Annotated in this window: 53 protein-coding genes and 1 pseudogene (1 of these 54 running past the window's edge); 26 read left to right on the top strand and 28 right to left on the bottom strand. The window is 32.9% G+C overall.

The window, feature by feature from the left end; all coding sequences use genetic code 11:
- On the bottom strand, nt 1-151 hold the start of the coding sequence (locus KHA90_RS08365; RefSeq protein ID WP_213297741.1) for a hypothetical protein. Its footprint begins 266 nt before the window's first position; only the first 151 of its 417 coding nucleotides appear in the window; the start codon lies at nt 149-151; the stop codon falls past the left edge of the window.
- A gap of 238 nt (nt 152-389) precedes the next feature.
- Between KHA90_RS08365 and KHA90_RS08360 the strand changes: the two genes are divergently transcribed.
- From KHA90_RS08360 to KHA90_RS08290, 15 genes are all read left to right on the top strand, one after another.
- Nucleotides 390-1307 (top strand): DnaJ C-terminal domain-containing protein, encoded by a 918-nt coding sequence (locus tag KHA90_RS08360; RefSeq protein ID WP_213297737.1) that lies wholly within the window; start codon nt 390-392, stop codon nt 1305-1307.
- Entirely contained in the window at nt 1300-1605 is a 306-nt protein-coding gene (locus KHA90_RS08355) for a chaperone modulator CbpM (protein ID WP_213297734.1), read from the top strand. Before KHA90_RS08360 ends, KHA90_RS08355 begins: the two co-directional genes overlap by 8 nt.
- 387 nt (nt 1606-1992) lie before the next feature.
- The gene (locus tag KHA90_RS08350; protein WP_213297731.1) at nt 1993-2376 is read left to right on the top strand and encodes a RidA family protein; all 384 of its coding nucleotides are present in this window, start codon (nt 1993-1995) and stop codon (nt 2374-2376) included.
- A 238-nt stretch (nt 2377-2614) separates the two neighbouring features.
- Nucleotides 2615-3889: a voltage-gated chloride channel family protein gene (locus KHA90_RS08345; RefSeq protein WP_213297728.1), complete on the top strand. Its 1275-nt coding sequence runs from the start codon at nt 2615-2617 to the stop codon at nt 3887-3889.
- A 583-nt stretch (nt 3890-4472) separates the two neighbouring features.
- Nucleotides 4473-5477 (top strand): DHH family phosphoesterase, encoded by a 1005-nt coding sequence (locus KHA90_RS08340; protein WP_213297725.1) that lies wholly within the window; start codon nt 4473-4475, stop codon nt 5475-5477.
- Nucleotides 5478-5483: 6 nt separating this feature from the next.
- Nucleotides 5484-6143 carry a gliding motility-associated peptidyl-prolyl isomerase GldI gene (gene gldI, locus KHA90_RS08335; protein ID WP_213297722.1) on the top strand — a complete coding sequence of 220 codons (660 nt, stop codon included), beginning with the start codon at nt 5484-5486 and terminating at the stop codon, nt 6141-6143.
- 14 nt (nt 6144-6157) lie between these two features.
- The gene (locus tag KHA90_RS08330) at nt 6158-7237 is read left to right on the top strand and encodes a peptidylprolyl isomerase (RefSeq protein WP_213297719.1); all 1080 of its coding nucleotides are present in this window, start codon (nt 6158-6160) and stop codon (nt 7235-7237) included.
- Nucleotides 7238-7276: 39 nt separating this feature from the next.
- The gene (locus KHA90_RS08325) at nt 7277-8419 is read left to right on the top strand and encodes a peptidylprolyl isomerase (protein ID WP_213297711.1); all 1143 of its coding nucleotides are present in this window, start codon (nt 7277-7279) and stop codon (nt 8417-8419) included.
- A gap of 205 nt (nt 8420-8624) precedes the next feature.
- Entirely contained in the window at nt 8625-9521 is an 897-nt protein-coding gene (locus KHA90_RS08320; RefSeq protein ID WP_213297709.1) for an EamA family transporter, read from the top strand.
- A gap of 90 nt (nt 9522-9611) precedes the next feature.
- Nucleotides 9612-9968 carry a DoxX family protein gene (locus KHA90_RS08315; RefSeq protein WP_213297707.1) on the top strand — a complete coding sequence of 119 codons (357 nt, stop codon included), beginning with the start codon at nt 9612-9614 and terminating at the stop codon, nt 9966-9968.
- A gap of 29 nt (nt 9969-9997) precedes the next feature.
- Nucleotides 9998-10720, top strand: a complete 723-nt coding sequence (gene aqpZ, locus KHA90_RS08310; protein ID WP_213297705.1) for an aquaporin Z — start codon at nt 9998-10000, stop codon at nt 10718-10720.
- Nucleotides 10721-10731: 11 nt separating this feature from the next.
- Nucleotides 10732-10971, top strand: coding sequence for a GlsB/YeaQ/YmgE family stress response membrane protein (locus KHA90_RS08305; protein WP_213297703.1), 240 nt, complete (start codon nt 10732-10734; stop codon nt 10969-10971).
- 145 nt (nt 10972-11116) lie between these two features.
- Nucleotides 11117-11944 carry a sterol desaturase family protein gene (locus KHA90_RS08300; protein WP_213297688.1) on the top strand — a complete coding sequence of 276 codons (828 nt, stop codon included), beginning with the start codon at nt 11117-11119 and terminating at the stop codon, nt 11942-11944.
- Nucleotides 11945-12064: 120 nt separating this feature from the next.
- The gene (locus tag KHA90_RS08295; RefSeq protein WP_213297686.1) at nt 12065-12343 is read left to right on the top strand and encodes a DUF2805 domain-containing protein; all 279 of its coding nucleotides are present in this window, start codon (nt 12065-12067) and stop codon (nt 12341-12343) included.
- A 101-nt stretch (nt 12344-12444) separates the two neighbouring features.
- Nucleotides 12445-14304, top strand: coding sequence for a M61 family metallopeptidase (locus KHA90_RS08290; RefSeq protein WP_213297684.1), 1860 nt, complete (start codon nt 12445-12447; stop codon nt 14302-14304).
- Between the two features lie 118 nt (nt 14305-14422).
- Here the strand turns inward: KHA90_RS08290 and KHA90_RS08285 are convergent, their stop codons facing one another.
- Together KHA90_RS08285 and KHA90_RS08280 are read right to left on the bottom strand one after the other, a co-directional pair.
- The gene (locus KHA90_RS08285) at nt 14423-14866 is read right to left on the bottom strand and encodes a hypothetical protein (protein WP_213297681.1); all 444 of its coding nucleotides are present in this window, start codon (nt 14864-14866) and stop codon (nt 14423-14425) included.
- A 270-nt stretch (nt 14867-15136) separates the two neighbouring features.
- The gene (locus KHA90_RS08280; protein ID WP_213297673.1) at nt 15137-17470 is read right to left on the bottom strand and encodes a GH92 family glycosyl hydrolase; all 2334 of its coding nucleotides are present in this window, start codon (nt 17468-17470) and stop codon (nt 15137-15139) included.
- A 180-nt stretch (nt 17471-17650) separates the two neighbouring features.
- On the opposite strand from KHA90_RS08280, the gene KHA90_RS08275 reads away from it, so the two are divergent.
- A complete protein-coding gene (locus KHA90_RS08275) occupies nt 17651-18274 on the top strand; it encodes a M949_RS01915 family surface polysaccharide biosynthesis protein (protein WP_213297670.1) in 624 nt (207 codons plus the stop codon).
- Between the two features lie 217 nt (nt 18275-18491).
- Here the strand turns inward: KHA90_RS08275 and KHA90_RS08270 are convergent, their stop codons facing one another.
- The gene (locus KHA90_RS08270; protein ID WP_213297667.1) at nt 18492-19100 is read right to left on the bottom strand and encodes a GNAT family N-acetyltransferase; all 609 of its coding nucleotides are present in this window, start codon (nt 19098-19100) and stop codon (nt 18492-18494) included.
- 193 nt (nt 19101-19293) lie between these two features.
- On the opposite strand from KHA90_RS08270, the gene KHA90_RS08265 reads away from it, so the two are divergent.
- The gene (locus KHA90_RS08265; protein ID WP_213297664.1) at nt 19294-19875 is read left to right on the top strand and encodes a hypothetical protein; all 582 of its coding nucleotides are present in this window, start codon (nt 19294-19296) and stop codon (nt 19873-19875) included.
- A gap of 153 nt (nt 19876-20028) precedes the next feature.
- Here KHA90_RS08265 and KHA90_RS08260 read toward each other — a convergent pair whose 3' ends face one another.
- The 10 genes from KHA90_RS08260 to KHA90_RS08215 all read right to left on the bottom strand — a co-directional run bounded on the left by KHA90_RS08260 (nt 20029) and on the right by KHA90_RS08215 (nt 30013).
- Nucleotides 20029-20385, bottom strand: coding sequence for a hypothetical protein (locus tag KHA90_RS08260; protein WP_213297662.1), 357 nt, complete (start codon nt 20383-20385; stop codon nt 20029-20031).
- 190 nt (nt 20386-20575) lie between these two features.
- Nucleotides 20576-21754, bottom strand: coding sequence for an AIR synthase related protein (locus KHA90_RS08255; protein ID WP_213297660.1), 1179 nt, complete (start codon nt 21752-21754; stop codon nt 20576-20578).
- A gap of 165 nt (nt 21755-21919) precedes the next feature.
- Nucleotides 21920-23404, bottom strand: coding sequence for a carboxypeptidase regulatory-like domain-containing protein (locus KHA90_RS08250; RefSeq protein ID WP_213297658.1), 1485 nt, complete (start codon nt 23402-23404; stop codon nt 21920-21922).
- 65 nt (nt 23405-23469) lie between these two features.
- Complete coding sequence (locus KHA90_RS08245; RefSeq protein ID WP_213297656.1) at nt 23470-24831, bottom strand: CsgG/HfaB family protein; 1362 nt, start codon at nt 24829-24831, stop codon at nt 23470-23472.
- A gap of 1 nt (nt 24832) precedes the next feature.
- A complete protein-coding gene (locus tag KHA90_RS08240; RefSeq protein ID WP_379784529.1) occupies nt 24833-25210 on the bottom strand; it encodes a curli production assembly/transport component CsgF in 378 nt (125 codons plus the stop codon).
- 43 nt (nt 25211-25253) lie between these two features.
- Nucleotides 25254-25541 carry a CsgE family curli-type amyloid fiber assembly protein gene (locus KHA90_RS08235; RefSeq protein WP_317197386.1) on the bottom strand — a complete coding sequence of 96 codons (288 nt, stop codon included), beginning with the start codon at nt 25539-25541 and terminating at the stop codon, nt 25254-25256.
- Between the two features lie 38 nt (nt 25542-25579).
- A complete protein-coding gene (locus KHA90_RS08230; protein ID WP_213297652.1) occupies nt 25580-25981 on the bottom strand; it encodes a hypothetical protein in 402 nt (133 codons plus the stop codon).
- Nucleotides 25982-25990: 9 nt separating this feature from the next.
- Nucleotides 25991-26512, bottom strand: a complete 522-nt coding sequence (locus tag KHA90_RS08225) for a hypothetical protein (protein ID WP_213297649.1) — start codon at nt 26510-26512, stop codon at nt 25991-25993.
- A 68-nt stretch (nt 26513-26580) separates the two neighbouring features.
- Nucleotides 26581-27429, bottom strand: coding sequence for a hypothetical protein (locus KHA90_RS08220; RefSeq protein WP_213297646.1), 849 nt, complete (start codon nt 27427-27429; stop codon nt 26581-26583).
- 394 nt (nt 27430-27823) lie between these two features.
- Nucleotides 27824-30013, bottom strand: a complete 2190-nt coding sequence (locus KHA90_RS08215; RefSeq protein ID WP_213297644.1) for a glutamine synthetase III family protein — start codon at nt 30011-30013, stop codon at nt 27824-27826.
- Nucleotides 30014-30440: 427 nt separating this feature from the next.
- Between KHA90_RS08215 and KHA90_RS08210 the strand changes: the two genes are divergently transcribed.
- Both KHA90_RS08210 and KHA90_RS08205 read left to right on the top strand, forming a co-directional pair.
- Complete coding sequence (locus KHA90_RS08210) at nt 30441-31457, top strand: glutamine synthetase beta-grasp domain-containing protein (RefSeq protein WP_213297634.1); 1017 nt, start codon at nt 30441-30443, stop codon at nt 31455-31457.
- Nucleotides 31458-31616: 159 nt separating this feature from the next.
- Complete coding sequence (locus KHA90_RS08205) at nt 31617-32585, top strand: TerC family protein (RefSeq protein ID WP_213297632.1); 969 nt, start codon at nt 31617-31619, stop codon at nt 32583-32585.
- Between the two features lie 708 nt (nt 32586-33293).
- Here the strand turns inward: KHA90_RS08205 and KHA90_RS08200 are convergent.
- The 4 genes from KHA90_RS08200 to KHA90_RS08185 all read right to left on the bottom strand — a co-directional run bounded on the left by KHA90_RS08200 (nt 33294) and on the right by KHA90_RS08185 (nt 38535).
- A complete protein-coding gene (locus KHA90_RS08200; protein ID WP_213297630.1) occupies nt 33294-33803 on the bottom strand; it encodes a hypothetical protein in 510 nt (169 codons plus the stop codon).
- Nucleotides 33804-33895: 92 nt separating this feature from the next.
- Nucleotides 33896-34765 (bottom strand): alpha/beta hydrolase, encoded by an 870-nt coding sequence (locus tag KHA90_RS08195; RefSeq protein WP_213297628.1) that lies wholly within the window; start codon nt 34763-34765, stop codon nt 33896-33898.
- A 531-nt stretch (nt 34766-35296) separates the two neighbouring features.
- Entirely contained in the window at nt 35297-37330 is a 2034-nt protein-coding gene (locus KHA90_RS08190; protein ID WP_213297620.1) for a M13 family metallopeptidase, read from the bottom strand.
- A 332-nt stretch (nt 37331-37662) separates the two neighbouring features.
- On the bottom strand, nt 37663-38535 hold the full coding sequence (locus tag KHA90_RS08185) for an AraC family transcriptional regulator (RefSeq protein ID WP_213297618.1): 873 nt from the start codon (nt 38533-38535) through the stop codon (nt 37663-37665).
- A gap of 449 nt (nt 38536-38984) precedes the next feature.
- On the opposite strand from KHA90_RS08185, the gene KHA90_RS08180 reads away from it, so the two are divergent.
- The 3 genes from KHA90_RS08180 to KHA90_RS08170 all read left to right on the top strand — a co-directional run bounded on the left by KHA90_RS08180 (nt 38985) and on the right by KHA90_RS08170 (nt 41280).
- Nucleotides 38985-39404, top strand: a complete 420-nt coding sequence (locus tag KHA90_RS08180) for a T9SS type A sorting domain-containing protein (RefSeq protein WP_213297615.1) — start codon at nt 38985-38987, stop codon at nt 39402-39404.
- A gap of 706 nt (nt 39405-40110) precedes the next feature.
- Nucleotides 40111-40518 (top strand): secretion protein, encoded by a 408-nt coding sequence (locus KHA90_RS08175; protein ID WP_213297611.1) that lies wholly within the window; start codon nt 40111-40113, stop codon nt 40516-40518.
- Nucleotides 40519-40893: 375 nt separating this feature from the next.
- Nucleotides 40894-41280 carry a secretion protein gene (locus KHA90_RS08170; protein WP_213297607.1) on the top strand — a complete coding sequence of 129 codons (387 nt, stop codon included), beginning with the start codon at nt 40894-40896 and terminating at the stop codon, nt 41278-41280.
- 62 nt (nt 41281-41342) lie between these two features.
- Here KHA90_RS08170 and KHA90_RS08165 read toward each other — a convergent pair whose 3' ends face one another.
- Together KHA90_RS08165 and KHA90_RS08160 are read right to left on the bottom strand one after the other, a co-directional pair.
- Nucleotides 41343-41945, bottom strand: a complete 603-nt coding sequence (locus KHA90_RS08165) for a hypothetical protein (RefSeq protein ID WP_213297605.1) — start codon at nt 41943-41945, stop codon at nt 41343-41345.
- A gap of 118 nt (nt 41946-42063) precedes the next feature.
- A complete protein-coding gene (locus KHA90_RS08160) occupies nt 42064-42474 on the bottom strand; it encodes a helix-turn-helix domain-containing protein (protein WP_213297596.1) in 411 nt (136 codons plus the stop codon).
- Nucleotides 42475-42669: 195 nt separating this feature from the next.
- Between KHA90_RS08160 and KHA90_RS08155 the strand changes: the two genes are divergently transcribed.
- Complete coding sequence (locus KHA90_RS08155; protein WP_213297585.1) at nt 42670-42993, top strand: hypothetical protein; 324 nt, start codon at nt 42670-42672, stop codon at nt 42991-42993.
- A gap of 209 nt (nt 42994-43202) precedes the next feature.
- Here KHA90_RS08155 and KHA90_RS08150 read toward each other — a convergent pair whose 3' ends face one another.
- From KHA90_RS08150 to KHA90_RS08120, 7 genes are all read right to left on the bottom strand, one after another.
- On the bottom strand, nt 43203-43958 hold the full coding sequence (locus tag KHA90_RS08150) for a hypothetical protein (RefSeq protein WP_213297574.1): 756 nt from the start codon (nt 43956-43958) through the stop codon (nt 43203-43205).
- A 28-nt stretch (nt 43959-43986) separates the two neighbouring features.
- The gene (locus tag KHA90_RS08145) at nt 43987-44970 is read right to left on the bottom strand and encodes a DUF2931 family protein (RefSeq protein ID WP_244860273.1); all 984 of its coding nucleotides are present in this window, start codon (nt 44968-44970) and stop codon (nt 43987-43989) included.
- 110 nt (nt 44971-45080) lie between these two features.
- A complete protein-coding gene (locus KHA90_RS08140) occupies nt 45081-46064 on the bottom strand; it encodes a DUF2931 family protein (protein ID WP_244860272.1) in 984 nt (327 codons plus the stop codon).
- 67 nt (nt 46065-46131) lie between these two features.
- Nucleotides 46132-47778, bottom strand: coding sequence for a T6SS phospholipase effector Tle1-like catalytic domain-containing protein (locus KHA90_RS08135; RefSeq protein ID WP_213297561.1), 1647 nt, complete (start codon nt 47776-47778; stop codon nt 46132-46134).
- Between the two features lie 2 nt (nt 47779-47780).
- Complete coding sequence (locus tag KHA90_RS08130; RefSeq protein ID WP_213297553.1) at nt 47781-49634, bottom strand: phage baseplate assembly protein V; 1854 nt, start codon at nt 49632-49634, stop codon at nt 47781-47783.
- 48 nt (nt 49635-49682) lie between these two features.
- Nucleotides 49683-50075, bottom strand: a complete 393-nt coding sequence (gene tssD, locus KHA90_RS08125) for a type VI secretion system tube protein TssD (protein ID WP_213297550.1) — start codon at nt 50073-50075, stop codon at nt 49683-49685.
- Between the two features lie 444 nt (nt 50076-50519).
- Nucleotides 50520-53960 carry a methylmalonyl-CoA mutase family protein gene (locus KHA90_RS08120; RefSeq protein ID WP_213297547.1) on the bottom strand — a complete coding sequence of 1147 codons (3441 nt, stop codon included), beginning with the start codon at nt 53958-53960 and terminating at the stop codon, nt 50520-50522.
- A gap of 294 nt (nt 53961-54254) precedes the next feature.
- Between KHA90_RS08120 and KHA90_RS08115 the strand changes: the two genes are divergently transcribed.
- The 3 genes from KHA90_RS08115 (at nt 54255) to KHA90_RS08105 (ending at nt 57494) form a co-directional block, all read left to right on the top strand.
- A complete protein-coding gene (locus KHA90_RS08115; RefSeq protein WP_213297538.1) occupies nt 54255-55817 on the top strand; it encodes a L,D-transpeptidase family protein in 1563 nt (520 codons plus the stop codon).
- Nucleotides 55818-56018: 201 nt separating this feature from the next.
- Complete coding sequence (locus tag KHA90_RS08110; RefSeq protein ID WP_213297535.1) at nt 56019-56360, top strand: hypothetical protein; 342 nt, start codon at nt 56019-56021, stop codon at nt 56358-56360.
- Nucleotides 56361-56843: 483 nt separating this feature from the next.
- Complete coding sequence (locus KHA90_RS08105; RefSeq protein ID WP_213297532.1) at nt 56844-57494, top strand: hypothetical protein; 651 nt, start codon at nt 56844-56846, stop codon at nt 57492-57494.
- A 65-nt stretch (nt 57495-57559) separates the two neighbouring features.
- Here the strand turns inward: KHA90_RS08105 and KHA90_RS08100 are convergent.
- Nucleotides 57560-57671, bottom strand: a pseudogene (locus KHA90_RS08100) (IS982 family transposase); the annotation flags it as partial.

Raw genomic sequence — 57671 nt, 5'->3', positions numbered from 1 at the left:
CTGTTAAGGCAAAATCAGCAACATTAAATTCAGTATTACTTGTTGGAGCCTGATCATTATCGCTGCTGGAACTGCAATTTACAAATAACAATGACATTGCTACAAAAAGCACCATACTAAAGGTCGATTTTAAAATAGATAATTTTCTCATAATTTAGATATTTAAAAAGATTAGTTATTACAATTATTTGTAAGTTTATTTTTGCAATTATATAACCAATATCGATACAAAACAATACAATTATAAGATTTAACTTAAATAATAAGATTAATTACTAATATTTCTTAAAAAAAGAATATTACATAGAAAATATCCTATTTACTTTGACTTTTAATAAGTTATCATTAACTTCAAGCTTTTAATTTACCTTTATTAAAAACGCAATCAAATGGACTACATTGACTATTATAAAGTATTAGGAATCACGAAATCAGCTACAGAAGCCGAGATAAAAAAAGCATATCGAAAATTAGCCCGAAAACATCATCCTGATTTGAACCCGAATGACAAAGAAGCCGAGAAAAAATTCAAGGAAATCAATGAAGCAAATGAGGTTTTGAGCAATCCTGAGAATCGTAAAAAATATGATAAGTACGGAAAAGACTGGAAACATGCTGATGAATTCGAAAAAGCCGGTTACGATCCCAACCAACAGCAATCTTCAAGCCAACAAGGAAATCAAAGTTATTCTGATTTTAGCGGAGGAGATTTTGGAGGAAGTGATTTTTCTGATTTCTTTAATTCGATGTATGGTTCTGGCGGAAGAGGTTCCAGAAGTCAGGCGAAATACCGAGGTCAGGATTTAAATGCAGAATTACAACTGGATTTATCAGCAGCATACACTAGTCAAAAACAAAACCTGACGGTAAATGGTAAAAATATCCGCATCACAATTCCTGCCGGAGTCGAAAACGGACAGATTATAAAAATTCCAAATCATGGTTCTCCAGGTGCAAACGGCGGACCAAATGGCGATCTATACATTACTTTTTTAATCGATAATAATTCAGATTTTAAACGAGAAGGCAATAATTTATATTCAGATGTTGACCTTGATTTATACACCGCAATTTTAGGCGGAGAAATTAACGTGAATACTTTTGACGGAAAAGTAAAAATTAAAGTTCCTGCTGAAACTCAACCCGGAACTAAAGTCAAGCTGAAAGGAAAAGGATTTCCTATCTATAAAAAAGAGAATCAGTTTGGTGATTTATACATTACTTATACTTTAAAAATTCCGACAAAATTATCGGAAAAAGAAAAAGAATTATTTGAAGAATTAGCAAAATTAAGAAATCATGAATAGCAAAGACTTGATCCTGATAAAACAGTTTTGTGTATACCACGAAATTGAAAATACGTTTATAACTGAATTACATAATTATGGTTTGGTAGAGATTATTATTCTTGAAGAAGATGAATATTTGCAGCCGGAACAATTACCAACTGTCGAAAAAATGATTCGTTTGCATTATGATCTTAAAATTAATCTGGAAGGAATTGATGCAATTGCAAACCTGCTAAACAAAATCGAAGCTTTACAGCAGAATTTAACTGCTACTCAAAACAAACTTCGGCTTTATCAGCAGCATCAAATTGAATAATGAAGTGTTTTTTTGCCACAGATTTCACTGATTAAAATGATTTATATACAGTTATTTTTGGCCACAAATTTCACGAATTTCCGCTAATTTTTATTGTCACAGATTAAAATGATTATTGTTTGTGCCAAGTTACTCTCACCAACTACACGGATTAATTTGTGAAAATTTGTAAAATTTGGGGCTAAAAAAAATCTTTTTAATTTTTAAAATCTGTGGCAAAAAACAAAATCAACTACTCTAAAAATATCACAAAAAAGAATAATTGCCGTCGTGATTTTAATTGAATATTACTCTTTATCATTTGCATATTTTATAAATTGCAGCAAAATTTAACGAACCTGAATTTGATTTTAAATTGACAAAACAAATTCACATAAAACAGAAGAAATGAAAAGAGAAAACATCTTGACCGGATCACCTTGGGAAGACAAAATGGGATATTGTCGCGCAGTACGAATTGGCAATATTATCGAAGTTTCAGGAACTGTGGCTATTGTTGACGGCGAAAAAGTAAAAGCCGACGATGCTTATGCTCAAACTTTTAATATTCTGGAACGTGTTGAAAAAGTGCTGGAAGATTTGAATGTTGGAATGAAAGATGTAATAAGAACCAGAATTTTTACAACTGATATTAATAGTTTTGAAGAAGTAGCAAGAGCACATTCTTCCTTTTTTAAAGATGTAAAACCTACAACGGGTTTCTATGAAATCAGTAAACTTGTTGCTCCTGAATATTTAGTTGAAATTGAATTTACAGCTGTAGTACAATAAATGTTTCCTAACCTCAAATTACACAAATTTTCGCAAATTATTTTTCGCTACAATTAAAGAAGATTTCTTTATTTATCCTCAATCAAAAACTATTAATTTGTGAAAATTTGTGCAATTTGTGGTTAAAACTTTTCATTATTTTTTAAAAAGATTAAAAGATTTTTTTGTTTTTTTTAATTAAGCAAGGTATTAATTCGTGAAAATTCGTGAAATTCGTGGCAAAAACTTTTTACAATTAATGACCTTTTCAAAACTAAAAGAAATATTTCTGACAACTCTCAAATGGATTTTGATCTGTTTTTTGATTGGTATTTTATCGGGATCTGCATCGGCGTTTTTTCTTGCTGCTTTAGAATGGGTTACACAATTTAGAATTCACCACGACTGGATTATCTGGCTTTTGCCTTTTGGCGGATTACTGGTTGGTTTAAGTTATCATTATTGGGGAGAATCTGTTGCGAAAGGCAATAATTTATTGCTCGAAGAATATGAAAATCCTACCAAAGTGATTCCCATTAAAATGGCTCCTTTAGTACTTTTAGGAACTTTATTAACGCATTTATTTGGCGGTTCCGCCGGTCGTGAAGGCACCGCGGTACAAATGGGCGGAGCAATTTCAGATCAATTCACAAGGCTTTTTAATTTAGATAATTCAGAAAGAAAAATTTTAATCATTCTGGGAATCAGCGCCGGTTTTGCATCGGTTTTTGGAACTCCATTGGCAGGCGCTATTTTTGCTTTAGAAGTTTTACATTTTAGCAAAATCAATCTCAAAAGCATTGTCTTATCTTTTTTAGTGGCGTATGCAGCTTATTTTACTGTAGAATTTTGGAACGTAAAACATACACATTATACTATTCCTGTTGTTCCTGAGATCACTATTCCCAACTTATTTTATGTTATCATACTTGGAATCCTGTCTGGTTTTGCTGCTTTATTATTTTCGAGAAGTACACATTTTTGGGGTTCTCTTTTTTCAAAAAATATCAAATACCCTCCTTTCCGACCTTTTATTGGCGGAATCTTTCTTGCGATTGCATTTGCAGGTTTCGGACTCACTAAATTTTCGGGATTAGGTGTTCCGGTAATTGTAGATTCATTTTCGAATGCAAATCCGTGGTATGATTTTTTGCTTAAAATTCTCTTTACCGGATTTACTTTAGGAGCTGGTTTTAAAGGTGGAGAAGTTACGCCGTTATTCTTTGTTGGCGCCGCTTTAGGAAATGCTTTATCTTTAATAATCCCTTTACCAATTGCGCTTTTGGCAGGTTTAGGATTTGTCGCCGTATTTTCGGGTGCGACCCACACTCCTATCGCCTGCACCATTATGGGTATGGAACTTTTTGGAATTCAACCCGGAATTTTCATCGCAATTGCATGTATAATTGCCTACTTTTCATCAGGTTCCGTTGGTATTTATAAATCGCAAATTGTGCCAAAGAATAAATTTCAATTTTTTAAATTCCAAAATCCAATGGGAAATATAAATACAAATATAAATTCCAAAAAATAAATTCCAAATTCCAATAAAGAGTAAATCAATCTCTATAATTACTTCTGTGAATCTCTGTGAAATAAAAAATCCGTTTAAATCCGCGTTTTCGCTTTAGCGAATCAGTTTTATCTGCGTACAAATACAAATTCCAAAAAATAAATCCCAAATTCCAATAGAGAGTAAATCAATCTCTATAATTCCTTCTGTGAATCTCTGTGACTTCTCTGAGAATCTCTGTGAAATAAAAAATCTGTTTAAATCACGTTTTCGCTTTAGCGAATCAGTTTTATCTGCGTATAAATACAAAATTCCAAAAAGCAAATTCCAAATTCTAATAAAGAGTAAATCAATCTCTATAATTACTTCTGTGAATCTCTGTGACTTCTCTGTGAATCTCTGTGAAATAAAAAACCCGTTTAAATCCGCGTTTTCGCTTTAGCGAATCAGTTTTATCTGCGTACAAATACAAATTCCAAAAAGCAAATCCCAAATTCCAAACCTTCCATCCACATTTTATAATTCATAACTCATAATTTATAAAAGTGTGTTAATCTATAAAATGATTTCAACATTACATTAAAAAAATGTAAATTCGCACACTATGAAAATACAAGATATTCAAGCGATACAATTGTTACTCGCAACCCCAAAGAAAATCGCTATAATTCCGCATAGAGGTCCTGACGGCGATGCTATGGGTTCAACCTTAGCTTTATACCATTTTTTATTAAAAAATAATCACCATCCAACGGTGATTGCACCAAATGATTTTCCTGATTTCCTTGCTTGGCTGCCAGGTTCTGAAACAGTAAAAATATTTGAAAAAGATACTCAAAACTGCACCAAAATATTAGATGAAGCTGAACTAATCTTTACACTTGACTTTAATGCTTTTCATCGTACCGGCGAAATGGAACATACTTTAGCAAAGCTCACGGCTCCATTTATCATGATCGATCATCATCAAAAACCGGATGATTATGCAGCTTTTATGTATTCTGACACTACGTTTGGATCAACTTGTGAAATGATTTATAACTTTATTTCTTTCTTAGGAAAAAAAGAAGATATCGATAAAACAATCGCTACTTGTATTTATACTGGAATTTTAACTGATTCAGGTTCTTTTCGTTTTCCGGGAACAACAGGAAACACGCACCGAATTATTGCAGAACTAATTGATCTGGGAGTTGAAAATACGCAGATTCCTGTTTTATTATTTGATAATAGTTCTTACAGCCGTTTGCAATTATTGGGTCGTGCTTTACAAAACATGAAAGTACTTACGGCGCACAAAACCTCATATACTTCGCTTACTCAGGCTGAACTCGATGCATTTGATTATGTAAAAGGTGATACTGAAGGAATTGTAAATTACGGACTAAGTATAAAAGGTATTGTTTTTACTGCTATTTTTATCGAAAATAAAGACGAGAAAATTATCAAGATTTCTTTCCGTTCTCAAGGTGGTTTTGACGTGAACCAATTTGCACGCGATCACTTTAACGGTGGCGGACATAGCAATGCGGCAGGAGGAAGATCTGAAGTTTCAATGGAAGAAACTTTGAATAAGTTTGAAGATTTAGTAAATAAACTAAAAATATAACCCAATATGAACTACTTAAAACTAAGCATTTACACCCTACTTTTTGCTGTTTTATTTGTGAGCTGTAAACAACATGAAGATGCGAGAAGACCTATCTCTCAAACATCAGGAACCTTCATGAAAAAATCTGTTGACAGAAATAAAAAATTAGTAGCTAATGAGGAAGATGTTATTAAAAAAATAATCAAAAGCAACCCCAAAATAAAATATTACGCAACAAGAAAAGGATATTGGCTGTATTATGATGAACAAAATACTACGGATCTTGCAACACCTAAAAAAGGAGATATTGCCTATTTTAATCTTGAAGTAAAAGATATCGAAGGTAAAATCATTTATTCTGAAGCTGATCTTGGTCCGCAGACGTATTATGTAGACAAACAGGATATTATGATGGGATTGCGTGATGGTATTAAAATGATGCATAAAAATGAGATCGTTACCTTCTTGTTTCCATCTCATATAGCATACGGATATCATGGTGATAATAAAAAAATTGGAACTAATCAGTCCTTAATTTGTACTGTTACGCTTCGTAATTTTGTACCGGATCCAGCCGCTAAACCTGCTGCAATAGTGGGACAAGCTCAGACAACATCAGTTCCTAAACCCATAACTCCAACTAAACCAGTCACTCCAACTAAAAAAGACACAATAAACCCATAAACAACATTTAAGAAATGAAAAAGAGTATTTTATTACTATTAGCTGTTACCGTAAGCTCATTATATTCTTGTAAAGATGAACACAGCAACTTGCCTGATGGTTTATATGCCGATATTGAAACCAATAAAGGGCACATTATTGTTGAATTAGATTATCAAAAAGCACCTGTTACAGTAGCGAATTTTGTAACCTTGGCAGAAGGTAAAAGTGAGTTTGTTACTAAAGATTATTTGAAAAACAAACCTTTTTATAACGGTTTAAAATTTCACAGAGTTATTGAAGATTTCATGATTCAGACCGGAGATCCTGAAGGAACTGGTTCTGGAGATACAGGATATAAATTTAAGGATGAAATCACAGATCTAAAATTTGATAAAGGAGGCGTTTTAGCAATGGCTAATAATGGTCCGGGAACAAATAGCAGTCAGTTTTTTATCACCCATGTTGAAACTCCATGGTTAGAGGGAAAACATACAATTTTTGGTCATGTTGTTGAAAAAGGACAAGAAGTAGTAAATCAGGTAAAACAAGGCGATACTGTTGTTGCTGTAACTATTATCAGAAATGGTGAAGCAGCTAAAAAGTTTGATGCTGTAAAAGTATTCCACGATTATTTTTCTGAAATTGCTAAAGAAAAAAGTAAATTCGCAGGAGTTCAAAAAGAAAAAGTAGATTATTTTGCTTCTGTGAGACCTAAAGCAACTAAAACAAATACTGGTTTAGAATATTTAATTACAGAAAAAGGAACGGGTAAAAAACCGGCAGCCGGAACGCAATTATACATTCATTATTCAGGTTTCTTAGAAGATGGAACTTTATTTGATTCAAGCGTTGAAGAAGTGAATAAAGCTTTTGGAAAATTTGACTCAGCAAGAGCAGAACAAAAAGGATATCAGCCAATTCCGTTTCAGGCAGGTCGTAAAGATGGTATGATCCCGGGATTTATAGAAGGAATCGAACAACTTTCATTTGGAGATAAAGCAATTCTGTTTATTCCGTCACATTTAGCATACGGAGCGACAGGAGCCGGAGGAGTAATTCCACCAAACGCTAACATTATTTTTGAAATCCAATTATTAGAAAAGCCACAATAATTATATAAAAACATTCACATAGACTTAAATTCTAACATTATGAAATTTAAATTTCTATTTTTATTTTGTCTCGCTGTAGTAAATATCCAGGCTCAGACAAAAAAGCCAGTTTCTAAAGCAAAAGCTCCGGCAGCTAAAACAACAACAAAAGCAGTTGCTAAAACAGATCCTAATGATGGTATTTTTGCTACTATCTCCACTACAAAAGGTGATATTGTAGTTTCGTTAGAATATGTAAAAACACCTGTAACTGTAGCTAACTTTATTTCTCTTGCAGAAGGAAATAATCCTAATGTAAAAGTGGAAAGACTGAAAGGAAAACCTTTTTATAACGGATTAAAATTTCACAGAGTTATCAATGATTTCATGATTCAGGGTGGAGATCCGGACGGAAACGGTTCTGGTGGTCCGGGATATGCATTTAAAGATGAATTTGTAGATGAATTGAAATTTACCAAAGGTGGAGTTCTTGCTATGGCGAATTCTGGTCCTGCTACAAACGGAAGCCAGTTTTTTATCACGCATAAAGAAACTCCGTGGTTAAACGGAAAGCATACTATTTTTGGTCATGTAGTTTCAGGAATGGACAATGTAAATAAAATTGTTCAGGATGATATTATGACAAAAATCACCATTACACGTAAAGGTGCTGCAGCTAAAAAGTTTGATGCTGTAAAAGTTTTAGCCGATGATGTAAAAAAACAAGACGCTAAAAAATCAGAATCTCAAAAAGTAGTAAAGGAAAAAGCGGCTTATTTTGCTGCAACAAAAGCAAAAGCTACAACAACTGCATCAGGACTAAAATATGTAATTACTAAAAAAGGAACTGGTGTAAAAGGAGCCGAAGGATCTCCAATTTTCTTTCATTATGCAGGATATTTTGAAGACGGAAATCTTTTTGACAGCAGTATGGCAAGCGTGGCAAAAGCTTATGGCAAATACGATGCAAACCGCGATGCTCAAAAAGGATATCAGGCTTTTCCTTTTACAGTTGGAAAAAAGGACGGAATGATTCCTGGTTTTATCGAAGCTCTGGATATGCTGACTGATGGAGATAAGGCAATTTTCTTTCTTCCTGCAAATTTAGCTTATGGAGAAAAAGGTGCCGGAGGTGTAATCCCGCCAAACTCTACATTAGTTTTTGAAATTGAAACTTACAAAACACAGCCTGTTGTAAAATAAAGGTTGATTTTTATACTTTAAAACCCGTCAAAATTTAGATTTTGACGGGTTTTTTATTTTTATCTAATACTGTCAAATTCATAATTTTAGAACATAAATCGACCTTAAAACCAAACCGATAATAGTATTTTTGGTCATTTACTATTAATTCCTAAACAAATAGCGTACCTTTGCCGGCTTTAATTTTTTAAAATAAACAGATAAAATGTCACAAAATAACGTATTAAAAGGAGTGTTTTTAGTAGCAATAGGAGCTACAACTTACGGAATGTTAGCCACTTTTGTAAAAATGGCTTACACCGAAGGATACACCACTGCCGAAGTAACAACATCTCAATTTATATTAGGAATTATTGGAATTTTACTAATCAATGCATTCCAAAAAATCAAACATAAAGACAAGGTTGTAAAAGCCAGCAAAAAAAATATTTTCAGCCTGATGATTGCCGGAACTTCTTTAGGAATGACAAGCTTGTTTTATTACTTAGCTGTAAAATACATTCCAGTTTCTATTGGGATCGTTTTATTAATGCAAACCGTCTGGATGGGTGTTTTACTTGAAATGATTTTAGAAAAAAAACTGCCTTCAAAACAAAAAGTAATCGCTGTAATAATTGTACTCGTTGGTACTGTTCTGGCGACAAATATACTTCATAACGAAATAAACCTGGACTGGAGAGGTCTTGTTTGGGGAATTTTAGCTGCTGCATCTTTCACTACAACGATGTTTACTGCAAATAGTGTAGCGACAGAAATTTCATCTGCTCAACGTAGTTTATATATGCTTCTGGGCGGATCTATTATTGTATTTTCATTTGCAATTGCTACTCAGGTTGCTCCTTTTAATTTTGAAATTTTCATGAAATGGGGAATTATACTAGCTCTTTTTGGAACTATTATTCCGCCAATGCTTATGACAGCAGGTTTCCCATTAACCGGAATTGGATTAGGAAGTATTGTTTCGGCACTGGAACTTCCTGTTTCGGTAATGATGGCGTATGTATTATTGAATGAAGAAGTAGTTTTTACACAATGGGTTGGAATTGTTTTAATTATTCTTGCTATAATTATTATGAATGTAAATTTCAAACGTAAAAATTAACTTATTTACCTGTATCTAAAAAAATGCCTTTTATAATGTGTTATTTGTTAATTTTTCCATAAATTCGTCAGAAACAAATTACATATTATTATGAACTTACCGTGGCATTTATATTTAATGGCTGTACTTTTTATTATTGCCGGATTAAATCATTTTAGAAATCCGAGAATGTATATCAAAATCATTCCGCCATTTTTCACGAATCCCAAATTAATAAATATTTTAAGCGGAGTTGCCGAAGTCACTTTAGGCGCTCTGCTAATGGTTGGTTACACGTCAAATTTTGCAGCTTGGGGAATAATAGCATTACTAATTGCCGTGTTTCCTGCAAATTTTTACATGTATCAAAATAAAAAAGCAAGTTTTGGTTTACCAAATTGGATTTTATTTGTACGTTTGCCCTTACAATTGGTTTTGATTTTTTGGGCATACCAATATACCCTTTAACAATCAACTATTAATTAAAATTATTTATTATGAAAAAATTATTTGCTGAGTTCTTCGGAACTTTTTGGCTTGTTTTTGGAGGTTGTGGAAGCGCACTTTTTGCTGCCGGATATCCTGAACTGGGAATTGGCTTTGCAGGTGTTGCATTGGCTTTTGGTTTAACGGTTTTAACAATGGCGTATGCTGTTGGACACATTTCAGGCGGACATTTTAATCCCGCGGTTTCAATAGGTTTATGGGCTGGTGGAAGATTTCCTGCAAAAGAACTTCTACCTTACATTATTTCGCAATGTGTAGGCGCAATTGCCGCAGCAGGAACATTATTTATTATCTGGACGGGAAAAGCCGGAAATGCAATAAACAATATGCAAGCCGGAGCATTTGCATCAAATGGTTACGGAGCGTTCTCACCTGATGGTTATTCACTGCAATCTGCTTTTTTAGCTGAATTTGTACTGACTTTCTTCTTCCTGCTAATAATTCTGGGAGCTACAGATAAGTATGCCAATACAAGTTTTTGCGGTATCGTTATTGGTTTAGCACTAACTTTGATTCACTTAATCAGCATTCCAATCACAAATACTTCTGTAAATCCTGCAAGATCATTATCTCAGGCAATTTTTACAGGTGGTGAACCCCTGACTCAGGTTTGGTTATTTTGGGCAGCGCCAATTTTAGGAGCTTTATTAGCCGGATTTATATACAAAACCCTATTACAAAAAAACGATAACGAAGATACATCAAACAACTAAAAACTTAAATTATGGCATTTTTATATTTCTTACTTATAGGAGCAATTTCTGGTTGGCTCGCAGGACAAATATGGAAAGGAGCCGGTTTTGGACTTCTTGGTAATATCATCGTTGGAATCATTGGTGGATTTATTGGAGGTTGGCTCGCAGGCAAACTTGGTATTGGCGGTGGCGGACTTCTTTGGCAAATACTGATAGCCGTTGGAGGAGCATGGGTTTTGTTGTTTATAATAAGCCTTATCAAAAAATAATAAAATATTTACCTTATAACTTACTTATAAAGAGAAAATCAGATATATTTATATTCGGTTTTCTCTTTTTTTTATATGCCGTACTCTAAGATTAACTTCTTCAAGTAAAACAGATTAAACTTTATCAATCTAACTATTTAGTTTTATGAATGATATTATAGCCTACTTCAGTTCCATTCCCTCTTCACATCGAAGTTTAATTCTTATAGGAGGAATTACAATCTTTTGGCTAATAGAAAACACTTTCCCGCTGTTTCAAATGCAATACCGAAAATGGCAACACGCAGGAATCAATTTCTTTTTGACTTTTACTACAATCCTTGTCAATTTTGTTCTGGCTTTTATCTTAATTAAAACAGCAAATTGGACAACCGAAAATCATTTTGGACTATTACATTGGTTACCCAAAATACCAATTTGGCTTTACACCATCACAGGATTACTTCTACTGGATTTAATTGGTGCGTATCTCGCCCATTTTGTTCAGCATAAAATAAAATTTTTATGGCGTTTTCATATCGTTCACCATACAGATACCTGGATTGATACCACAACGGCAAACAGACATCATCCGGGTGAAAGTGTAATTCGGTTTATTTTCACAACTCTGGGTGTTTTAATTCTTGGAAGCCCAATGTGGATGGTTTTCTTGTATCAGAGTTTATCTGTTATTTTTTCACAATTTAATCACGCAAATATTTCGCTTCCTAATAAACTTGATACGCTTTTGAGCTATTTTATTATTTCCCCAAATATGCATAAAGTACATCATCATTATGTTTTGCCTTATACAGATAGTAATTATGGAAATATTTTTTCAGTTTGGGATCGGCTTTTTGGCACTTTTACCACTTTGCCAAAAGAAGAATTAATTTACGGAGTAGATACACATATGGCATCTGAAGAAAATAATAAATTGAAAAATTTACTGCAAATTCCGTTTCAAAAATCAAGATCTGCAAAAAACAATTAAAAACATTAAAAAAAACCTCTCACATCGAACCAAGTAATTATTTTTTTTATTAATATTGATACTTAAATTGAAAATCAATCTATTAATCATTAACCCCTATTTTGAATTAATTTTCACGTGATGAAAAAGAGTAACCGCAAAGAATTGAATTGGGAGCAAACCGAGAAACTTGTTTCGCTAGCCTTAGAAGAAAAAAATCCATTTGAGATCATAAAAAAGGAATTTGGATTGGCAGAAAAAGAAGTTCTGGAAATCATGAAGAAGAAAATGCCACTTGAAAAATTTGAGATGTGGAAAAAGAAGGCAGTTGCAAATAAACCAAAACCGAAACCCGTTAAAATAGATGATTTTGATGAAGATCTGGATGGTAAATATTATATAAAAAATAAGCTAGACTAACACCGAACTCCTGAAATTCAGGAGTTTTTTTTTATATTTATAGTACGACTGTAACTTTTTTACATTTTACAAGTCCAATACAAATAATTAAATACAAACAAATGAAAAAAATACTTTATACCGTAGCTCTCGCAGTAACACTTTGGAGCTGTAAAGCAGGAAGCTCAACTGGTGCTGCAAAAAGCAATGTTGTAGATGTTGCTATTAATCTTATCGATGTAAAAGACGATAAAGTTTTAGTAACGGTTACTCCTCCACAAATAAAAACCGACGAAGTAATTTATAGTATTCCTAAAACAGTTCCCGGAACTTATTCTACAGACAACTACGGTAAATATTCTGATGATTTTAAAGCTTTTGATGCAAAAGGAAATGCTTTAACAGTAAAAAGAATTGACGATAATTCTTGGTCAATTTCAAATGCAAAAACATTAAAAAAAGTTACTTACTTAGTGGGAGATACTTTTGATACTGAAAAAGGAACAGGATTTGGTAATGACGACATTTTTTCACCTGCTGGAACCAACATAAATGCAGGAATCAATTTCATGGTTAACACGCATGGTTTTGTAGGCTATTTTCAGGATAAACTAAATGTTCCTTACAAAGTTACTATTACACATCCAGAAAACCTCTGGGGAGCGACTTCAATGAATGACGAAGATGCAAGCAAAACAAGTGATGTTTTTACTACACCTCGTTACGCCGTTTTAGTCGAAAATCCTATTATGTATTCTAAACCGGATTACACAACTTTCAACGTAAACGGAATGGATATTTTGATTGCCGTTTATTCTCCAACGGGAAAATTTACTGCTGAAAGCATTACTCCGGAAATGAAAACAATGATGACAGCGCAAAAAAACTTTTTAGGAAAAGTAAATGCGACTAAAAAATATACTGTTTTATTGTACTTGTCAAGTATGGCGAAAGATGATGCTCACGGTTTTGGAGCGCTAGAACATCCTACAGCAACAACAGTTGTTTTGCCTGAATCTATGCCAAAAGAAAAACTGGTAGAATCAATGAAAGATGTCGTTTCACATGAGTTTTTTCACATTGTAACTCCATTAACAGTTCACTCAAAAGAAATTCAGTATTTTGATTATAATGCTCCTAAAATGTCTGAGCATTTATGGATGTACGAAGGTGTAACCGAATATTTTGCAAATTTATTCCAAATCAATCAGGGTTTAATTAACGAAAGTGAATTTTACACTCGTATTGCGGACAAAATTGAACAGGCAAAAAGTTTAAATGATACCATGTCATTTACTAAAATGAGCGCAAATGTATTAGAGCAGCCTTATAAAGATCAATACTTAAATGTATATCAAAAAGGAGCTTTAATTGGTATGTGCATTGACATTATCATTAGAGAAAAAAGCAACGGCGAAAGAGGAATTCTTGATCTAATGCATAAATTAGCCAATGAATATGGAGTCGAAAAACCATTTAATGACAACGAGCTTTTTGCTAAAATCACACAATTGACTTATCCTGAAGTTGGAGAATTCTTAACGAAATATGTTTCAGGAACAACTCCTATTCCTTACGATTTTTATTTGGCAAAAGTTGGTGTAACAAATGCAGCCGAAAAAGTTCCGGGATCAATTTTTATCAAAGGTCAAACTCCATATATTAGTGTTGACAAAGCAACTAAAGCAATAAGTGTTCGTGCTGACGTAGATTTAAATGTGTTTTTTACGAATTTAAATCTTAAACCTGGCGATGTAATTAGTACTGTGAACAACAAAACATACACATTAGATAATATCTATGATTTGATTACCGAAAGTGAAAACTGGAAAGAAAATGATCCAATTACCATCAAAATAAAACGTGCCGGTGCAGAACAAACCATCAAAGGAACTGTGAAAATACCATTTGAAGAAAAAGAAACTTTTAAAGCAACAGATGCTTCAAAAGAAAAACTTAAAAATGCATGGTTAAAAGGATAATTTCTTTTAATCAAAACATAAAAAAAACCGACAAGTGATTGTCGGTTTTTTTATGCCTTTTCTTTGCGTGTACACCTTTGTCAAAGTTTAAAACTTTGACAAAGGTTTCTCTACGTTATTATTTCTTAACCGGAAACTTCCAGTCAAATTCGTCTTTATCATTGATAATTGCACCAATTTCAAACTTCACAACTTCATCAAATTCAGTTTGAAGAATAAACCAATTATCTTCATTAAAATAATTTTCGAAAGTGTCAAAAGTTTCCTGAGTGAATTTTGTGATTCCTTTTGTTGCTAAATCTTTCTTTACATCATCAATTTTTCTTCCGATTAACTTGAATCCGGAAACTTCTAAATCATTGCTTGATGCTACTAAATAACCTAATTTCAAGTCTTCTTCCTGATAAAATGTCAATCTGATTTTGTGCGAATTGTATACAAAAATCACATTCTCATCTTCGTCTACATAATTTTTATCAGGCTTTCCTAAAGCAGCCGTTACATCGTTTTGCTTCATTCCGAAAAGCAATTTATCAATTCCTGATTTTAGATTTATTTTCATATTTACTTTTTATTTAAAGCGCAAATTTCGTGAAGTTTTTATAAAGTTGACTATGTTTCGCTATTATTAATTTTTTAGCTACGAATTTTCACGAATTATTTTTAACTACTTTGCCTTTTTTGCCACTGATTACAAAGATTAAATGGATTTTCCTTCGCCACAAATTTGCTTCGCCTGTTCGCTATCGCTCGAGTCACGAATTACACTAATTCTGCATCAATAAAAAATCCGTATAAATCCGTTTAACCCGTACAATCCGTGGGCAATTTTTTAATTTTGATAATTCTTTTTATTCGGTTTACTACTCATATAAAAAGTAATTTTTCCGCCATTAATAACATTTGCATGTTTTAAGAAAGGTTTATCTAATTGCTTTCCGTTTAAAAGTACCTTACTTACAAACACATTTTTATCCGATTGATTTATTGTTTCGACTTCAAAAGTTTTACCATTTTCTAAATTAAAAACTGCCTTTTTCACTAACGGGCTTCCCAAAGCATATTCATCAGAACCTGGCGCGACAGGATAAAACCCTAAACTGCTAAAAATATACCACGCACTCATTTGTCCGAAATCGTCATTTCCGCCTAAACCGTCAGCTCCATTTCTATACATTTTTTTCAAGATCATTCTAATTTTGTCTTGTGCTTTCCACGGCGAATTTGTCCAGTTGTACAAATAAACTACGTGATGCGATGGTTCGTTTCCATGAACATAATTCCCTATAATTCCTTCTCTGGTAATATCTTCTGTATTTTCGAAATATTTATCCGGTAAATGCATGCTGAATAACGAATCTAATCGTACGTTAAACTTATCATTTCCGCCCATCATTTTAATCATTTCAGCTGGATCTTGCGGAACATATAAACTATAATTCCATGAATTTCCCTCAATAAATCCCTGTCCATGAGTATCTAAGGGATCAAATTCTTTTTTAAAAGTTCCGTCGTTTAATTTGGGACGCATAAAACCAGTTTTAGCATCATAAACGTTTTTATAATTTTTAGATCTTTCTATGAACTCATTATAAATATCAGTTTTACCTAATTTTTTTGCTGCCTGAGCAATTGCCCAATCATCATAAGCATATTCTAAAGTTTTAGAAACCGATGATCCGTTTTTATCTTCCGGAACATAACCTTTAGTCATATAATATTCCAATCCGTCATAATAAGATACTTTTGCCGTGTTTACACAAGCTTGAAGTGCTTTTTCCTTATCAAAATTTCCATTGCCTTTTACAATTGCATCGGCAATCACAGAAACGGAATGATACCCGATCATACACCAGTTTTCATTTGCATAATGCGACCAGACTGGCAACATTTTATGCACGCTTTGGTCAGAATGCGCTAACATAGAACTTATCATATCTGAATTTCTCGCTGGCTGAACTAAATTAAATAAGGGATGCAAAGCCCTGTAAGTATCCCACAACGAGTAACTGGTATAATTTTTAAAGTTTTCCGCTTTATGAACGTTCATATCCAGACCTTTATAATTTCCGTCTAAATCCATGTATTCTGTTGGACCTAAAAAAGCATGATACATTGAAGTATAAAAATTGACTAAATCTTCTTTCTGAATAGCTTCTATCTGAATTTTATTCAATTCGCTGTTCCAAATTTCCTGACTTTGTTTTTTTACTTTTTCGAAATCCCAACCCGGAATTTCTTTCTTCATATTTTCAAGTGCTCCCTCAGAACTTACTGGCGATAAAGCCATTTTAATTTTGATCTTCTCTCCTTCTTCGGTATTAAAATCAAAAAACAATTTTAGGTTTTGACCTGCCATTTCAGGAAAATTTTTGGTTTGATCAAATCTTCCCCAAAAACCTTTGTAAACACTTTTTTCAAGAGGCGCTTGTCCGTAACTTTTAATTGGTTTACTAAATGACATGGCAAAATAAACGGTTCTGGTTCTCGCCCAGCCATTTGTCTGGCGGTATCCTGTAATTAATGTATCGTTTTCTACACGCACAAATGTCCAAACATTCTTTTTATCGTAATTGTAAATTCCTGAAGTCAAATCAAGAATGATATGCGCCTCATCTGATTTTGGAAACGTATATTGATGCATTCCTACTCGCGTTGTTGCAGTCAATTCGGCTTTAATTTTATGATCTTCCAGAAGTACGCTGTAATAAGCCGGCTCTGCTTTTTCGGTCGCATGAGAAAACGCCGATCTGTAACCTGATAATGGTTTTGATGCAACTCCGGGATTCAATTGTAACTTTCCGGTTGTAGGCATAATTAGAAAATCTCCTAAATCCGAATGTCCGGTTCCGCTGAAATGGGTGTGGCTAAAACCTACAATTGTTTTGTCTTCATATTGATATCCTGCACAATATTTATAAACATCTCCATTGTATTTCCCATTTAAACCGTAAGCAATTGTATCAGTTTCGGGACTTAATTGTACACTCCCAAACGGAACTGTTGCTCCGGGATAAGTGTGTCCCATTTTGGCTGTACCTATCATTGGATCTACATACTGAATCAGATTGCGTTTTTCGATTATTTTTTTTTGAGCATTTGCTGAATTACCAAGTATTAAAAATGACAATCCTAAAAGGAAATTTTTACAATTTATTCTATTCATCAGATATTTTTTAATCATTATTCTTTTTCTAAAAAAGAGTTTAAGATATTTACTAAAACGATTTACCAACACTTTTAGTTTAGAAAAATACAACAAAATATGCTCTTTTAAAAATATAAATTTATTTGTGCTTAAAAGGTTTTAAATATCTTTGATTTATAAAAATGTTACTTTTCAAATATGAAGAATTTTATTTTATTGCTTGTACTTTCTTATTCTACAATCATTTTTTCACAGAAGGCAGAAAGTTATAAACTTACAAAGGAAGAAATAACGGAACGGGAATTAAACGAGGTTTCGGATTTTCCTATTTATAAAGCATTTGAATGTGCTGATAAAAGCGGCGTTTATAATTTACTTTTATGTGAAAACAGAAAATACATTTTGAAAAAAGATACTTTGAACACTAAGATTCAGGCTATTTACACAATGGCGGATCATGGCGGTTTTCTCGAAAAATGGCGAATCAACGATTTACTGGAAGATTATAATCCGAAGGAAAAAAATATCTGGTTCTGGACAAAATATTGCAGTACGAAAGATCTAGACGCAGATGGTTATATCGATCCTGTAATTGTTTATGGAACGAGAAATGAAAATGATGAAATAAGACGCGTAAAAATTATTACGGTTTATAAGAACAAAAAATACGCAATTCGTGCCGTGGAATGTGATCTGGACGATTGCAGAAGTTTTAAAAAAGATGCAAGCTGGAATTCGCTTCCGCAGAAAATAAAAACTTACGTCGATAGTTTGGTCGTGAAAATTAGAAAAGAACAAGATTTGTTGTTGAAAGATGGGTAGAGATTAAAATTTTAAATTCCAATATCGAAATTCCAAATACCAAAATTGAAATGGGGAAAATTTTTATGTTTTGATATGTGCTTTTCTTTGTCTAGACTGGATTAAAATCCAGCCCTACAATATTGGTCGAGCCGCTGGCTCTTGTTTATTTTTAAGTCACAATCGATAATCAGAAGATTCGTTATAGTTCTAAGATTAATCGAACCTATGGTTCTTTTTAGAGCTTTCGCTTTAAATTTTCTTTTACTTCGTTGAACCATTCGTTTTTTAGAATGCTTAAAACAATCGAATCACGACGTGTATCACCGTTTGCTGTTGGCATATGGCTTCTTAGAATTCCTTCAACTTTACAGCCAATACTTTTCATCGCGGCAATACTGCGTTCGTTATTATTATCGGCACGAAATTCTACGCGTTCCATTTCAAGGGTTTCGAAGGCAAATTGCAGTAATAAATATTTACAATGTTTGTTGAGTCCGGTTCCTCTAAATGCTGAACCATACCACGTATAGCCCAATTGCAAGGTTTTATAATCAAGCTGTATATCGTAAAAACGTGTTGAACCTGCATATTTTTGTGTTTTTTTATCGAAAACTATAAACGGGAACTCTCTTTTATCTTCTCTGTTTTTTATCGCCGACTGAATGTATTTGATCAGGTTTTCTTTTCCGTCGGCACCAACTAATGAATATTTCCAGGTTTCGGGTTCGTTCATTGAGATTTCTAATAAATTATCGATATCAGATTCTTGTAGCGGGCGTAATAAAACTAAATTATCTTCCAAAATTATATTGTCTGAGAAATTGAAATTTAATGGCGTGGTCATAATTCTAATTTTTGATTTAATCTGTAATTTCAAATATTGGCTTTCGATTAAATGAGATTTGTAAAGATATTTGAAAAATTTAAAATAATAAAATCTTAGTTTTCTTTATAAGAATCATTATAATATATTTCAAACTAAATATAGGTTTTTTCTTTCTTTATTTTGTATCATTGCATTTATTTAAATCAGTATCTTGATTATTATATTAGCCACAGAAATAGCATCAAAAAAGGAATTCGGGGAAACTTTTTGGTACGACTTATTAATCGCCTTATTTACAGGAGTATTATCTTGTCTAATATTTTATTTGGCACTTCGAATATTTAAGCCAAATATTAAAACATGCAGTATTATTTGTAAAGAGGTTGAAGTTTCTGGTAATGAAACCACAACAAGATATTACATTAAATTTATAAATAAAACATATTCAGATATCGAAAACATATCTATAAATCTATTACTAATTGAAGATTATATTCATGGAAGTGGTAAAAACTTTATTGGAAAAGAATTAAAACTTAAAAGATATGATTTTAAGAACATTCCGGGTAAATGGAGAAAGAATAAAGAAATTCACAATAACTGTGTCCAAATGTTAATTGATGAAGATTTGGAAAATCTTTGGGATGGGAAAAAAGAATATCTGGAATTACAAATTGATTGTACGCATTCTAAAAGCGGAAGAAGACTTGTACATGTTCAAAAATATACTGATGTAAAAAATACTATCAAAAATGGACGCTTTGATTCAGGCGAAAACTTTAACATTATTTAGAATTGAACTCATATTTAAATCATTAAATTTATATCATAAAATAAAAAGCTATGAAAAACGATATTATTTGGAAATAGTTGAATATAGTAAACTATTCCTCTTCGATTATAAAACAAAAGCCTCTAAATTAGAGGCTTTTGTTTTATAAATATTTTACTCACTCATTTCATCATATCGCTCGGGAACTTGAGGATCATATAACGGACATTTGAATTCTTCCATCAGCGCAACTAGTTTATCCATAGTTTTACCTTCGGTTCCGTAGCAGTCAATTTTGATGCTTTGTGGTGTTGAAATGACTTGAAATGCTCCTTTTCCTGACGTATTTTGCCAGCTGTTTTCATCTACTTTTTCCCATTTAGAGAATACCGAAGCGATTCGGTTCATGATAACCTCAACCGGAAGTGTTTCCAGACCTTCGACTGTTTCTTTTTCTACAAGAGCTTCATAAACTTCGTGGTGGTTTAGGTAAACTTCTTCTAAATATTTCCAAAAAAGTAATTCGTACATAGCCTGGTGTTTTTTAGCCCCGATAGTAGTGAAAATCCTTTTATTTTTTTCTTTAAAAAATAAAAGATTGTAACGGATAGCGGGATTAGCTCCTAAAAAAGCTAATTATTAATAAAAAAGATCCGTTGTAAACTCCAGTAAAAAAACCTTTGTAACTCAGAACCTTTGAACCTTTGTAACTTAAAAAATATTAATATTCAAATGTTCCGTATTCGCTGGTGATCGTTAATTTTTTAGTATCGGCTGCTTCTACTCTACCTACGATTTGTGCATCGACATTGAACGATTTTGAAATCTCGATGATGTCTTGTGCAATATTTTCGGGAACGTAAATTTCCATGCGGTGACCGCAATTGAAAACCTGATACATTTCTTTCCAATCGGTTTTTGATTGTTCCTGGATTAGTTTGAACAATGGCGGAACCGGAAATAAATTGTCTTTTATAATGTGCAAATTTTGTACGAAATGTAAAATTTTAGTTTGCGCTCCTCCGCTGCAATGTACCATTCCGTGAATTTCGTTTGGTGTATACGTATCTAAAATTTTCTTGATAATTGGCGCGTACGTTCTGGTTGGAGAAAGTACTAACTGACCGGCGTTTATTGGGCTGTTCTCTACTTCATCAGTTAAATTTACCTGACCTGAATAAATTAATTCTTCGGGAACAAGTGCATCGTAACTTTCAGGGTATTTTTTAGCTAAGTATTTTCCGAAAACATCGTGACGTGCAGATGTTAATCCGTTGCTTCCCATTCCTCCATTATAACTTTTTTCGTAAGTTGCCTGACCAAAAGAAGTCAAACCAACGATTACATCACCAGCTTTGATATTTGCGTTGTCTACAACATCGCTGCGTTTCATACGAGCCGTTACTGTAGAATCTACGATTATGGTACGAACAACATCACCAACATCGGCAGTTTCTCCGCCTGTTGAATGAATGGTTACGCCAAAAGATTTTAATTCGTTGATCAATTCTTCGGTTCCGTTGATGATTGCGGAAATAACCTCAGCAGGAATTAAATTTTTATTTCTACCTATTGTAGATGAAAGTAAAATATTATCTGTTGCTCCAACACATAATAAATCATCGATGTTCATGATTAAAGCATCTTGGGCAATTCCTTTCCAAACTGAAATATCTCCAGTTTCTTTCCAGTACATATACGCCAGAGACGATTTTGTACCTGCTCCGTCTGCGTGCATGATTAAGCAATATTCCTCATCCTGGGTAAGATAATCTGGAACAATTTTGCAAAATGCTTGAGGAAATAAACCTTTATCGATATTTTTTATGGCGTTGTGCACGTCTTCTTTTGATGCCGAAACACCTCTTTGTGCGTACCTTTTGCTAGAATCTGAACTCATGAAACTTAGTTTGTGTTGATGTGGTGCAAAGATAATCCCTTTTTTTAATTCTTGGGGTTATACTATTTAAAATTAGAATATTTGATACACAAAAAAATTCGGCAGGTTGGATAACGCTGCCGAATTTCCTGAGTAAAAATTGGTTTATAATTTTGGATTGTAATGTTATTCCCAATCGGACATGGAGGTTCCTGAAAATAATACTGTTCTTGAGTTACTTAATCCCACGGTTGTTTTTACTGTGTTTTTTATTGAAATACCATCATTTGAGGTATTGGTGAAAATTAATTCGGATTCGTTAGGAGAATATCTTACATCGAGATCATTTGTTCCTGAAATTTTTTCGGTAATTACCTGAGTTGATAGTCCGGATGCAAAACTGTATTCGAAAATTCTGGAATCTAACTGTCGGTAATTTACATTTTCAAATCCGGAAAGATCTTTTGTATATACTAATTTTTGTCCCGTAATGGAAAAGTTTAATCCGCCCACTGCTCCATTTCGTCCTGAAAGAACCGTTGCTATGACTATTCCGGAAGGATTAATTACATAAACCTCAACATTATAACCGTTTGCATCATTTACTTTTAAGGCTATTTTAGTTCCGTCAGCACTCCAATCACATTCAGATATAAATTTGCCGTTTGGTGTTTGGAATATCTTGGTTAAACCACTTCCGTCGCTGCTTATTTTATATAGTTTATCAAAATTAGGATATATAAATTCGCTACCTGAAGCATTCCAAGAATACCCTACATAGTCTGAATTAAATCCGGCAATGGGGACTGAACTTGTTATTCGTTTAACTCCGGTTCCGTCATAATTCATGGTATAAAGGTCGTTTTGCGAACCACTTGTTCCTATAAAAGCAATTTTTTTGGCTTGATTATTTCTTCGCGGACGCCAATAATTTTTATCTGAACTTGTTAATTGGTATTGTTTTCCGGCATCATCAGCAGTAAAAATCACATTATTATCGTTGATGTTTTTTACAAATAAAAATCTCGTAGCCGGAAATGCGAGTGTTGTAAATGTGCTTATAGTGCTTAAAACTGGTGTATTTACTCCATCTGTAACTTCAATTTGCCAATAATATTTTGTGTTATATAGTAAGTCTGTCAAGGTTAGCTTTTTCTCTTTTATAACATTGTATACTTTTACGTCACTATTGGTGGCATTTCTAAGGGTTATTTTAAAAATCAATTCGTCATTATCAGGATCTGTATCTGTCCAGGTTAAGTCTAAGGATATTGCCTGAGCTGTACTATTATCAACCGGACTTACTAATACCGGAACTGTTGGCGGTTTATTATTTGCGGTTGCTTTTTTAAGCTCAAAAACAACCTCGGATGTGTTGTTTATCGTAACTGTTGTGGCTTCAAATTTTGCAACAAAACCGTCTTTTTGTGCCTGGAAAGAGTATTCGCCAACTTTTACGTTCGAAACGGTAAATTTACCATCAACATCTGTAAAAACGGTGCTTGTTGTTGGGCTGGAAAGTATTTTAACATTTTCCATTGGTTGAAAAGTATCTGCATTGACAACTCTTCCGGTAACGGTTCCAAAGGAAGATTCTCCTAGTTTTTCTTCACTGCAGGAAACCAAAAACAATAAAAAAAGTATGCTGGTTATTTTATATAAATACTTCATTATTAATTTGTTTAAATTTTAAACTCATCGTTATATTTTCAAAATTCCGGCTTTGCCAAGTCCTTTTATTTTTTCTTTTTACCAAAATAATAAGTAAGTCCTAATCCGAATTTGTAATAATAATCATCTCGCGTTCCAGCTTTTATATAATCTACATTATCACTGAAATTGATATTTTGTTCGGCAAATAATTTGATTCCAATTTTATCAGACACTAAATATTCAAGCCCTAAACCGTACTGAATTTTACTGTATCCATTTTCGAATTTTTTATTTGCCGCATATCCTCCACCTCCATATAAATAGGGTGTAAATCGGTCTTTTGGGAGTAAAAGCCATTCGATATTAAGATCATAGGTTATATAACCTACGTCGAGTAAATTTTTATTGGCAAGATTGACCACATTTGTCGATGCGCTGACATTAATACCGGGCGTTATAAAAAACTTTAAAGCTCCCCGACCAAAAGGTCTTAATAATGGATCCTGATAATCTCCATCCATTAAGGTTGCTCCGCCGGAAATTTCGATTGCAAGTTTGCTTCTTCTGTTTTCCAGGACTCTTCCGTAAAGTGCGGTTGCTTCTGCTGCATCACTTTCTTTATTATACGCTTTTATTAAATTATCAACCTGATCTTTTGGCGCATCGGCTTCCCAAATATTGTCTTTTATTCCTTCTAAAATTAAAGATTCAACTGCTTTTTCGATGGCTTCGGTTACTGCCATATGCACGGGTTCGTTTGTGGTATATCCTGTTTCAACTTCTAATAATCTTTTAAAATTTACATATCGAAATAAACTTTCGTCAATTGCCTGGGATAATATGGTTTTAGAAATATAAACCGATTTTAAAATTTTTCCGTTTGAGGTAGAAATCATTCTCAGATAAACCGTTACGCGATCCTGTCGGTATTTTACAGATGCTCCGGCTCCAAAGTATCGGGCTCCAAAACCTCCGGTTATGATATTAGAATCGTATGAAACTATGCCACCTTCTAGTAAAACGCCGGCATATAATAAAGGTGTTAATTGTGGTTCGTTAGGATTGGCATTTTTTACGTATTCCTGACGCGTTGCCCGAATGAGGTTTCGTTCCTGAAGTAAATTACCAATATTCTCGCGCTCGATTGGTATAAACCATTTCGAATCTTCAAGTGCTTTTATGAGTATAGAAGTTGCGCCCTGGGTTACGGCGGTACTAAAACTGCTTCCGTTTTCCTGAGGTTTGTATTGTCCGGTTTGGTCTCTGAATTTATAAACACCTACGACAACTGGTTCTTTTGGTTTTGGCAAATCTTTTAGTAATGAAGTAGCGGGAGTACCTTCTCCTATAATTGCTTTTTCAACTCCGGTTGGCTGATTGAAATAAGCGCCGCAACCCGAAAAAAGAAATCCGAATAAAATAAATAAGTAGTGATGTAACCTCATGTTATTGATTTGGGATGATTACTTGAGTTTGTTCTCCTGTATTGGTATCTAAAATATTAAGTGTGAGTCCGTCTGCTGATGGGTAAACATCGACTGAATAGCTCCCAAAAGTATAAGAACCTTCCTTAATACCATCTGTACCAAATTGCTGTTTGTAGAGAGAACTTGAAATCTGACTTAATAACTGGGCATTTAAATTAGCTTTAAATCGCTCCAGATCAGTTTGCGGTTTCGTTATGGCTGTTTTATCTCTCTGCTTATTTTGAGCTTCTGCACTGCTCAATAACCATTGATAATTAAAAGTATCTCCTCCAAATGCGGGATTAACCGGTTTATAAACTAAAGCCTGAGCGTTTATAAATGGAGAAATGAGTAGCATTACTGCCAGGGTTATCATAAATTTCATGTCGTGAATAATAAAATTAATACTGAGTGAAATATTTTCGCTGTTTTTCTTTTTCTTTAAAATAAGTGAAGGTGGCACTTACAGATTCCTCTGCAACTGCGTCCAGAAATTCGTCGTCCGGTCTGGCTAAAAACTCATAAATAACCTCATTGTCAATGGTTATTGTTATGGCTGTATTTCGTGCAAAACTATATTCTTCACCTATTGTAACTATCTTATCAGCATTTATTCCAATATCATTGTATTTGTAATAATATCGATCATAAAAATCTTTCCCAATTTTTGTTTTGGTGTCGTCTGTAATAATTCCTCTTAATATGAATCCGTCAACAGGAAGTATTATTACATCTTTTTTTTTTCTTCACCCAATACCACACGATCTTTCCCTATTATTTGCTTGTCTTCATCATAAAACAACAATAAAATAATTACCTCATCATCTTCTGACAGATTAATTTGAGACGTAGATAATTTTTGAAATTCGTTTGGCTGGAGTGTAAAAACACCAACTTGGTCATTATTAGATTGATTATTACTTTTATTATTGTTTTTTATAACAGACATTCTGTAGGATGCACTTCTGATAACATCTGTAAGGTTCTCAGCAGTTCCTGTGATTTTTACATTACCTTCAATTTTTTCTACCTCAAGTTTGGCTTTTATTTTGTCCTGAGGAACCTGACCATAAAATATGGCGCTAAGAATTAGCGGTAAAAAGGTAATATGTCGAGGTATAAAACGCATATTTAAAATTTATTTATTGATCAGGATTATTGAAGCTCCGTTTCCTGTCTGGGTAATTTTCATGTTTTTAGACATAGAATTGGTTCCAATATTCTGAATGTTTTGATTGTTTCCTTTTTGGATCATTTCCATATTTACATTATAATTGGTATACAATGTAAAATCAGAAATTTTATTATTATCTCCTTTTTGAATCACGTTTTGAGTAATCGTATTTGCTTTTTTATCTAAAAATAATTGATTACTATTTCCGTTTTGATCTATAGCAACTTTGGTTTCATTTGATTTTAAAATTGCTGTTACTTTATTCAAATCGCCTATTTGCTGGATTTGAATACCTGATTGGATTTTTTGATTCAATTCATTCTGCGCCTTTTTATCCATGGAGGAAACTACACTAAAAGCCATTTGTTTTGAATTGAAAACAGACGAGCTGTAATTTTTAAAATCCGAATTATCTTCTTTTTCCTGTGCATAAAATACGCTTGAAAAAAGCAGAAAAAATATTATGTATAAAATGAAAGTCTTCATCTTGATTAATTTAAATTAAAAAAATGAGATAGTCACGTTTTACGACTATCTCATTTTATTTTCATGTATTACATACCTGATTGAGTAACTGTAATTGTATTGAAATTTCCGTTTGAAAATGCAACACTAGCATGAGATGCACCAGTTTGAGTTATAGTCGCAGTATTGTTTTTACCAATTTGCAATGTACTCTCAGTTAATTTAGTACCATCTTGTGTAGTTGTAGCTTTATTTTCATCCCCATATTGATAGTGATATGACTTGTTACCATCTGCTACAGAAGTCCCGGCTGGAGCTTTTTGTGTTTGCCAAGATTTGTTTTTAACACCACCTTGAGTAGCATAAGCATAATTACCATCTCCGTTTTGAGTTTGAGTAGCTTCATTACTATTATGTGGAGCAAACGGCACACTAACAGCATTAACTGCTGCTAATTGAGCAGCATTGAAAGGAAGTCCTGTTGGTTTTTCATTTCCGGTTGTACCCTGATCAACAATAGCTTCGTTGTGTTTTCCTGTTTGTACCTGAGTTGCTTTGTCAAATCCTCCTAATGCTGATGCCGGAGGAGCAATTTGATCTTGCCAGATTGTTGCTTTGTTAAAATCTCCTGTTTGAGTTTGATACGCTTTGTTGTCATGATTACTTTGAGAAGCAAAAGCAATATTGCTGTTACCTTTTTGTTTTACATCTGCTGCATTGTTTTTAGCATTGTAAACTCCTGGCTGAATTCCCTGATAAACTTCTGATTTGTTTAAATCTCCTAATTGGTCGATCTTAGAATCATTAGTTTGTCCATTTTGATTTACGATACCTGTGTCAGTATTTCCTACTTGGTTTACTGAAGAGGTGTTTCCTTGCGCAAAAGCTGCGGCTCCCACAAATAGCATCGCTGAGATGCTCAAAATTACTTTTTTCATAATAGATATATTTAATTGGTTATTAATACAACTTATTATGTAGGTTAGTGTGATTTGGGGAAAATCATATCGTCAAAAAATCGTCATTCGAAAATAAAATCAGAACGTTTATTTTCTTTCTTCCTGACCAAAATTAGAAAACTTATCGAAAATCAAATCAAGTATAAATACCTATTTTACAACATCTTAATATCTTTTCGATGAAATGTAAAACTATGTCGATGAACTACTTATATGTCATTTTTTTTACATACGAAATTACCTACTTATTACAATTTCGTTACATTTACACTCTTTCAACTGATAAAACCGAAGCGTAAAACCTTTATTTTGACATATGTATAAAAAAAGCCCGTCTTTTTGAGACAGGCTTTATATGAATGTTGCGTAATTGTTATTTTGTAAACAGCAATTCTCTGTATTTAGTTAATGTCCAGCTTTCGTCATCCACCAGCAATTCTAATTTATCACAGTGATTACGAATCTCTTCAAAATAAGGTTTTACTTTATTACAATAATCTTCTGCCATTTTTTGCGCATCGGTTAAATGGTTGGCTGTTCTTCTTTCATTGGTCATTGCCAATACTTTAGAATTAATTCCTTCAATATGAGCTGAAATCTCTTTTATTAAAACAATTTGCTCTTTTGCAATAGTTTCAAACTCTTTCCCGAAGATTTCTTTTAATCCTTTTACATTTTCGATTAAAGTATTCTGATAACGAATTGCGGTTGGAATCACATGGTTTCTCGCAATATCCCCTAAAACTCTTCCTTCGATCTGAATCTTTTTCGTGTATTCTTCTAATTCAATTTCGTAACGTGCCTCAGCTTCTACATGATTTAAAATTCCTAATTCAGAAAATAAGTCTAATGCCTGTTTCGAAACTTTGGCTTTAATGGCTTCAGGAGTGGTTTTAAAATTACTCAACCCTCTTTTCGCTGCTTCTTTTTCCCAGGCTTCGCTATATCCGTCACCTTCAAAAAGGATTTTTTTAGATTGCTTGATATATTCTCTTAAAACATTAAAAATAGCATCGTCTTTTTTCATGTCTTTTGACTCGATCAAAGTATCTACTTCTATTTTAAAATCTTTTAATTGTTTGGCTACAATCGCATTCAATGTTGTCATTGCGTTTGAGCAGTTTGCATTTGAACCAACGGCTCTGAACTCGAATTTATTTCCTGTAAAGGCAAAAGGCGAAGTTCTGTTTCTATCTGTATTATCTAAAAGAACATCCGGAATTTTCCCGACAACGTTTAATTTTAAATCTGTTTTTTCTTCCGGAGATAATTTTCCGGTTGTTACGCTTTCTAATTCAGATAAAACCTTTGTTAATTGTGCTCCAATAAAAACCGAAATAATTGCCGGCGGTGCTTCATTTGCTCCAAGTCTGTGATCGTTACTTGCTGTTGCAATTGACGCTCTTAATAAAGTTTCATAATCATTAACTGCTTTTATAGTATTGATAAAGAAGGTCAAAAATTGTAAATTGCTCATTGGCGTTTTACTCGGACTCAATAAGTTAACTCCCGTATCTGTTGCCAATGACCAGTTGTTGTGTTTTCCTGATCCGTTTACTCCTTTAAATGGTTTTTCGTGAAATAAAACTTTAAAATCATGACGTTCTGCCACTCTTTGCATTACATCCATCAACAATGAGTTATGATCTACGGCAAGATTTGTTTCTTCAAAAATTGGTGCTAACTCAAACTGGTTTGGTGCTACTTCGTTATGACGCGTTTTTACCGGAATTCCCAATAACATACATTCTTGTTCCAGATCTCTCATATACGTTAAAGCACGCGTTGGGATAGATCCAAAATAATGATCGTCTAGTTGTTGCCCTTTTGCAGATGTATGTCCTAACAATGTTCTTCCTGTCATCATTAAATCCGGACGTGAATTTGCTAATGCTTTGTCAATCAAAAAGTATTCTTGTTCCCAACCTAAAGTTGCGGTTACTTTTTTGACATTTTTATCAAAGTATTTACAAACTTCCGTTGCTGCTTCATCCATTGCAGATAATGCTCTCAATAACGGAATTTTGTTGTCTAATGCTTCTCCTGTGTATGCAATGAAAACTGTCGGGATACATAAAGTTGTCCCGTATATAAATGCCGGAGAAGTTGGATCCCAGGCAGTATAACCTCTTGCTTCGAATGTATTTCTGATTCCGCCATTCGGGAAACTGGATGCATCCGGTTCTTGTTGTACTAATTGTGCACCGCCAAATTTCTCCACAGGATCGCTTCCGTCATATGATATATCAAAAAAGGCATCATGTTTTTCTGCTGTTGTTCCTGTAAGTGGTTGAAACCAGTGTGTATAATGTGTTACACCTTTTGATAATGCCCATTCTTTCATTCCCATGGCGATATAATCTGCCAGTTTTCTGTCAATTTTAGTTCCGTGCTGAATGGCATCCCGTACCCCTTTTAAAGCATCTGAAGTTAAAAATTGCTTCATGGCTTTTTCATTAAACACATTTGAACCAAAAATGTTAGACTTTCTATCAATTTCTTCAAAATGTACCGGCTTTCTTGTAGAAGCTTCTTTTAAAGCTTGGAAACGTAATGTTGACATGTATATAATTTTAAAATTCGTACTAATTTTCACTAAAAAAAGAGGAACAAATATAATCAATTAAATAGCCTGTTTTAAAGATAATTTTTTGATTTTTATTCGATGATTTTTCAACGTTAAAAGGTTTTTTCAAAGAATAATTAATTCGATTGAAAGAAATATAACAAAATACCAAGGTATTATTCATTAAATAAACATTTTTTCATAATTCCTTAACCTTAAAATTCAAAAAACGATAGTGATTTTTACGAATTTATATTTTTATAAGGTTAAAAATTGCTTTTTTAAAAATATACCCCTTTGAAAATTGCGCTTATCTAAAAAATAATAGTGAGCTAAACAAAACAGCCCCCTAATTTTTAGGACTAAAAAAATAAATCTATATTTGACCCAACGAAAAAAAACAAAAAAATTAATTTATATTATTATGGCTAAAATTAAGTTAGAGTACATTTGGTTAGATGGATATGAACCAACTCAAAATCTTAGAAGTAAAACTAAAGTTGAAGAGCATGAAAATTTCAAAGGAACATTAGAAGAGCTTGGAAACTGGTCATTTGATGGTTCATCAACAAAACAAGCTGAAGGTGGATCTTCTGACTGTTTATTAGTTCCTGTTGCAATTTATCCTGATCCAACTCGCATTAACGGATACATTGTAATGTCAGAAGTTATGTATGCTGACGGAACTCCACACCCTTCTAACGGTAGAGCTACAATTGATGATGATAATGATGATTTTTGGTTTGGTTTCGAACAAGAATATTTCATCATGGATACTAAAACTTTATTGCCTTTAGGTTTCCCTGTTGGAGGTTATCCTGCTCCACAAGGTATGTACTACTGCTCTGTAGGTGGAAAAAACACTCACGGAAGAAAATTAGTAGAAGAACATGCTGATTTATGTATCGCTGCCGGACTTAACTTTGAAGGTATTAACCAAGAGGTTGCTTGCGGACAATGGGAATTTCAATTATTCGCTAAAGGCGCTAAAAAAGCCGGAGACGAAATTTGGGTTGCTCGTTACTTACTAGATCGTTTGACTGAAAAATATGGTTACTATATCGAATATCACCCAAAACCACTTGGAGATACAGATTGGAATGGTTCTGGAATGCATGCTAACTTCTCTAACGAGGTGTTAAGAACATGTGGTTCTAAAGAAACTTACGAAAAAATATGTGAAGCTTTCCGTCCGGTTGTTAAAGAACACATTGAAGTTTACGGAGCTTACAACGACCAACGTTTAACTGGTAAACACGAAACTGCATCTATACATGATTTCTCTTATGGAGTATCTGACAGAGGAGCTTCGATCAGAATTCCTTTATATACCGTTCAAAAAGGATGGAAAGGATATCTTGAAGACAGAAGACCAGCTTCAAACGGAGATCCATACAAAATTGCTGCAAGAATTATCAAAACTGTAAAATCAGCACTATAATTCTAAGCGTAAATTATATCTTTAAAGTGCCATCTTAATTGATGGCACTTTTTTTTTGTTATTATTCTGGTTTCAGAAATTTGAAAGTTAACATTTCGATAATTACTTTTTAGATTTAACTTCAAAACTTATCTTTGTAAATCACTAAAAAAAAGTATCATGATTGTCTGGATTTTATTTTTACTAGCGGTAGTTTTAATTCTTGCTTTAGATTTGGGAGTTTTTAATAAAAATCCTCATATTATAAGTACTAAAGAAGCAAGTAAATGGACCATTATTTGGGTTACATTATCCTTTTTGTTTTCGGGAGTGATTTACTGGCTTTATACTACAGATTATATTGCAAATCCTGATAATCTTAAGCCTGCCGTGGCTTCAATGAAGTTTATTACGGGTTATTTAATTGAATTATCTTTAAGTGTTGATAATATTTTTGTGATCGCGATTATTTTTGCTTCATTCAAAATACCTCAAAAATACCAACACAGAGTTTTATTCTGGGGAATTTTAGGCGCTGTGATTTTCCGCGGATTAATGATTTTCTTTGGTGTAATGTTAATCAATAAATTTACCTGGACGACTTATGTATTTGGTGCTTTCCTGATTTTTACAGCATTAAAAATGTTGTTCTCCGGAGATGATGATGACTTCGAGCCTAAGGATTCTTTTGTATACAAAACATTAGGAAAAATTATTCCGATTACGTCTGAAATGGAACATGAGAAGTTTTTCATTACTACAAAATCAGCCAAAAAAGCTGCTACTCCTCTATTTGTTGCCTTAATTGTTATTGAAGTTATGGATGTTCTTTTTGCGGTTGACAGCGTTCCTGCAATTTTAGCGATTACATCAGATCCGTTTTTGGTATTCAGTTCTAATATTTTTGCTATTTTGGGATTACGTTCTATGTACTTTTTCTTAGCGAATATGTTGGCAAAATTCAGTTATTTAGAATATAGCTTAGTAGCTATTTTACTTTTTGTAGGTTTAAAAATGATTTTACATGAATGGATTCCAGTTCCAGAATGGGCATCTTTAGGATTTATTGCTCTTTCGCTTTTAGTTGGAATTTTGGTTTCTCTAAAATATGGAAAGGATGCAGAAGAAGCTCCGAAGTTGGAGGAATAAATTTTCGAGACATAATTTATAAAAGAGAGATTGCTTTAAATAGTAATCTCTCTTTTTGTTTATGTTCATAGACATTAATAACTACAATCTTGTCTTCTTGACGAAGGAAGGATCTCCGTAAGTAGCACGACAAAGATTTTTAGCTATAATTATTTTCTTTACGGAGTTACTTGTGGAGATTCCTCCTTCCTCGGAATGACAAACTTTGAGATAAAATTATGTGTAGCCCCTATGGACAATGTCATTAAGTTAAGGGAAAATATATAAAATTACTTAACAGTTTAATCAAGAAAGTAATTAGAAAAATCCGTTTTTATCAGCGTTTTCGCGTTAGCGAATCAGTAAAGTCAGCGTCTAATTTTTGACGCGGATAAAACAGATTTACTTCGTAAAAACGCGGATAAAAACGGATTTGATTTGCAATGATTTTATTTTTCAAAAGCTTAACTTAACGAAATTGCCCTACGGAGCAAATTTTACTACGGCATTATTTACTTCTACCAATATATAATCTCTAAGAGATAACTTCAAACATTTAAATTTGAAAAAATATAATGCAATACAAAAACATTAATCCTTTTTTACAAACATAGGATGACAAAATTGAGGATAAACTGTAACTAAAAAAAACAAATAATTTTTAAAAATGATATAAAACAAAAAAAGGAGATCTCACGATCTCCTTTTTTAATTCTACTCTAACAATAATTAGTTAATTTTCTTAACGTTACTATCATCAATATTATATTTCTTGATAACAGCATTGTAATTTGAATAATCTGACTTAGCTTTTTTTCCTGTCGTTCCATCATCACCAGGAATTATAACAATTCGGAATGTTTTTCCTAATCTAAAACTATTTGGTAACTGAGACAAATCACTTAAACTACCATCTATAAAAATTGTAACAATATTTTTAGAAAAAGTAAAATTATATTGAGCTGTCTCTAAACCATCATTAAAATAATATATCTGAGGTAATAATGCCCATCTATCAGCTTCACTTGGAGTACTAACCAACTCATATACTAAAATATTATCTCCCGATAGCATACCGCTTAACTGAACATTCTTTTCATAATTTGGACCAACAAAGTCAGTTGTAGTTTCAGTAACATAAGCAACTGGTCCTGGAAGCCCTTCTGGTCCCTCAGGTCCTTCGCAACTTGAAAATACTATTAATCCAACTATTGCGAAAAGTATAAATATCTTTTTCATAATTTTAATTTTAAGGTTTTATATATACATAAAGGTATTCCAAAAATCAAACCAAAAAAAATTTTTGATGTAGTTCTTGTTAAAAAATTCTACTATTTTTTTGTAACCTGCTGATTTTTAAGCAAAATTTTATTAAAAAATAATACGTGATAAGGCAATGAATTTTCCCAGTAATCCCATGTATGAGCTCCGGGACGTTCTGTGTAATCGTGTTCTACTTTATTATACACTAATCTTCGGTGTAATTCTCTGTTGGGCTCAATTAAAAAATCATCTACTCCGCAATCAATAATTAGTGGTAGTTTATTTGCTTTTAGTTTGTCTAACATTCCCATTACGGCATATTGCTCATACATTGCCGAGCTGTCGCTTTTGTCTCCAAAAACAGGCTGCATCAACTTTACTACTTGCGCCGAAGATTCACGATTCAGCATTGTACTCATATCCACCGCTCCGCTCATGCTTCCGGCAGCACAAAATAATTCAGGATGTTTTGCCGACAAATACAAAGCGCCATGACCTCCCATAGAAAGTCCTGTAATTACTCTTCCGTTTCTGTTGCTTATCGTTCTATAAGTTTTATCCACTTTCTGAATTACTTCCTGAGTGATGAAAGTTTCAAACTGACTTCCTTTATTTACGGGACTGTCCAAATAAAAACTAAAGGTTTCGCCTTCGGGCATGACAATGATAATATTATATTGATCAGATAAACCCTGAACTAATTTTTTGTTGGGAGTATTTTTCAACCAATCGCCAAAATGCCCGTAAGCGCCATGCAATAAATACATTACCGGAAATGCCGATTTACTTTTTGAATACGAATTTGGTAATACAACCGCAGCTTTGTAGGTTTTACTCATAGCTGTACTTGCCACTTGTAATGTATCTACTTTTGCCGCGTAACTCATTGACGAAGCGCATAAAAGAATCGTAAATACTAGAATTCTAAAGTTTTTCATAGTTTATTTTTTTCTGATTAGGGATTGTAAATATACCTTTTTCCACATATATTATATGAAAAATCCGACTTGTTTTTTGATTGCAAAAAGTTATCGCGAATTCACGAATTTAACGAATAATTTGTTGTGCAAAAAAATAACCACTCCCGATAGCTATTGGGATAAAATGATTTTATAAATTTTGTAAAAAATTGCCACGAATCTATCAAAGGAAATATGCGAAGCAATCTCACAATTCTTACCAATTGGATTATGAATAATTTTTTAACGCAGATTCAAAAAGATTTAAGCAGATGTACACAGATTTTTTAATATTAAATCCAAAATAAAATTTGCGTGTATCTGCAAAATTTGCGTGAAATAATATTTCGCACAATTTCATGCAAAAAAAATAAAAAAATCATTTTAATCTGTGCAATCTCTGGCAAAAAAAAAATTAGAAAAAAACCAGTTAAACCGTGGACAAAGCATATCATAAAAAAAACCACCCGCCGAAACGAATGGTTTTAAATGTAATTGTTATTTAAACTCTTACCAGATTACTACACGCAAACTATCCGGCTGATACATTTTATCTCCTTTTTTAACATTGAATGCTTTATGAAATTCAGGAATATTACTCAAAGGTCCGTTGACTCTAAATTGTTCCGGCGCGTGAACATCCGTCATTATCTGATTGATTTTCGATTCATCTCTTCTATTAATCATCCAGGAATAACCATAGGCAAGAAAATAACGCTGATCTGGTGTTAGTCCGCTAATTTTTTCTTTATTTTTAAATTGTGCAGTTTTTTGAAACGCTTCATAGCCCATAATTACACCTCCTAAATCAGCAATATTTTCACCTTGAGTAGCATCTCCGTTTACATTTTTACCAAGTATCGAAAATTTATTATACTGATTGACTATCAATTTCGTTTTAGCTTTAAATTTCTTCAAATCTTCGACTGTCCACCAGTTATTTAAATTTCCTTTATCATCATATTGACTTCCCTGATCGTCAAAACCATGCGTAATTTCATGTCCAAAGAAAGAGCCGCCTAATATACCATATAGTATAGCATCGTCCGGCATGCGACCTTCATAACCCGGAACTATAATATTACAAGCCGGAATCACAATTTCGTTATTACTTGGATTGTAATATGCATTATATGTTTGTGGCTGCATTACCCATTCGTTTCTGTCAACTGGTTTTCCGTATTTATTGATCATGAATTGATATTCCCAAATATTGGCTTTCATAACATTTTCACAATAGGATTTTTTATCTATAGAAAGTTGGCTCATATCTTTCCATTTATCCGGATAACCCAGTTTCATTACCATTTTACTCAGCTTGAATAGCGCTTTTTGTTTGGTTGCTTCACTCATCCAGTCTAATTTTTTAATGTGAGAAGCGAATACATCACGAATGTTATTTCCTATTTCCAATAATTTCTCTTTTACACCCTTTGGCATATAATCAGTCACATAAACCTGACCTACCAATTCTCCTAATGATGTATCTGTTTGCTCTACTACTCTTTTCCAACGAGGATTTTGAGTTGCTACACCATTTAATGTAGTTGCATAAAATTTGAAATTTTCTTTTTCAATTGCTGAACTCAAATACGGCGCATAAGCATTTACAAGATTTGACTTAAGATACATTTTCCAATCTTCTACAGTATATTTTTTAAGGGTTGTATTTAATGCTTTAAAAAATTCAGGCTGACCCACGATAACCGAATCGGCTTTAGCAACATCCAAAACCGGCAATATTTTTTTCCAGTCGATATCCGGTGTAATAGCATTGAATTGAGCAACCGAAAGTTTATTGTAATTTTTTATAGGATCGCGAAGCATTTCTAATTTGCGGGAAGATTTTGCCAGATCTGTTTCCAGCTTCATAACTGTTGCGGCATTTTTTACGGCAACAGCTTCTTCCCCCATAAATCGCATCATCTTATTAAGATATCCTGAATAAGCAGCGCGAATTTCAACATTTCGTTTGTCTGAATCGAGATAATAATCTCTTTGTTTCATTCCTAAACCTCCCTGACCAAAAAACAAAGCATATTTTGTACTTATTTTATCATCTTGTGAAACATAAAATGTAAATCCAGGGTCTGCTCCTACCGTTTGCAAATGCGCAATTGCAACAATTACTCCCGAAACATCTTTAATAGCGTCGATTTTTTTGATTTCGGTATTTAGCGGAGACAAACCTGCTTTTTCGATCGCAATCGTATCCATTCCTGATGCATAAAAATCACCTATCTTTTGCTTATTGCTTCCTTTTAATGCTGATTCATCTTTAGCCGAATTTTCGCAGATACTTTTAATTTGTCCGTTAATGGTATCGATAACAGTTCGCATAATTCCGTTACTGCTGTTTGATTTCGAAATAGGATTTTTTTTGAACCAGCCATTATTGGCATAATTAAAAAAATCTTCGGCAGGATTAACCGTTGTATCGCGATTGGTAATTAAAGGATCCTGAAATGTGACTTCTTTTTTGTTACAGCTCAAAAAAGTCATTCCTATTATAAGGAATGTTACAAAGTTTCTAAATAAATTCATCTGGTTATATAATTTGGTGATTTATATACTTGTTATAATTCGAGAATAACAAGTATGTAAATATAATTTTTATAACAACAAATATTAAAAAATTCCAAATTTTAAATCCAAAAAGCAAATTCCAAATTTTAAATTCCAAATTCCAAATATTAAATTCCAAATTCCAAAAGTAAAGCTGCGACTTCTCTCTTTCATATATTATACTGAATGCTTCAGTATCGAAAACAAAAAAAGTTTGCCACGAATTCCACGAATTAACACTAATTTTTTTGGCATAAAAAATCCCGAAGCTTCTTTTGAAGTTCAGGATTTTCAATCAGATAAAAGTTTTTTTAGCTGATAATAATTTTATGTTCGTGACGGTATTGCGAAGCGCTTTTACCTGTATATTGTTTGAAGGATTTACTAAAGTGACTAAAATTATTGAAACCGCTTTCATAACATACTTCGTTAATACTTATTCGTTTTTCGGCCAATAGTTTTGAAGCGTGAACTAAACGATATTCGTTTACAAATTCTGTAAATGTTTTATTGGATATTTTTTTTAAATAACGACAAAAAGAAGGTGTCGTCATACTTACCAGACTCGAAACTTCGTCGATAGCAATTGATTCCTGAAAATGATCTTTAACATAATTAAAGATAACATTGATACGATCATTATCCTGAGTTTGCAATTCTAATGAAAAACCATCTGCGTTCAAAACCGTATAATCTTCAGATGCATCTAATTCATTCAAAATACTCAAAAGTGTCATTAAGCGTTCAAACGGAAGTTGGTCTTCCATCATTTCGATTTTTTTACCAAGTTTCTTTTTAGTTTCACCACCAAAAGCGATTCCGCCTTTTGCCTGACTCAAAATATTCTGAACCTTTTTCATTTCCGGAGCCGAAAAAAAATCGTTTCCTAAAAATTCAGGTTTTATATGAATAACAGTTTCTGTTGTATTTCCTGTTTGCTCATTTGTAAAACCACAATGAGGTAAATTAGAACCTATTAAAATCAAACTGCCATTTGTATAATAGGAAACGTGGCTTCCTATTTGTCTTTTACCTGCGCCTCCATTAATATATACCAATTCAATTTCCGGATGGTAATGCCAGACATGAGACTTTATATTGGTCTTTTCGGCATGTTTAATATAGGTAAAAGAACTTCCGTATGAGTTTGATATCACTTCAAGAGCGGGGGCGATTGTCTTCATGATGAAATCTTTAAAAAATAATAGCAAATTTAACAAAAATACCCAATATAATGCACAAATTAACCTATATCGGTTTCGCAAATGAGAATTTTGCAGAAAAAATAATCAAACTTGAATTCTAAAATTGTGACAAAAACATTATTTTTTAAACAACCCGTATTTTTATGTAACATTTTTTTCATATATCGTATTTTATCAATGACTTTAATACAAATACCTCATTTTTGTAAGAATAATAGAATATTTACGAAATATTAGTAATTGCAAATACATTGAAAAATAATAACCGAACTAACAAAAACACCTCATAAAATTCAAAATTTAACCTATAACGGTTTCGTAAATGAGAATATAGCACATAAATAGGAAAATAGAGTTGTGTAAAAAAAGCCATAACCGAAGTAATTTAGCATCAGAAAATCGAACTAACAATTTAAAACGAAAGCATTATGAAAAAGATATTAAAATTAAGTTTAGTGTGTGCAGTACTTTTATCAGGAATGAGCACTTATGCAATTGATGGAAATGATAACGGAAATGCAGATTTCAACCTTCACGTATTAAAGGCTAACGGAAAGCTAATTACGTTTGCTTTGAATCAGGTTCAAAAAGCAAACCTTAGTATATATGATAAAAACGGAAGTTTAATATATTCTGAAAATGCTACAGGTAAAGAAGGAATTTTAAGAACTTTTAGTTTAGAAGAATTTCCAGCAGGAGTTTACTTCTTAGAAGTAGAAGACAGCGTTAAAAAAGTAAGACACGAAATTACAATTACAGATGATGCATCAGTATTATCAACCAAAGCAGTTTCGTCAGCATATAAAGCAAATTCTACTGCGCAAAGTTCAAGCGTAGCAGTTCGCTAAAAAGTTTATACTCTCATAAAGTATAAAAATGAGGTTAGATAGTTAGTAAAGTTAAAAACGTGATTGTTTTGAAACAGCTCTTTGTGGTTATTGAGCTGTTTTTTTTGTGCCTTATTTTTTTAACCTCAAAGGCTATTCAGTTTGAAATGAGATTTTACCGCAAAGGGCGCGAAGATTTTATTTTGCAGTACGAGTGAAAAACACAAAGTTCGCAAAGCTAGTTCAACACAAAACTTTGCGAACTTTGTGTTTTTATAAAACTTACATAAAGATACTTTGCGCACTTTGCGGTAAAACCAGAATGTTAAAATAAAATCCCTAGTCATTTCCTGCTAAAACTCCTCAAAAAAATACAATGTTCGCAAAGCTAGTTCAACACAAAGCTTTGCGAACTTTGCTTTTTAATAAACCTTTCATAAAAAAAACTTTGCGCACTTTGCGGTAAATTTTTTGCGGTTGAACTTTTTATCTAAACATATTTTGTAAGAAATACAGATAAATTTACATTATCTTAATTTAAGGAAAACATTAAAAAATAACAACCATATTAACAAAAACGGTAAATATAATTCAAAAATCAACCTATAACGGTTTCGTAAATGAGAATACAGCATCGAAATTGGAAAACAGAGTTGTGTAAAAACATAGATATCCGAACTAATTTAGCATCAGAGAATTAGAGCTATTAATTTAAAAAAACAAGGTCATGAAAAAGATTTTAAAATTAAGTTTAGTATGTGCGGTGCTTTTTTCAGGAATGAGTACTTATGCAATTGACGGGAATGAAGATTTTAATCTTCATGTATTAAAAGCAAACGGAAAGCTAATAACATTTGCATTAAATAAAGTGCAAAAAGCTAACCTTGCTATTTATGATAAAGATGGTACTTTAATTTATTCTGAAAGTGCTTCAGGTAAAGAGGGAATTTTGAGAACTTTTAGCTTAGAAGAATTTCCGGCAGGAACCTACTTTCTAGAAGCTGAAGATAATGTAAAAAAAGTGAGACATGAAATTACTGTCACGGATGATGTAACTGTATTATCTGTAAAAGCAATTTCATCAGCTTACAAAGCAGGTTACTCTGCTAAAAATACAAGCGTAGCAGTACGCTAAAAAATTATACTGCATACAGTATAAAAGTGAGGTTAGATAGTTAGAAATTTTAAAACGATTTTATCGTTTTTGAAAACAGCTCATTGTGGTTATTGAGCTGTTTTTTTATGCCCAATTTTTACCTAAAAATTTTAGTAAAATTATTTTTCGAAAACTATTCTTAATAAATATAAAAAGGTGGTTTACAAACCATTAAAAAAATATCATGCTCGTACATCCAAGAGCCCAGTATTTACGTACATAGTTCAGATAAACCACAGAAACATCTTTAATTCAGCAATTTAGATCTATAAAAAAGTGATTTTTTTGCAGAAAATTAAATTTCAATTTGTAGTTTTGGGCGTTCCAAAATAGTAATTAACAATTAAAAAAAACATGACAAATTTTACCAAAATGGGCTTAGTTGTTGCCGTATTTTTAACAACAATCTTTACTTATGCAATTGATGGGAAAGGTGATTATATTTTGAATATAAAAACCGGAAACGGAAAAGTAGTTAGCTTTACTTTAAACACCGTTAAAAAATCAGTTTTTTCTATTTATGACGAAAACAATAATTTAGTGTATGCAGGAGAATCTGCTGCAGATGAATTAGAGATTTCAAAAACTTTAAGTTTAGAGGCTTTTCCAGCCGGAACTTATATCCTGGAAGTAAAAGAAGAAGGTAAAGTTGCGAAACACGAAATTACGGTTTCTGCTAAAAAAACAAAAATTGTGAAGCTGGACGAATCAGTAAACGAAAGCCCTACCTTTCGCCGTTAATCTTCACCTTTTTTGCCCAAAAAAATTAAAGCATCAGCAAGCCCGCTGATGCTTTTTTTTAGTTAAAATTTAAAATCTTTTTTAGGTCGAACATTCCCATCATTCCATTCTAAATCAATGTATTTTGATGCATGTTCTTTCATATCAGGAAAATTATCCAATAAAATTGCCGAACCTCCATTCTTTACCACTTCTTTTACCATTTTAAATGTAAGCTCAGCTCCTTGAGGATCCAATCCTGCTAAATCAAATATTATATCTTTTGTTTTTGAAAAAGCTACATATAATCTTATGAGCTTTCGCTGTGTTCCTCCTAATTTATTCATTTTAGTTTTCCTGGTAACATATTTCTCTCCAAACAATTTTACAAGAAAAGGATTGGTGAGATCTGCGTCTTTTTTAATGTATCTGTTAACTCTTGAAGGAAAAAAAATATCTCTAAAGTTCGACTCTCTAAAATAATCAATAAATGTCATCTTTTTATTTACGATTACATTTTTATGTTTTGTATTACCACAAAAAATATCCTTTAGAAACATTTCAGTATCATAGCAGTGACCTCCTCCAGATAAATACACAACAACAACTTCGCCTTCATATAAAACAAAAGGCGGTACATAAAAAGTATCTGTTTTGATTCCTTTATTTTCTAATACAATTTTCATTATAATGTTAAGATTTGTTTTTAAATATACTATAAAAAATACTCTGAAAGATTTGTATTAAAATAGAAAAGCATCAACCGTAGCTGATGCTTTTTATGAATAAACTGTTTAAGAAATATTATTTCCCTGCCAGTAATTTTTCTAAATATTCGCTTTTATCTTGTTCCGCTTTTAGCAAACGCTCGTACAGTTTTTCATTTTTATCTACAGTTTCCATCAATTTATCTAATGGATTAAAAGTACAGGCATTATAATCGCCAAAATTATTATTACCTGAATCATTAAAAGTATTAAAGTAATTAATCATGCCTTCTTCTGAAAAATTCTTAATGGCTTCCACTGTTACACCAAGTGCTTTTGCGACTTCGCTAAGTCTTTCTTCTTCGATAGTTTCGCTGTTTTCAATAGCCGATATTGTTTGTTGGCTTATTCCCAAAGCCTGCGCCAAAGCTTCCTGTTTCATATCACGAAGTTCACGAATACGGCTTATTTGTCGCCCTATATGATTTGGTTTTGTTAGTGTGCTCATAATTCAAAGATAATAATTAAGTGTGATAAACCTCAACTGGTAAAAAACTTATTTACACTGTTCGCATACCATCCAAATAGGTTTGGTACAATACAATCAATTTCTTTCTTCGCCGAGTCAAACAAATATAAGATTTTACTTATAATATATAATCAAAAAACGAAATTCTAAATTAATTAATATAAACCATACATCATGAAAACAGCCGAAACTAAATTAGAAAATCTTAGACAATTAACTGCCAAATATTGTAATACTTTAACTCCGTCCACCGATAAAACAGGAAATCATACCGCCCAAATTAATATGCTCAATTATTATGAACTTGGCTGCACGATTACCGAAATCATAAAACTATGTATTATAGCATTAGAACAGGAAGCGCATCAACCTTCAACTACAATTAAATATTCGCTTATTAACGTACCTCTTATTTTAGAAATGGTTTTGGAAATGTTTCCTTTGGATGAATTTGAATTGATTGCGGAAATTAATGAGGTTTTGGTTGGGGAATTTTAAAGTATTCTATAATTGAAAGTTTTTCTTTAGTTTTTGAACTATTTTTCATCTGCTGGCGCGAGCGTCCCGCTCGTGGGCATCAACGGATTTCAATTCTGTTATATCTTTGCGTTCACGAGCGGGACGCTCGCGCCAGCTGGGAGATATTATTTTGATTGTCTTGCGTAGGTTCCATAAGTCTTGAATTTAAATACAAATAAATCTATAAGTTACTCTGAATACTGATACAATTTCCTGTAACCGTACCATTCTTCTGTGATATTCCAAAAAGGCATCCATGCGTCACTATAATTAGTAAGCATTTCATAACCTTGATTATAATAGTAAATTCTGGTTTTATAATTATTAATTAAAAATAATGTATGGTGATTTTTGGTGCTTTTTTTTCCTTCAAATATTAATTTTATAGGTATTTTTAAACTATCATAATAATTTATGATTTTTTCTTCACTTGTTAAATCAACAATTTTTTCTTTTTTATCAATAGAATTTACAATAATGCTTTTTAAGAAAATTTTATTATCCCTATATATGTATGTTATAATTCTATTGTTTAAATCATTTTTTATATAGTTATCCCTTTTATTTACAGCAATAGAATCTTGTTTTTTATTATTAAATAAAGACATCGGATATAGTTTTCCATCTTCATCTTTTTCTGGTTTTACATTCGAGTACATTTCATATTTTATTATTGACTTTATAGTATCATTAATTTTATCATCATCGTCAATTGTATTTATGTACGAATATTTATAAAAGCCATTATTTAATAATTCTTCTGGGCTTATAATTTTATTTAAATAATGATTTATTTTATCTGTTTTATAGCATGACATGCATAACAGTGTTACAAACACTACACTTATAATTTTCATTTTATCTTTATTTATCTTAAATCCATATTCATCAATCTTTAAAAGATCTCTTTTGGTAAAATCAGATTTACAATATAGTCCTTGCATTTCTCTATTTTGCCAGATTTTAAATCCACTATTTATAAGATTCTTTAAATTCTCTATCAGTTTTAAAAACTCTTTTATTAACTGTTTCTAAAGATCTTCCGTTTAATAAAACCTCAAAATCTCCATTGTCGGCAGTAACTTTTATTTGAATTTCATTATCGCTGTTATCTCCATTTTTGAATTGTTCGTTTGTTTTTTCCCAATTAAAAAAAGCTCTGCCTTCAAATTTTTCTCCTTTGCCCGTTTCCCAAAAAAAGGTAATAAGACTTGGAATGGCTCTTTTCTCATTTTTAGGATGTAATAGCATCGGACGCAGTTTATTTTCATATTCTGCGTTGAAATATTCTGTCAAGACCCAAAAGAGCCTGAAATTAGAATTCTCAGAAGTAATTATGGGCTTCCAAAAATATTTGATACGATAATTATCCCATTTTTCAGGACTTGCATCTGGGATTAAAGATATTTCTCTAACTTCTTTTCGTCTCATAGACCATGATGCAAAAAGTTTTGCCTCTAATGCCTGATCATCTTCAACTAATTCAGCCTGATAACGACCTAACTCTTTTTGATTCCCGCTAAAGCGCAACCAAACCACAACCATCCCTTTTGGTGCAAAGCCAAAAACAAGATCGCTAAATTCATCATAAGTATTTTCCTGACCAGGTCTTCTGTCATAAATATACTCTTGTAACTCATCATGATTTTCTTCTGATTCTGAGTTGGGATAAAATCTTTTTGTCAGGTCTGTTATAGTATCAATTGGAAAATCAACATTTAAATGATAAAAAGCATCTTCGTAACCGGCATAATATGTAATATCAGCTCCTATAGGGGTACCGTGTTGTTCTGTCCATAATTTGCGAGATTCGCCCCATCCTCCAGAAGAGCCTCCGTAGGGAAATGATGCCCTGACTCCCTCTAGTGTTTTGATCTTATCATAAACAGGTTCAATTCTATATTTGTTTTCAGGATGTGACATTTCTACATGAAACTCAGGCAGTTCTTTTTTCATTTGACAGCTTATTAATTGGGTAGAAACAACAATTAATAAACTACAATATGATATCAAATTTTTTATTTTACGCATATTGTAGTTATCATTTTTGTCAATTTCACAATCCACTATTTATAAGATTCTTTAAATTCTCGATCAGTCTTAAAAACTCTTTTATTAACTGTTTCTAAAGATCTTCCGTTTAATAAAACCTCAAAATCTGTATTATCAGCAGTAACTTTTATTTGAATTTCATTATCGCCGTTATCTCTATTTTTGAATTGTTCGTTTGTTTTTTCCCAATTAAAAAAAGCTCTGCCTTCAAATTTTTCTCCTTTGCCCGTTTCCCAAAAAAAGGTAATAAGACTTGGAATGGCTCTTTTTTCATTTTTAGGATGTAATAGCATCGGACGAAGTTTATTTTCATATTCTGCATTGAAATATTCTGTTAAGACCCAAAAGAGCCTGAAATTAGAATTCTCAGAAGTAATTATGGGCTTCCAAAAATATTTGATACGATAATTATCCCATTTTTCAGGACTTGCATCTGGAATTAAAGACATTTCCCTAACTTCTTTTCGTCTCATAGACCATGATGCAAAAAGTTTTGCCTCTAATGCCTGATCATCTTCCACTACTTCAGCCTGATAACGACCTAGTTCTTTTTGAGTTCCGCCATATCGGACCCAAACCACAACCATTCCTTTTGGCGCAAAACCAAAAACAAGATCTCTAAATTCTATGTAAGTTCGTCTTTGGGCAGGTTTTCTATCATAAATATATTCTTGTAATTCATCATTGTTTTCCTCAACTTCTGAGCTTGGATAAAATCTTTTTGTCCAGTCTTGTATCGTATCAATTGGGAAATCAACATTTAAATGGTAAAATGTATCTTCGTAACCTGAATAATACGTAATATCAGCTCCTATAGGTGTACCATGCTGTTCTGTCCACGATTTACGAGAACTTCCCCATCCTCCAGAAGAGCCTCCGTAGGGAAATGATGCCCTGACTCCCTCTAGTGTTTTAATCTTATCATAAATAGGTTCTATTAAATATTTATTTTCAGGATGCGACATTTCTACATGAAATTCAGGCAGTTCTTTTTTCATTTGACAGCTTATTACAGGGGTGAATAAAATAATTAATAAAGTATGATACAATAGTGTGTTTTTTGTCTTAGCCATGATGAATTTCTCTTTTTCTATATTGATGCTCTAAGGCGCCTTCTTTTGATGGCGCCTGACTTTCACGCCTTTCCAATCCAAATTCATTGGCTTTTACGGACCAGTGCAAATATTCATTGCGCAAAGTTTTTAAATCTTCGGGATCTATATAGTCCAAGTATGACATTTGGCGCAATTCGGTTAAATATTTTGTAGCGTCCTGCGATTTTTCTCTTACGTATTTGTTACGCAAATCATTGCACGCTACCATATAATTTAATAATTGATTGTATACTTTTTGTAAAAAAGGGTCTTCAAGTTCGTGTAGTTTCTTGATTTTACTATCATTATAACAAACCCCAAATTGCTCAGAGTAAAAAAACATTTTTTTAAGAGGTATTTTATCATAGGTATTTCGCATTTTACGTGTTCCTATTACGGTATAAAATGTGTTTTCCATATTTTCAAATTTTTCTTTTTTCCTTTCCGGATCAATAAATGATTCCGGAAATAGTCCTGCGTCAAGCTGATAATCTTTGTACCAACCTTCTCTTATAACAATTTCTTTGAATTTAGCTGTTTCTTCTTTAGCATTATACCTCATATCATTGTATAGGGATTCTTTTTTATAATATAAAACAGCTCTTTCAAAAGCCCGATCTTTATAAGAACCACCAATATCTGAATGAACGCCGGGAAGTGTATATTCGAGCCCATTAATACCTGCACTGGTAATATCTGTAAGGTCAAAATTTTCACGATATTCATCATCAGATGAAAGCTGAAAAACAAAATGAGCTTTTTCTACAGCATCCAGATTTAAATCACTTACATCGTTGCCGTGATAAGCTCCATGTGAAGCAACTGTATCGTATAAACCCACAAAATTAAAATGGATTTTTTCAGGTTTTACCTCATTGTCTAAAAGACATGCAGCAAAATATCCGTGTTTATTTATAAGAGGTTCGTCTCTTTTAATTTTTATATATTGTGTTTTCGTATCGCTTCCAATAGGCGGAACTGCATGGGCATATTCCCTATCTATTAATTGCAACTTACATGTACTGTTTGCAATATACAAAAAATGCCTTGCCGCGGCGGCACCACGGCTAAAACCAAATACATTTACTTTTAACACATCAATTTTTTTATTTTTGTATTCATCTTGTCCAACTTTTTTCCCTGCTTCGATACAGGCTTTAGTCACTTTAGCAACAATACCGCGGCTTCCCATTCCTAATGCGACATCCGGCAGGATATCATCTTTTTCTAAATCCGCGGTCGCAATTCCTTCTACATAAACTGAAATTTGGTTGGTTACCGTGGCATCTATCGAATCGTAACCACGAGCTATATTACTGTAGTCACTAGTATAGCTGTCATCTTTGTGATTGGATGCTTCATGATCTTTGCCTTCTTCGGTATTGGTTTTATTGTTTTGTGTTCCGTCAAAGAAAATATTTAACGTAATGCTTATTTCAGTTGCTAATGAATCAGCAGGATGTAAGGGGTCGTAATCATGATAAAACATGTTTTCTTTGCCATACTGATTATTATGTTTTGCTGCAATAATAGTAAGGTCGCCCTTATTTGCGTGCATAATTATATTTCCTGTGGCTGTCTTTGTGAGTGATCCGCCAATAATTCTTGTAATACTCATAATTAACCGTTTCTAGATGATTCACCGCTATGGTTGTTTACATTTTTTGCTCCCAACATACTAATACTCTCTTCGGTACTGCTTATGCTTATTTCGCCAGCCATTTCTTTAATCTCTGTAGATTCTATTTCTTTATTTCCTTTAATCCACTCAAACATATTTCCTATAACATTTAGGATAAAATTTGTTCCTATAGATAAGTCATAGTATAAGGTAATTATAGATTTTTTGTGTCCGCCGGCACTTTCTTCAATATTCATTCCTGCATTTGTAATAATGTTATTTCCTGCATTCATAATAATATCTTCTCCCGCCTGGATTTCAATATTCTTTTTTGCCAATAATTTTGCATTTCCTTTTCCATCCATGAAAATTTGGGTTCCGCTTGCGTCTTCTGTTAAAGCGCTTCCCTCTGCATCGTTATAGATCGTCGTGATTCCGGCGCGTGTACGAAATACTTTCAAATCATTATTGGGTGTACTGTAACCGCTTTTTTCTTTTCGGCTGGTGAGTGTTCCCAGTACAATTGGCATTTCGGCATTGCCTCCCTGAAATTCCACATATACCGCTTCTCCTATTTCTGGAAGGACATGAGCGCCTTTTCCATCACCACTATATTGCTGTATAATAGGTACAAAAGGTGTCGATTCTCCTTTGGCTATTTGCCACGGCATCTGCACGGCGATACAGCTAAGTCCTTCAGGATCTGTATTATCCACTACAATTGCAGACTGGCTCGGACAATACGGAAACAAATCCGGATTGGTCAATGGAGAAAATACCGCGCCATTGAAGTTTACGGCGGTGAAATCATTTTTATAACTGCCGCCATCATCACAGAAATGCGTTATTTGGGTTACCCTGTAACTTCCTTCGTGCTGCATGTCAACTCCGCTTATCCTTACGTTGTCTCCCAGAATAACGCCCGGAACTTCGCTCATGGCATTTATCTCCATAAGTCCGCCAACAACGGCGCGCATTTTATTGGTGGTATATTGCTCTACAGAATTTCTTACGTTTCCTTCGGCTGGATTTTGATTGACATGAATTAGGCTTACCTTATTAAATACGTCATTGGATTTATTGATGAAATTCTGCTGAAAACCATCCGCTTCTTTTCTGTATTTTTCGGTATAATCCTCAAAATATTCGCCTTCCCTGTTATCGTTTTCTATGGTTTTAAAAAGGGTGGGGTTCAATGTTATTTTATAGCTAAAATGCTGCATGTTGATTCCGTAAACCAGTTTGGGTTCTGCGCCGGTACTTCCCGGGCTTCCAAAGATTACCTTACGTCCGTTATCATAAAACCATTGCCCTTTTCGTTTTGCCATCATGTTCAGAAAATCGAAATCGCTTTGGTTGTATTGCACGGTATAGGCTAAGTTGTTTTTATAAAACGGATATACATCCATGTCAATTTCATAACCTGATTTTACTTTGTCTACGATATCGGCAATGGGCATTTTTAAAAAAGAGTTTAAATTAGGTCCGCTGTCCAACAATTTTGAGGTGCCAAAGCCCGTAATTAATATGGTTTCCTCAACGGTATTGATGGTAGATTTTACAGACATCACTTCGGTCACAACACCATAAAAACGCATAATGTAATCCTGAGGACTAGCAATTACCATAAGATCATCAAGGTTCGGGATTGGTTTTACTTCTATGCTGATTCTCTGACCGGATAAATCCAGTGAAGCCGGCATCACGCTTCTTAGCTCTTCTACCAATAAATCCTTTCGCACTTTTAAGCTGAAGGTATTATGCTCATGAATTTTCTGATCGATTATTAAATTGGTGAAATTGCCAATTATTTTACCCCCTATTTTTAATGTTGTATTTATTTGCAATGCCATTTTTGGTTTCTTATTAGATTATCGAATTAGTTAGATGTGGTGTTTTGTTTAGACGTTTTTCCAGTTATTGTCAAATATGGTATTGCCTATTTTTATTTCTTTTGAGGTAATCAATATTTCCGTAGTCATGGGAACTGCGCCTTGACTTGAAAATGCTTTTTTGAGCGAAATACAATAGGCTTTTTTAAAAGTCACATTCTTCATGGTGCTCATGGCATCGCGGCGGTAAAAAATAATTTTTCCGTCCTTTACACTGGTTTCTGAAACCATCCAGTCCGAGAATAAATCGGTTTGGGTCGTTTCAATCAGCAGTTTTATTTGTCTTGATTTCGGTTTGTTGGCCGGTTTGCCATTATTGTCAATTTCCTGTGTTAGGTGCACGTCAAATTCCAAAACATTGAAAACAGCATTATCGATTTCTAATTTTGCTAAAAAACTCATAGGTATAATTTTAAGTTAATTTGATTAATACCCTTTCAACAATTTAGAATTCCTGATTTCGTTTTTTGACAAATAAAATCATCAGGCAAAATGTATAATTGCTGTTAAGGGTCTAGTAAATTAAACCCTATGTTTATCATGAAATAACTTCTATAAGTTTTTAGAGTAATAGAATAAGACATTTGTTTTTCTCAAATAAATAAAACTTCATTAGGGATGATGCCGATTTATAGTTTTTACTTTCAAACCGTGACAATTGGTCACGGTTTGAATTTTATTCAGTATTTCTTATGTAGAAAACATTAAGGCAACTACAAATCTTAATCAACTCAAATTTTTTAATATAAATTTAAACCGTCAGCTTTTTTGGATATTTCAATTCATTCCACAAAAAAACCTCCCATTTTACTGAGAGGTTTCCATAAATATAAAAATCAAAAAATTCTACATATTCCTTCTATACTGCCCGCCAACTTCAAACAATGCCGAAGTAATCTGACCCAATGAACAAACCTTTGTAGCTTCCATTAAATGGTCGAATAAGTTTTCGTTTTTAATGGCGGCTTCTTGTAGTTTGTTGAGATGCTCATTTACTTTTGCTTCATGAAATTGATGCAAATTATCCAGCATCGTGATCTGATATTGTTTTTCTTCTTCGGTGGCGCGAATTACTTCTGCCGGAATTACCGTTGGAGAACCTTTTGAACTCAGGAACGTGTTAACACCGACAATTGGGAAATCTCCGTTGTGTTTTAGGGTTTCATAATACAAACTTTCTTCCTGAATTTTAGAGCGTTGGTACATCGTTTCCATTGCGCCAAGAACTCCGCCACGTTCTGTAATTCGGTCGAATTCCTGTAAAACGGCAGATTCTACCAAGTCTGTTAATTCTTCGATGATGAACGATCCCTGAATTGGGTTTTCGTTTTTCGCCAAACCTAATTCTTTATTGATAATCAACTGAATCGCCATGGCACGACGTACAGATTCTTCTGTTGGCGTTGTAATCGCTTCATCATAAGCATTGGTGTGCAATGAATTACAGTTGTCGTAAATGGCATACAAAGCTTGCAAAGTGGTTCTGATATCATTAAAATCAATTTCCTGAGCGTGTAATGAACGTCCCGAAGTCTGAATATGATATTTAAGCATTTGCGCTCTTTCATTAGCGCCGTATTTGTTTTTCATGGCTTTTGCCCAGATTTTACGTGCCACACGACCAATTACTGAATATTCAGGATCTACTCCGTTTGAGAAGAAGAACGATAAATTAGGTCCAAAATCGTTTATGCTCATTCCGCGGCTCAAATAATATTCCACGTAAGTGAAACCATTAGAAAGCGTAAAAGCCAACTGCGTAATCGGGTTCGCTCCTGCCTCAGCAATATGATATCCTGAAATTGAAACCGAATAGAAATTACGAACGTTCTTGGTAATAAAATATTCCTGAACGTCACCCATTAATCGCAACGCAAATTCGGTTGAAAAGATACACGTATTTTGCGCCTGATCTTCTTTCAAAATATCTGCCTGAACCGTTCCACGAACTTGTGATAAGGTTCTTGCTTTTATATCATTGTAAACTTCCAAAGGTAAAACCTCATCTCCGGTAACACCCAAAAGCATTAATCCAAGACCGTTGTTTCCTTCCGGTAAATCACCTTGGTATGTAGGTCTTTCGATTCCTTTGTCTTTGTATATTTTGTTGATTTTAGCATCAACTTCTTTTTCTAATTCGTTCTCCTTAATATAATACTCACATTGCTGATCAATTGCGGCGTTCATAAAAAAGCCTAACAACATTGGCGCTGGCCCGTTGATGGTCATACTTACTGATGTTAAAGCGTGAACCAAATCAAAACCGGAATACAGTTTTTTAGCATCATCCAAACAACAGATTGAAACTCCCGCATTACCAATTTTTCCGTAAATATCAGGACGAATATCAGGATCGTTTCCGTACAAAGTCACACTATCAAAAGCAGTCGAAAGTCGTTTTGCCGGCAATCCAGCGCTCACATAATGAAAACGTTTGTTGGTTCTTTCCGGTCCGCCCTCGCCTGCAAACATTCTTGACGGATCTTCGCCTTCACGTTTAAACGGATATAATCCTGAAGCAAACGGAAATTCACCCGGAACATTTTCCTGTAAATTCCAACGCAAGATATCGCCCCAGGCTTCATATTTAGGCAAAGCAATTTTCGGTATTTGTAAATGTGATAAACTTTCGGTATGGGTCGCGATTTTAATTTCTTTATCACGAACTTTAAAGGTATAAACCGGATTTTTGTATTTGTTTACTTTCTCGTCCCAATTCAGGATAATTTCCCAATTGTACGGATCTAAATCCATTTTTACTTTATCAAACTGATTTAGTAAAAGATTTAAGAAAATACGATTTTCGTTGAGTCCTTCGACTTCGCTCAGGATGACAGTCGAATCATCAATTCCTGCTTTGTTGATTTGCGGAATTTTTCCAGAAACCGATTCTATGGTTTTGAAGATTCCGTATAATTTCTGCGCTACTTTTTGTTGCGAAAGTGCGCTTTCGTCATAAGATCTGTTGTTCTCTGCAATTTCAGATAAATAACGCGTTCTGTGTGGCGGAATCACGTAGATTTTCTCGCTCATTTCGCGTGTAATTTCAAAAGTCGAATGTAATTCTGAATCTGTTTTTTCGACAATTTTATCCATAATCGCTTTATAAAGCGTATTCATTCCCGGATCGTTGAACTGCGATGCAATGGTTCCGAAAACCGGCATTTCATCCGGATTTTTATCCCAAAGATTATGATTACGCTGGTATTGTTTTTTAACATCACGAATGGCGTCTAATGCGCCTCTTTTATCAAACTTATTCAAAGCTACTAAATCAGCAAAATCAAGCATATCGATTTTCTCTAATTGTGTTGCAGCTCCAAACTCCGGCGTCATTACATATAAGGATACATCAGAGTGATCCATAATCTCAGTATCTGATTGACCAATTCCGGAAGTTTCCAAAATAATCAAATCATATTTTGCGGCTTTTAAAACCTGAATCGCTTCGGCTACATATTTAGACAAAGCCAGATTAGATTGACGTGTCGCTAACGAACGCATATAAACACGAGGATTATTAATGGCATTCATTCTAATTCTATCTCCTAAAAGTGCTCCACCCGTTTTACGTTTCGAAGGATCGACAGAAATCAATCCGATTGTTTTTTCAGGAAAATCAATTAAAAAACGACGAACCAATTCATCAACCAAAGATGATTTTCCGGCCCCACCAGTTCCTGTAATTCCAAGAACAGGGATTATAGAATTGGTATTATTAATATGTATCTGGTCAAAAACAGGTTTTGCAATTTCGGGAAAATTCTCAGCCGCCGAAATCAATCTTGCAATTGCCGTCGGAACTTTATTTTCAATATGATCGATTTCTCCGTTTAGTTTATCGCCAATAGGATAATCAGATTGTTGTACCAGATCATTAATCATTCCTTGTAAACCTAAAGAACGGCCATCATCAGGAGAATAAATTCTGGTGATTCCATATTCATGCAAATCTGCAATTTCGCTTGGAAGAATTACTCCGCCTCCACCGCCAAAAATCTTGATATGTCCCGCTCCTTTTTCCTGAAGCAAATCATACATATATTTAAAGTATTCATTGTGACCTCCCTGATAAGATGTCATTGCAATAGCGTTTGCATCTTCCTGAATTGCGGTATTTACCACTTCTTCAACACTTCGGTCGTGACCTAAATGAATTACCTCAACTCCGGTTGACTGAATAATACGGCGCATGATATTAATTGCCGCATCGTGTCCGTCAAAAAGAGATGCTGCAGTAACAATTCTTACTTTATTTTTAGGAATGTATGGTATTTGTTGCTCCATTTTATGAATATGATAATTTTAAGGGAGCAATTTACAAAATATTATAATATTTGTTCAACCTTATATCTTTTTGTTAACAAAAAAAAATTATTTCAGGGGTAACAATTTAAATACTTAACTGATTTATCCTATATAAGTCTTATAGAAATGTTAACTACATGGAAATCTTGAAAAATTTAAATAAAATACAACAACTTGTTTTACAGACATCTAAAGTAATTTAGCATGGTAGAAAAGCCCCAAATTTTTACCCTAAACTTTTATTCGTAAGTAATAAATGTAAAAATTTAAAAAATGAAAACATTATATCCAATCACCCTAATTTTAAGCTTGAGTTTTTTTGTATCGTCTTTTAACAGCACCGAAAACGACATACTCTCTTATAAAAAAACTGCAACTATTGCCACCGTTTACAACAATTCAGATTCTGATAATGTTGAAGAACTTTCAAATGACTTCTTTAAAAGATATTCGGATTTAAAAAAATATAAATCTGATGTGATGTCACTATATAAAAACAGAACTTTGGGAACCATTTGGTTTGATGAAGATGGTATCAATGAATTTGGAACTGTATTATATGAAAATGCTAAACAAACAAATGATTTAATTATTCCTTATCAAAAAGAAATTGACGACCTTTTTTCTTCGTCAGAAACAAAGCTTTCTAAAACAGATGCTGATATGCTTTTAAGCTCTTTATATATTGCTTATACTAAAAAAAGCAATTCAGATACTAAGAAAAAGATTTCTTATGATGATATGCTGAAAGATTTTTTAAACTACAGCACTATCGAAAAAGCAACAGCTTCTAGTGGAGATGTTAAAGTAGAATATGATCAATATTATAAATTGCAGGATATTCTGAAAAAATATAAAAAATTAGACCGATCAAATAAATGGAAACCTATTGTTCCTGAAGAAACACCTTATAAAGATTTACGTCCGGATGCTGTTTCCAGTACTATTGCTCAGGTTAGAAATCGTTTATACTTATTGGGAGATTTAAAAAATGATTCTAAGAGTAATGTTTATGATCGCGAATTGATGGATGCTGTAATGAAATATAAAGTTCGTAATGGTTTTAAACCTAACTATATTTTATCACAAGAACATATTAAGGAAATGAATGTACCGCTTACTGATAAAATGGAAACACTAAAACTTAATATGGAAAGATGCCGCGATATTTCGGCTCAGATTGCGAGTAGCGATGAGTATGTTTTAGTAAATGTTCCTTCATATGAATTAATTTATGTTAAAAACGGAAAGGTACAATTGACTTCGAGTGTATTTGTGGGTGCTCCATTAACTAAAACAACCATTTTTAACGGTGAAATTGACAGAATCGTTTTCAGCCCTTACTGGACAGTACCGCAAAGCATTGTTAACAACGAATTAAAAAGTAAAATAGCTGCAGATAAAAATTATCTTGCCGAAAAAAACATGGAAATAGTAAATGGTCAGGTAAGACAAAAACCAGGTCCGGACAATTCTTTAGGATTGGTAAAATTTATGTTTCCAAATCCGGATGATATCTATATGCACGATACACCTGCAAAAACGTTATTTGATTTTGAAAAAAGAACCTTCAGCCATGGTTGTATAAATGTAAAAATGGCAAAAGAATTAGCCATTGCAATGCTTCAGGATTATCCGGAATGGACTCCTGATAAAATTGATAAAGCTATGGAAGGTAAAAAAGAAAACAGTTTTAAATTAGCCAAAAAAATTCCAATCTATATTTGCTATTTTACTTCACTGGTAAATGAAAATGGCGAAATTGGTTTCTTTGAAGATGTTTATGAAAAAGATCATGAAACTCTTTTACCTCAAACAGAGCTAGTAACTAATTAATAGTAGAATTTAAATACCATATGAGCTTCTTAATTATTCAATCGTTACTATTAATTAAGAAGCTTTTTTATATTGACACGTCAACTCAAAAAAAAACCTAAACTATTAGTTTTAAAACTTTTACAGGATAAATAAACTCAAAAACAGACTGATCTTTGTACTATAATTATACCACTATTTATTTACAAAAATCAATTTATCATGAAAACAGAAAATATCGAAGGATTAACACTTTTTGAAATTAATTTACTGATTCAACAAGGCGGAAGATTTGTAATGTTTCCAAATTTATTAACCAAAATAAAAAGCTCAACTATTTATTTCGTTCGTCCGGAAGAAAAAACATTCAAGTACGCATTAAAACATTTTATAACAAATTTATCAAATGGCTGGCGTTCAATTCCTTTAAGACCTTTTTATCTTTCAAAATCTTTATTTTATTTAGCTATTGGCGGCAGCGATTATACGCACAATATATTAGCGGATTTAAAACAAATCAATCCTGTATACAATCCTAATTTATATTGCTTAGAATATTTATAAATTTTTAAAGCAATAAATACAAAATTCAGCTCTTCACTTTATGCCTTAAATTATTAATTTTAAAACTTTAAAAGGTAATGTGAGAGCGCTATTATAAACACCTTTGTGAACAATTTACCCACCCTTTTTTGCCCTAAAAAGAATGTTATTTTAAATACTGTTTTGCATTTATAGATCTTAAATTTATAATCAAAACAACAACTCACAAAAGAGCTTACTCTTTGAGATAAGCCAATTAATTCAATAGGGGAAAATTTGTAGTTTTCCCCTATATTGTTTTTCTACTTTAACGAAACTATAAAATTCAATTTTGTGAAATTTTGATAAGTTCGTACTAATTTTCCCAAATAATTAATTGCCGTAAACTATTAGTTTAAAAACTTTTAATGGTAATCGCAACAATTTATTAAGTACATATTTACTGATTGATTCAATGTCTATTGATTCGATCTCTATTTATTTAACTTCTAAAATTATTGTAATATGAAAACCACAACATTCAAACTATTTATTTTATGTCTGATTTTAGGCACAACCGCATGTTCCTCTAATGACTCTGACGAAATTGAAATAATTTCTCCGGAAAAAAATCTGTATGATTACTATGTTGATGGTGAAATGCAAAAATCAATAAATCAGCTTGAAATTGTTATACATAAAGGCAATACTCCTCCTGATGTTCAAGGTTTATATAGAATTGATCCTTTTCGTTGTATAAAGTCTAATTTTGATGACGGATATTTAGGTGTCAATCTTGGTACGGCAACTCTTATTCTATCAAACCAAAACACGGCGAATTTAAGTGTCGATTTTAAAAATTTTACTCTCTACTCTTATGAAGCTCAAAATGAAACCTGGGAAGGAAAAGGTTCCTTCATATCCGGCGAAGGTAATAAATTCTCCATTTTATTACATAGTAATGGCGAATTAGATTATGGTACTCACACAGCAAAATACCAAAACTTAATTATTTTATCCGGTGAACTTGATGTTGAGAATAATAAAATTAAGGGAATCAAAAATTTACAAATGGCATCTATAATGTCTGATGATTATAAAGATCCCTACAATACTTTAATCTCCATAGGGCAAGGACGCTTATTTACAAATAATTATGCTCCATTGATGCAATAAACATCAAGCTCAAAATCCGTTTCTTTGAATTTCAACAAGAATAATAGTATACCCGTTGGGTGAAATTAAATTATTTGATTTTTAATATTATTAATTGGTCTGTCAAATATAAATTTGTTAATATATTGAACCAATGTAAGTGCTGCTATTTTTGCTAATATTCTTGTTTTAAAACCT

The organism is Flavobacterium psychroterrae, from assembly GCF_018380615.1.
Taxonomy (GTDB): Bacteria; Bacteroidota; Bacteroidia; order Flavobacteriales; family Flavobacteriaceae; genus Flavobacterium; species Flavobacterium psychroterrae.
This window is presented reverse-complemented; position numbering and strand designations above follow the sequence as displayed.

Coding starts and splice junctions, on each gene's coding strand:
- KHA90_RS08240 (WP_379784529.1), bottom strand. CDS start 25,210: ATGCTACTCATTTCTCCATTTATAAACGCTCAGGCTTTAGTTTATAAA.
- KHA90_RS08275 (WP_213297670.1), top strand. CDS start 17,651: ATGAAGAATTTTATTTTATTGCTTGTACTTTCTTATTCTACAATCATT.
- KHA90_RS08190 (WP_213297620.1), bottom strand. CDS start 37,330: ATGAATTTATTTAGAAACTTTGTAACATTCCTTATAATAGGAATGACT.
- KHA90_RS08175 (WP_213297611.1), top strand. CDS start 40,111: ATGAAAAAGATTTTAAAATTAAGTTTAGTATGTGCGGTGCTTTTTTCA.
- KHA90_RS08320 (WP_213297709.1), top strand. CDS start 8,625: ATGTCACAAAATAACGTATTAAAAGGAGTGTTTTTAGTAGCAATAGGA.
- KHA90_RS08200 (WP_213297630.1), bottom strand. CDS start 33,803: ATGAAAAAGATATTTATACTTTTCGCAATAGTTGGATTAATAGTATTT.
- KHA90_RS08300 (WP_213297688.1), top strand. CDS start 11,117: ATGAATGATATTATAGCCTACTTCAGTTCCATTCCCTCTTCACATCGA.
- KHA90_RS08120 (WP_213297547.1), bottom strand. CDS start 53,960: ATGGAGCAACAAATACCATACATTCCTAAAAATAAAGTAAGAATTGTT.
- KHA90_RS08250 (WP_213297658.1), bottom strand. CDS start 23,404: ATGAAGTATTTATATAAAATAACCAGCATACTTTTTTTATTGTTTTTG.
- KHA90_RS08170 (WP_213297607.1), top strand. CDS start 40,894: ATGACAAATTTTACCAAAATGGGCTTAGTTGTTGCCGTATTTTTAACA.
- KHA90_RS08140 (WP_244860272.1), bottom strand. CDS start 46,064: ATGAAAAAAGAACTGCCTGAATTTCATGTAGAAATGTCGCATCCTGAA.
- KHA90_RS08360 (WP_213297737.1), top strand. CDS start 390: ATGGACTACATTGACTATTATAAAGTATTAGGAATCACGAAATCAGCT.
- KHA90_RS08290 (WP_213297684.1), top strand. CDS start 12,445: ATGAAAAAAATACTTTATACCGTAGCTCTCGCAGTAACACTTTGGAGC.
- KHA90_RS08305 (WP_213297703.1), top strand. CDS start 10,732: ATGGCATTTTTATATTTCTTACTTATAGGAGCAATTTCTGGTTGGCTC.
- KHA90_RS08245 (WP_213297656.1), bottom strand. CDS start 24,831: ATGAGGTTACATCACTACTTATTTATTTTATTCGGATTTCTTTTTTCG.
- aqpZ (WP_213297705.1), top strand. CDS start 9,998: ATGAAAAAATTATTTGCTGAGTTCTTCGGAACTTTTTGGCTTGTTTTT.
- KHA90_RS08260 (WP_213297662.1), bottom strand. CDS start 20,385: ATGTACGAATTACTTTTTTGGAAATATTTAGAAGAAGTTTACCTAAAC.
- KHA90_RS08255 (WP_213297660.1), bottom strand. CDS start 21,754: ATGAGTTCAGATTCTAGCAAAAGGTACGCACAAAGAGGTGTTTCGGCA.
- KHA90_RS08215 (WP_213297644.1), bottom strand. CDS start 30,013: ATGTCAACATTACGTTTCCAAGCTTTAAAAGAAGCTTCTACAAGAAAG.
- KHA90_RS08225 (WP_213297649.1), bottom strand. CDS start 26,512: ATGAAGACTTTCATTTTATACATAATATTTTTTCTGCTTTTTTCAAGC.
- KHA90_RS08350 (WP_213297731.1), top strand. CDS start 1,993: ATGAAAAGAGAAAACATCTTGACCGGATCACCTTGGGAAGACAAAATG.
- KHA90_RS08345 (WP_213297728.1), top strand. CDS start 2,615: ATGACCTTTTCAAAACTAAAAGAAATATTTCTGACAACTCTCAAATGG.
- KHA90_RS08195 (WP_213297628.1), bottom strand. CDS start 34,765: ATGAAAAACTTTAGAATTCTAGTATTTACGATTCTTTTATGCGCTTCG.
- KHA90_RS08205 (WP_213297632.1), top strand. CDS start 31,617: ATGATTGTCTGGATTTTATTTTTACTAGCGGTAGTTTTAATTCTTGCT.
- gldI (WP_213297722.1), top strand. CDS start 5,484: ATGAACTACTTAAAACTAAGCATTTACACCCTACTTTTTGCTGTTTTA.
- KHA90_RS08145 (WP_244860273.1), bottom strand. CDS start 44,970: ATGAAAAAAGAACTGCCTGAGTTTCATGTAGAAATGTCACATCCTGAA.
- KHA90_RS08155 (WP_213297585.1), top strand. CDS start 42,670: ATGAAAACAGCCGAAACTAAATTAGAAAATCTTAGACAATTAACTGCC.
- tssD (WP_213297550.1), bottom strand. CDS start 50,075: ATGAGTTTTTTAGCAAAATTAGAAATCGATAATGCTGTTTTCAATGTT.
- KHA90_RS08220 (WP_213297646.1), bottom strand. CDS start 27,429: ATGAAAAAAGTAATTTTGAGCATCTCAGCGATGCTATTTGTGGGAGCC.
- KHA90_RS08135 (WP_213297561.1), bottom strand. CDS start 47,778: ATGAGTATTACAAGAATTATTGGCGGATCACTCACAAAGACAGCCACA.
- KHA90_RS08115 (WP_213297538.1), top strand. CDS start 54,255: ATGAAAACATTATATCCAATCACCCTAATTTTAAGCTTGAGTTTTTTT.
- KHA90_RS08295 (WP_213297686.1), top strand. CDS start 12,065: ATGAAAAAGAGTAACCGCAAAGAATTGAATTGGGAGCAAACCGAGAAA.
- KHA90_RS08180 (WP_213297615.1), top strand. CDS start 38,985: ATGAAAAAGATATTAAAATTAAGTTTAGTGTGTGCAGTACTTTTATCA.
- KHA90_RS08355 (WP_213297734.1), top strand. CDS start 1,300: ATGAATAGCAAAGACTTGATCCTGATAAAACAGTTTTGTGTATACCAC.
- KHA90_RS08270 (WP_213297667.1), bottom strand. CDS start 19,100: ATGACCACGCCATTAAATTTCAATTTCTCAGACAATATAATTTTGGAA.
- KHA90_RS08130 (WP_213297553.1), bottom strand. CDS start 49,634: ATGGCATTGCAAATAAATACAACATTAAAAATAGGGGGTAAAATAATT.
- KHA90_RS08315 (WP_213297707.1), top strand. CDS start 9,612: ATGAACTTACCGTGGCATTTATATTTAATGGCTGTACTTTTTATTATT.
- KHA90_RS08325 (WP_213297711.1), top strand. CDS start 7,277: ATGAAATTTAAATTTCTATTTTTATTTTGTCTCGCTGTAGTAAATATC.
- KHA90_RS08110 (WP_213297535.1), top strand. CDS start 56,019: ATGAAAACAGAAAATATCGAAGGATTAACACTTTTTGAAATTAATTTA.
- KHA90_RS08230 (WP_213297652.1), bottom strand. CDS start 25,981: ATGCGTTTTATACCTCGACATATTACCTTTTTACCGCTAATTCTTAGC.
- KHA90_RS08105 (WP_213297532.1), top strand. CDS start 56,844: ATGAAAACCACAACATTCAAACTATTTATTTTATGTCTGATTTTAGGC.
- KHA90_RS08340 (WP_213297725.1), top strand. CDS start 4,473: ATGAAAATACAAGATATTCAAGCGATACAATTGTTACTCGCAACCCCA.
- KHA90_RS08285 (WP_213297681.1), bottom strand. CDS start 14,866: ATGAAAATAAATCTAAAATCAGGAATTGATAAATTGCTTTTCGGAATG.
- KHA90_RS08165 (WP_213297605.1), bottom strand. CDS start 41,945: ATGAAAATTGTATTAGAAAATAAAGGAATCAAAACAGATACTTTTTAT.
- KHA90_RS08330 (WP_213297719.1), top strand. CDS start 6,158: ATGAAAAAGAGTATTTTATTACTATTAGCTGTTACCGTAAGCTCATTA.
- KHA90_RS08210 (WP_213297634.1), top strand. CDS start 30,441: ATGGCTAAAATTAAGTTAGAGTACATTTGGTTAGATGGATATGAACCA.
- KHA90_RS08150 (WP_213297574.1), bottom strand. CDS start 43,958: ATGCAAGGACTATATTGTAAATCTGATTTTACCAAAAGAGATCTTTTA.
- KHA90_RS08185 (WP_213297618.1), bottom strand. CDS start 38,535: ATGAAGACAATCGCCCCCGCTCTTGAAGTGATATCAAACTCATACGGA.
- KHA90_RS08280 (WP_213297673.1), bottom strand. CDS start 17,470: ATGAATAGAATAAATTGTAAAAATTTCCTTTTAGGATTGTCATTTTTA.
- KHA90_RS08160 (WP_213297596.1), bottom strand. CDS start 42,474: ATGAGCACACTAACAAAACCAAATCATATAGGGCGACAAATAAGCCGT.